The following is a 57,671-nucleotide window of genomic DNA, read 5'->3' on the forward strand; positions in this document are numbered from 1 at the left end:
CGGGAACGGGATAAGGCCATCCGGATTGTGATATTGAGTTGTTTTGAGGAATTCCGGTATCTGCAGGAAGCCATGCGCATGGAGGTATCGGACTATATCCTGAAGCTGAAGATGAAACCCGCGGAAATCGAAAATGCTATGTGCAGATTAAAGGAAGAACTGGACAGGAGCGGGGACAGCCGGCAGCTGCCGGATCGCAGGCTGCAGAAGGAAGAACTGTTCAAAGAGTATATTTTTTATCATCAGATTCCTGTAAGCGTGTTCCGCAGCCGAGTGGAGCGGATGCAGATATCCATACAGGAGAATCCTCTTCTGCTGTGCCGGCTGGTGCTGTTGGAATACAAAGAAGTCCGCCCGACCCGGGTGGACGACGGAGGGATGCTGGCCCGCTTTCTGGTCCTGAATATGGCGGAGGAGATTGTCAGGCGATACGGTGCGGGAGAATTGATAGGGGAACGGGAGGACTGCTACCTGTTCCTGACGAATGCCATACAGAGTGAGGATGGGGGATATACAGCGCCGGAGCGCCTGCTGCGGGAAATTGCCAGGACTCTCTCCGAAAGCCTGAATGTGCGTGCAGTGTGGATTATCAGCAGCGTAGCCGAATCATGGGAGCGGCTGCCCGATTTGTATCAGGAGTGCGTAGATGCGCTGGAAGAAACCTGGCTGGGGAAAGATATTGTCTACGCGGCTCTGGCGGGGCGCAGGGCATTGCTCTGGCAGAGAAAGACACAGGAGGCCTGCCGCCGGATCCGGACGCTTCTTCCCTGGAAGGAAGAGCAGCAGGAGCATCTGTGCGCCCTGCTTACAGAACAGGCGGCAAAGGGGACACTGGATAAGGACAGCGCGGAGAGGCTTCTCATAGAGGGGCTTTCCCAATGCGGCCTGGAGCAGGGGGCAGCGGCGAAGATTCGGGAGAGCGGTACATTTCTGGAGGCTGTATCGGTATACACAGAGGCCTGCCAGCAGGCACAGCAGCAGAGCCAGGGAAGGCTGAGTGTGGAGATTTATGAGGCATTGGGCTATATTGACGGGCATTTGGAACAAAAGCTGTCTCTGCAGTCGGTTTCCGGCCGGGTGGGACTAAGCCCTAATTATTTCAGCAGCCTGTTCAAAAAAGAGATGGATATCAGCTTTGTGGACTATGTTACGCAGAAGAGGGTAGAGCGGGCGAAAGAAATGCTCATGAATACGGACTTAAAGACCTGGGAGGTGGCCGAGAGGACAGGCTTTGTCAATGACAGCTATTTCTCCAAGACGTTCAAGCGGATTACAGGAAAGTCGCCCAGTTTTTTCAGAAAGCGTGAGAAGAAATGAAGATTCCTTTTTACAGAAGCGTCTTTTGGCGCATGATGGCTGCGGTCTCCTTTAGTTTTCTGGCGATTCTTTCCGGCAGCTTTGTCTTTCTCTATGCCAATGTGAGCGATTCGCTCAAGGAGCGGACGGACGAGGAAAAAGTCCAGTCCTTCCACCAGTTGGGCTATAATATCGATACTTTCCGCCGGGAAGTGGAGCTTTTGACGGAACGGCTGATCTCGGAGACTGCTCTGACAGATATGGTGTATATCGGAAAGGAGAGCCCGGGGACAGAATTCTCCATGAAAGCGGCCTATTTCCGGGAACTGGGGCAGATTCTGGAGCAATACCAGTATGTGGAGTCCATATGCTTTTATAACGCGGAGGGACTGGTGCTGTCCATGGACGGGCGGCAGAATATCATACAGGGCATAGAGCAGGACAGGGGCATTTTCTATGAGGAGAAGCTGTCGCAGTTTTCTTCCGAGAGAAAATCTGACTTTGGAGGGGTAAAGTGGTTCGGGGGATATACGAACAATGATTTCTTCCCCGCGCTGGACGAGAAAGATGAGACGGTCTATTATCTGTCTGCCTGCCGGCCGATGTACCAAAGGTCTCATTTGGCCTGGATTGTCGTCAACGTGAATCTGGATTATTTTACGGATATCTATAACTCTCATGAAAAGGAGGGAGTGCCGGAAGAGCTGACCTATATTGTGGACGCGGAGGGAAAAGTGATTTCCCATCCCCGGAGGGAGGCTCTGGGGATGGAGAAAGACGGAGCCTGGCGGCGGGATGGGACTGACGCGGTTTATTCTTTTGAGGAAAAAGGGTGTCAGGTTCTGTGTTATCCGCTGACGATTTCAGGCTGGACGATGATCAATGAAATGCCGTTGGGGACAATATTAGAGGACGCGAAAGGGATACGGATTACTTTTCTGGCGACTATCATCGTGGCAATCTGCCTGGTGGTCTTTTTTTCGGTATTTTGGGTGAACCGGCTGGCGTGGCCGCTGCGGGAGACTACGGAAGCACTGCGCCGCATGGAGGGAGGGGAGCTGGAAATCGCGCCTTTGAGCGGCGGGGAGAACCGGGACGAAATCGGGCTGCTGGTACGGCAGTTCAACCGAATGTCCAGCCGGATTGAGGGATTGGTGGAAGAAAACGCCGCAATGGAAAAGAAAAAACGAGAGATGGAGATTCAGGCCCTGAAAGCCCAGTTCAATCCGCATTTTCTATATAATACCCTCAATACGGTGAAGTGGATGGCCGCCCTGAAAGGGGAAGAGGACATCGTGGATTGTCTGGACGCGCTCGGAGATATCCTGCGGCCGATGTACCGGGGCAGCAGCCCGTTCTGGAGTCTTGCGGAGGAGATTGACTATATCGAGGACTACGGAAGGGTGATGCGCCATCGTTACGGAGAACAGGTCTGCCTGATTCCGGAGCCGGAGACGGAGACGCTGGAGGCCAGCGTACCGAAGTTCGTTCTGCAGCCCCTTGTGGAGAATGCTTTTCTCTATGGGAGGAAAGAGGAGAGCATATCGCTGGAAATCCGTGTAGGCAGCAGGCAGGACGAGGATATTCTGCTGCTGTGGGTAGCTGATGACGGAGAGGGGATAGAGCAGGAAAGGCTGGAGGCATTGAGGGAAAGCATCCGCACAGGGGAAAAGACGGCCCATATCGGTCTGTCCAATGTAAACGGCAGAATTCGTCTGCTTTATGGAGAAAGATACGGGCTGGCAATCGACAGCGCGCCCGGGAAAGGATTTGCGGTGACGATTCGCATCCCCTATCGGGAATGGGAAAATGAGAAATCGTAAGATTATTATACTTTTTGTTAGATTGCACAAGTAATTGATGAAAAAATGAGAATAGCATAAGATTTGAACAAAAAACGGAGAATAGGGAATAGAACCTTTCTCCGATTTTTATTATAATTGCACTTGTGAGGATGGACAGAATGGAAAAGGGGGAATGCGGAAGATGCAGGACAGAAGAGAGGAAAGCTTGCTGGTGAGACGTCTGGGCAGGCGAAGAGTCAGGGGATTGAAGTATACGCTTTTAGCGGTTCCTTTCGTGGTCTATATATTCGCGATGAACTATGTGCCGCTGATAGGATGGCTGTATTCCGTATTTGACTATAAGCTGGGACAGAGATTCCTTGATTTCGGAAATATGGTCTTTGTAGGTCTGGACAATTTCAAGAAGCTGTATAATGAGCGCTCCGAGGTGATGCGCGTGATGCGCAACACTTTAGTGATGAGCGGACTGGGGCTTTTGTCCACGCCGCTGCCGGTGGCGTTCGCTATCCTGTTCAATGAAATCAAGGGAAGGCATTTTAAGAAATTCGTCCAGACTACCACCACGCTGCCGAACTTTATCAGCTGGATTACGGTATACGGCATCGCCTTTGCCTTTTTCTCCGTGAACGGCTTTGTGAGCATGGTTCTGCGGCAGTTCGGCATTGAGCCGTCGCCCACGGGCATCCTGGGGGATGTGGACAAGGTATGGTTCCTGCAGTGGTTTCTGGGCATCTGGAAATCTTTCGGCTGGTCGTCTATCATCTATATCGCTGCCATCGTGGGAATTGACGCGGAGCTCTTCGACGCGGCCAGGGTGGACGGCGCGGACAAGCTCCAGACAATCTGGCATATCACTGTGCCGGGCATCCTGCCCACCTATGTGGTCATGTTCCTGCTGGCAGTGAGCAATATCCTGACCAATGGTTTTGACCAGTATTTCATGTTCTACAATCCGCTGGTGGCGGACCGTATCGAGGTGCTGGACTATTATGTCTATAAAGTAGGATTCATCATCAATGACTATCCCTATTCTATCACGCTGGGGATGCTGAAGTCGGTTCTGAGCATAGCGCTTTTGTTTACGGCCAACGGGCTGTCGAAGAAAATCAGAGGGGACGCCATTGTATAGGTAATGCGCTTTCGTACTATTGAAATTTATGCCCGCCGGGGCGGGCAAGGGGGTATAAGCATGAGGCACAAGAAAAGCACGATTAAAGTTTCAAGGCAGGAAAGAGTGCTGCAGGTGGTGAATTACATCTGTATGGCATTGGCGGTCTTCCTGTGCATGTATCCTTTCTGGTATCTGATTATCTATTCCCTTTCGGATCCCGCCCAGGCGGCCCGGGGCGTCTGGCTACTGCCCAAGGGCTTTACGCTGTACGCCTACCAGTGGATTGTGGAAAATACGAATTTCGGGCACGCATTTCTGATTTCGGTTTCAAGGACATTAATCAACACGGCGCTCTGCCTGCTGGGTTCTTCCCTGTTTGCTTATCTGGTGACCCAGAGGGACATGATTGCCAGAAAGTTCATCTACAGATTCGTGATTATCACCATGTATCTGGGTGCCGGACTCGTGCCATACTATATCACGATGAAAAGTTATCATCTGAACAACTCTTATCTGCTCTATATCATACCGGGCATTCTCAATGCCTACTATGTGATTTTGATCAAGACTTTTATCGAGCAGATTCCCACATCTTTAGAGGAATCTGCCAGAATGGACGGAGCGGGGTTCTTCAAGGTCTACGCCAGAATCATCATGCCTCTGTCCAAACCGATTATCGCCACAGTGGCGGTATACGCGTCCGTGGGAGCGTGGAATTCCTGGCAGGACAACTATCTGCTGGCGCAGAGTCCGAAGCTGCAGACCGTACAGCTGCTCCTGTACAACTGCATCAATCAGGCCCAGGTTCTGGCCGACAGCATGAAACAGGGGCTGGTACAGGCACCGGGGGCGGTGGCCCTGTCGGCTGAGACCATTAAGATGGCCACCACGATTGTGGCCGTGCTGCCGGTGATGATGGTCTATCCTTTCCTGCAGAAGTATTTTGTAAAGGGAGTCATGATGGGGGCTGTAAAAGGGTAAAGACCCTTTCTATAGTAGCAACAGGCATTTTCGGGCCGGCTGCCTGAAAATGCGGAAATGGATCGGAGTAAAAAGGAGGATGTGAAATGAAGAAACAGAGCTTGTGGAAAAAAATGATGTCCGTAGCTTTGGCGGCAGTCCTGATTATGGGCGTGGCTGCCTGCGGAAATGACAGCGGCAGCGGGGGCGCTGACAGCAAAGACAGCAGCAGCGTGGAAGAGTCTTCGGATGCAGGCGGAGGCGAAAGCGGGCAGGGCGGACAGGAGACGGCAGGAGACGGGGAAGTGATTACCCTCACTGTGCTGGGCTCCATGGGAGGGACGGACGGCGTCTCCACGGATGATGCTATCGGCCAATATATCAAGGATGAACTTGGAATCGTGCTGGAATACACGCAGGTATCCAATGACCGGCTGAAGGTCATGGCAGCTGGCGGCGACCTGCCGGACATCGTCATGCTGCACGAAGCGCCGGAAATGGTACAGAATCTGATTGACGCAGGAGCCCTGTGGGCCATGGACGAGTGGCTGGAGAACAATGGGGACAATCTGAAAGCGAAGCTGCCGGAGGCCCTGAAATATTCCAGGGAAGTCGTGGGCCAGGGAACTACCTATTTTCTCCCTACGGAGGTGCAGATTGCCAACCCGGAGAATCCGAACAAGAACGGCTTCGTGGGATTCTTCACCAGATGGGACTACTATAAGGAGCTGGGTTATCCTGAAATCAGCACAGAGGACGAATATCTCGATGTACTTAAACAGATGGTAGAGGCCCATCCCACCACGGCAGACGGCAAGAAAGTGTATGCCCTGTCCGGATGGATCGACTGGGGTCTGTGGCCTTACAAGATTAGTTATCCTTTCAGTTTCGGCTATACTAATCTGGACAATAACCAGCTCTACAACCAGGTAGACGATTTGCTGGAGGACGAGTTCCTGGATGAGGACGGCGTGTTCTGGAGAGCATTGGCTTTCTTTAACAAGGCTTACCGCATGGGCATCATGGATCCGGAAGCGTTTACCATGAAAGCAGAGCAGTATGACGCGAAACTCAAGAACGGCGAAGTGCTGGTGGCTGCATACAACTGGTGCCAGCCTGACACGGAAGTCTGCGGCGAGGATGCCGGCATGTTCATGCTGCCTGGTCCTTTCCCTTACATCCCGCAGATCTACCCCATTGAGAGCAGCCTGGGATACATGACTACCAACGCTCTGGTCATCAGCGCTAACTGTGAGCATCCCGAGAAAGCCATGGAACTGTTCGATTATCTGAATTCGGATGAGGGAGCCAGGCTGATTCGCTCGGGCATACCCGGCGAGGACTGGGATGTGGTGGACGGTGTTCCGCAGCTGATTGGCACCCGGCTGGAAAATTTTCTGAGCGGCGATACGGTGGAGCCCGGATATGCGAAGAACAGAGGGCTTGGCACATATAATTGGCTGACCTCCCAGACTGCTACCAATCCGGCGGCAGACGGCTATCCCCTGGATTTGACTACATCCAAAGAATACAATCTGCAGAACGTGAAGCCTGCGGAGAAAGACTTCAGCGCATATTACACCGACGGAAAAGCGCAGTATCCCGGAGAGGCTTATGTGCAGATGGTAGAGGACGGCAGATTCAAGACATTGTCTGAGAACGTGAAGACCGGCAGGCTGATGGAATCGGTTTCCGATGAATCCGCCAAGATTTTCAACAAGGCGGACGAATACTTCCAGGCCAATATCGCGAAAATCATTACCTGTGCGGATGAAGCGGCCTTTGCGGCCCAAAAGGAAAAGATGATAAATGACGTAAAGGCCATGGGCTATGAGACGGCTTTGGCCGAGCAGCAGGAGAAGTTCGAGAAAGCGAAAGAGACAGTCAAGTCTTTTGAATGACGAAATCCTGCAATAATCGAGACTGGCAGTACAGCAACAGTTCAGGCAGCGTCTGGACTGCTGCTGGTTTGAGGCATGGCGTTTCACAGAGTGCCCACGCAGGGGGCCTGACCTTTTGGCCGTACAGGGGAGAGGAGCGTCTTCCGCCGGCTTTTCCGGTTGAAGAAAGGGCCGCTTTTGTGTATAATAGAATCAAAGTGATGCTCCTATTATCAAAATTCTAAAATAGAAGCAAAGAAGAACGAAGAGCAAAGCAGAAAGGAGAGCGCATATATGCAGGAATATATCATGGCTCTGGACCAGGGCACCACAAGCTCCCGGTGCATTCTGTTCGACAAGGCGGGCGCCATCCGTTCCATGTCCCAGAAAGAGTTTACGCAGATTTACCCAAAGCCCGGCTGGGTGGAGCACAATCCCAAGGAAATATGGTCCTCCCAGCTGTCGGTGGCTGCGGAGTGCATGGCCATGGCCGGTGTGAGCGCGGAGCAGATAGCAGCCATCGGCATTACCAACCAGAGAGAGACTACGATTCTGTGGGATAAGAATACAGGAGAACCTGTGTACAATGCCATCGTATGGCAGTGCCGCCGGACCTCGGACATGATTGAGGAATTGAAAAAGGACGGCTTTGACCAGAAAATCCGGGAGAAGACGGGACTGGTGCCGGATGCCTATTTCAGTGCCTCCAAGATTGCATGGATTCTGGAGAATGTGCCCGGCGCGAGGGAAAAGGCCCGGAGAGGAGAACTGTTGTTCGGCACAGTGGACACGTGGCTCATCTGGAATCTCACCAAAGGCGCAGTGCATGTGACAGATTACACCAATGCCTCCCGCACCATGCTGTTTGACATCCACAGGCTGGTCTGGGACGAGGAAATCATGGAGCGGTTTGGCATCCCGGCAGGACTCCTGCCAAAAGTGCGCCCCTCCAGCTGTATCTATGGGCATACGGAGACCTACGTGCTGGGCGGGCAGATTCCCATTGCAGGGGCTGCCGGAGACCAGCAGGCTGCTCTGTTCGGCCAGTGCTGCTTTGAGCGGGGCGAAGTGAAGAACACCTACGGCACAGGCTGCTTTCTGCTGATGAATACGGGGAAAGATGCCATCACCTCCCGGTCGGGGCTGCTGACCACCATCGCCGCCGGAACCTGTGAGGAGCCGGAGTACGCGTTGGAGGGCAGTGTGTTCGTGGCAGGCGCTGGAGTCCAGTGGCTGCGAGACAGCATGCGCATGATTAAAAATGCCGCTCAGTCCGAACAGTATTGTGAAGCGGTAGAGGACACGGTAGGCGTCTATCTTGTCCCTGCTTTTGCAGGGTTAGGCGCTCCTTACTGGAATCAGTATGCCAGAGGCACCGTGGTGGGGCTGACCAGAGGCTGCAGCAAGGAGCATTTTATCCGGGCCGCGCTGGAATCCATCGCCTACCAGACTGTGGACGTGCTGCGGGCCATGGAGCAGGACAGCGGCATCCGGTTAAAGGGCTTAAAGGTGGACGGCGGCGCCAGCGCCAATGATTTCCTGATGCAGTTTCAGGCCGATATCGTGGATATGCCGGTCCGCAGGCCGGAATGCATCGAGACTACGGCTTTGGGAGCCGCTTATCTGGCGGGCCTTGCGGTGGGATACTGGAAAGACAAAGGGGAAATCCGGGAGAACTGGCAGGTAGGCAGGGTGTTTGAACCTGCCATGGAGGAAGAGCGGCGCCAGCGCCTGCTGAAAGGCTGGAAGCGCGCCGTGAAATGCGCTCTTATGTGGGCTGAGGAAGAGGAGTGATTCCAAAGTGCAGGGGAGTGTTTTTGGAAAAAGCAGCAGCCATCCGGTTATTCGGGTGGCTGCTGTGTTTGCCGGGAATTTGCCTTGACTTTGCGTCAGGCGGTCTCCAGGGTTCCCTGTCCCTCGAACTGGGAGTTGTACAGCTCCGCGTAGAAGCCGTCCTTTGCCATCAGTTCCTCATGATTGCCCTGTTCTATGATATCCCCGTCTTTCATGACCAGAATCACATCCGCGTCCCGGATGGTGGACAGCCTGTGGGCGATGACGAAGCTGGTCCGGCCTTTCATCAGGTTGTTCATGGCCTTCTGGATTCGGATTTCCGTTCTGGTATCCACGGAGCTGGTGGCCTCGTCCAGAATCAGGATGGGATTGTCCGCCAGGATGGCCCGGGCGATGGTGAGCAGCTGTTTCTGTCCCTGGGACACATTGGAGGCGTCCTCCCCCAGCTCCATCTGATAGCCCCCGGGCAGGGTCTGGATGAAGTGGTGGACATGGGCCGCTTTCGCCGCGGCTATCACTTCTTCATCTGTGGCGTCCAGCCTGCCGTAACGGATATTCTCCATGATGGTTCCGTGGAAGAGCCAGGTGTCCTGCAGCACCATGCCGAAATTCTCCCGCAACTGGCTGCGGTTGAAATTCCTGACATCCTGTCCGTCCACCCGTATGGCGCCGCTGTTTACGTCATAAAAGCGCATGAGGAGCTTCACCATGGTGGTCTTGCCCGCGCCGGTGGGGCCTACGATGGCCACGGTCTGTCCCGGCAGTACTTCGCAGCTGAAGTCGTGGATAATCGTCTTCTCCGGCTGATAGCCGAACCGTACATGGTCAAAGGATACGGCTCCCTGCATCTTTGCCTTTTCCATTCCCACTGCTTTTTCCGCAATCACATCCTCCTCCGGCTCATCCAGAAACTCGAACACACGCTCCGCGGCAGCCGCTGTGGACTGGAACATATTGGAGACCTGGGCCACCTGGGTGATGGGCTGTGTGAAATTCTTCACATACTGGATGAAAGCCTGAATCTCGCCCACCTCGATGACGCCCCGGATGGCCAGCATGCTGCCGCTGACCGCCACCGCCACATAGCCCAGATTTCCCACAAAGGCCATGATGGGCTGCATCATGCCGGAGATGAACTGGGACTTCCAGGCGCTCTGGTAGAGGATTCTGTTGGTCTCGCCGAATTCCGCAAGAGTCGCCTCTTCCCTGTTGAAAGCCTTGACGATGTTCTGGCCGCTGTAGACCTCCTCAATCTGTCCGTTGATTTTGCCCAGATAGTTCTGCTGGGCGATGAAATATTTCTGGGAATGCTTCACCACCACGCCGATGAGGCCGCCCGACACCGGCAGGATTACCAGGGCAATCAGGGTCATCATGGGGCTGATGGACAGCATCATGATCAGGATGCCCAGGATGGTGGCCACGGAGGTGATGAGGGTAGTGATGCTCTGTCCCAGGCTCTGCCCCAGAGTGTCCACGTCATTGGTGATCCGGGACAGCACCTCGCCTACAGTCCTGGACTCGAAATAGGCCATGGGCATCCGGTTGATTTTCTCCGAAATCTCCTGGCGGAACCGGTAGCAGAGCTTCTGGGAGACCTCTGTCATCAAGAGTCCCTGTATGAATGACAGCAGGGAACTTAAGGCGTACAGCCCCAGGAGAAGCAGCAGGATCTGCCCGATTCGCTGGAAATCGATTCCCCCCGTACCGGCGAATTTTGCCATCATGCCATTGAACAGCTCCGTGGTGGCCTTTGCCAATACCTTGGGGCCGATGATGTTGAAGACCGTGCTGCCTGCCGCAAAAATCATCACGGCAATCAGGGCAAGCTTGTATCTGCCCATGTATGCCAATAATTTTGCGAATGTTCCTTTGAAGTCCTTTGCTTTCTCCCCCGGCATCATGCCGCCGTGAGGGCCATGGGGACGTCTGGCAGCCCTGCCGTTGTGGGCTGCGGCTCCTGTCTGGCCGCTGCCTGTGTCCTGCCCGGCTTTTCCATCCCCGGCGGGATTTCCGCCTGCAGGGCCGGTGGATTTCCTGTTCTCTTCACTCATACTGCCGCACCTCCTTTCAGTTCCGCCTCGGACAGCTGTGACTTGGCGATTTCCCGGTAGGCCTCGCACTCTCGCAGGAGCTGGCTGTGGGTTCCCATGCCGGCGATTTTCCCCTCGTCCAGCACGATGATCCGGTCTGCATGGAGAATCGTGCTGATGCGCTGGGCCACGATGATGACTGTTGCGTCTTCTGTCTTTGCTCGCAGAGCTTTCCGCAGCGTCACGTCCGTTTTGTAATCCAGCGCCGAAAAACTGTCGTCAAACAGATAGATTTTAGGTGATTTCGCGATAGCCCGGGCGATGGAAAGCCGCTGCTTCTGCCCGCCGGACACATTGGTGCCTCCCTGGGATATCTCGCTGTGGTATTTCGCTGTCTTGCCCTCTATGAATTCCGCGGCCTGGGCAATCTCCGCGGCCTCCTCCATCCGGCTGTCGCTGATGTCCGAAATGCCGTTTGCCGATGTGTCTCCGAACTTCAGGTTGGAGGCGATGTCCCCGGAGAACAGCACCGCTTTCTGGGGAACATAGCCCAGGAGGCTGCGCAGCTTATGCTGGGAGAGATCTCTGATGTCCACGCCGTCTATGGTGATGCGGCCTTTCGTCACATCGTAGAACCGGGGAATCAGGTTCAGCAGCGTGGATTTGCCGCAGCCCGTACTGCCGATGATGGCGGTGGTCTCCCCGGGGCCTGCTGTGAAAGTCAGGTCCTGCAGGGCATCCTCGTCCGCCCCCGGATAGCGGAAGGACACATCTTCAAAGGACACTACACCCCTGGCGTCCGCCAGTTTTTCGTCCTGCACCTGCTCTTTGTCCGTGACGCTGGGGCTGGTGCCGATGACCTCCTCGATGCGCCCGGCGGCCACCCCTGCCCTGGGCAGCATCACGGAAATCATGGTGAGCATCAAAAAGGACATGACAATCTGCATGGTATAGGTGATGAAAGCCAGCATGTCGCCCACCATCAGATTGCCCAGGTCGATTCCTTTCGCCCCGAACCACACAATCATCACGGTGATGCCGTTCATGATCAGCATCATCACGGGCATCATGATGTTCATTACCCGGTTGGTGAACAGCTGGGTCCGCATCAGGTCGCGGTTAGCCTTGTCGAACCGCTCCTCCTCGAATGTTTCCCGGCTGAAAGCGCGGATGACGGAGACGCCTGTGAGGATTTCCCTGGACACCAGGTTCAGGCGGTCCACCAGCGTCTGCATCTTCTTGAACTTCGGCATGGCCACGGCCATCAGCACGCCTACCAGGGCCAGGATAAGGGCCACCGCCACCACGATGATCCATCCCATGCCTGTTCTGGTCCGCAGCACTTTCATTATCCCGCCGATGCCGATGATGGGGGCGTATACCACCATCCGCAGCATCATGACCACTACCATCTGCACCTGCTGGATGTCATTTGTGCTCCGGGTAATCAGGGAGGCGGTGGAGAACTGCTCCATCTCTGCATGGGAGAAAGACACCACCCTGGTGAATACCCGCTGCCGCAGGTCCAGGCCCAGCTTCGCCCCGATGCGGGACGCCAGGAATCCCACCAATATGGCCGTGGCCATCATCACCACGGAATAGGCCAGCATCATGCCGCCGGTCTTATAGAGGTAGTTTCGCTGTATCCTGCCCAGATCCATCCCCAGCGCATCGTATTCTTTCTGGAGGAACAGCACTGCCCTCTGGGCGATGACGGTCTCCCCCGTATCCCCCAGGCTTTCCAGCACCTGTTCCCGCACCGCCAGCACCTGGTCGTCCGACAGCTCCATTCCTGCGCCGGGCAGATTTGCCGCGAAGCCTGCTGCCGGATTGCCTGCCTCTCCCTTGGGGGTGCCGGATTCGGCCTCGGTTTCCGCCTTTGCCGTCTGTCCGGATTCCTCAGTCGCTTTTGTCTCAGCCGCCTCGTCTGGCGCCTTTGCCGCCTCTTCTGCCGACGATTCCATGCTGTCTATGGCATTTCCGGATTCCGTCATGTGCCACATGACCAGAATCGGTATGCCGATGCTTTCGTTCAGGCGCTCCTCTGTCTCATTGTCTCCCTGGAAGACATAGCTTCCATCCTCCTCCTGTGCATAGGCAGATGCCATCAAAGACTTCTCATCCTGAGTCATCAGCCCCATCAGCCCCTGATAGGTAGACTCCCGCATCCGTATGGGCACCGCATTCTCGATGCCTTTCTGTCCGATGCCTATATCCACGATATCTGCCGTGTACTGCGGCAGCGCCAGATCGCAGTAGGCCTGGGCCGCCAGGAACAGGATGATGGCCAGAACGGACCACTTGGATTCCTTTAAGTACTTGAATATTTTCAGCATACAGATTTCTTTTCCTTTCCCAGGGCGTGGTTTTGATGTGCCCTGATTTCTTCGCCCTGCGAATCCTATAGTCAAATATTATAGAAAGCCCTCTGCGGCAATACAATAAAAAAAGAATTAAAAAATGGAAAAAAATCTGCCATATCAAGGGAAGCAATCGCGGCCGTGGTAGGCAGGCATTTCCCAATCGGTACTCAGAAGAAGCGCAGCTGTTCATAGTCCGTGCCGCGTTCTAAAGGGGCGGGGACTTTCCGGAGGAGCGCATCTGTCCGCCCCGGGTCCAGAAGCCAGCAGATTGCTTCCTCCCGGGACAGAATCAAAGGCATACGGTCGTGGACCGGCTCCATGGAACTGTTGGCCGCCGTGGTCAGGATGACGAAATGTTCGCCGTCCCGATACGGCCTGCAGCATCCTGCCATGAACAGGGCGTTTTCCTGCTCCTGCCGGAAAGAGAATTTTGTTCTGCCGGAATCCCATTCATAGAATGAACTGGCCGGGACGACGCTGCGCCGGTGGCGGATGCCCTCCCGGAACAGGGGCTTTTCCGCGGCAGACTCGCATCTGGCATTAAAGACCAGCCCTTTTTCCGTTCCCTGCTGCAGGGGAAAACCCCACCGCAGCCACGCGCAGCCTATCCCGCCTCCTGCGGCGAGCAGGACAGGGGCTTCCTCTGTCGGACGGACATCCCTCTCCCGAATCCGCAGCAGCGCGGCGGCAGTCTCCTGGCTCAGCCGCTCCCCGGCCTGCCTGATCAGCTTCTCGATTTCTTTTGTGGTATCATCGTCTATATGGTATCGCCCGCACATACACTTCCCCTTTTCCGTATTTTGCCCTACAGGAACTGTCAGACCTATTGATTCTGTACTTGCCGCATTGCATTAGATGTGGATTTATAAAAAATGTTGTCAGACTATTACTCGATAAACTCGAGACTCTGATAAGGCACTTTCTCATAAAAATCTCTCTCGTCTTTATCTTCGATGTGTATAAGTACCTGATAATGCGTCCATTCCGATTGGACAATTTTGAAACGCTATTTTGATTATTATAGCGTATGAATTAATAAGCTGCAATAATAAATGACATGCACTTTTTCTTTTTCTTTTATCGTTTGCCTTTCCTGAGCCGGCGTGATAAAATGGAGGACATAAGGGAGGGATTCGATGAACCATATGGAGGAGATGTGGGATTTCCCGGTGATGGAGGGAGTCGCCTTTCCAAATGCGAATCGGGTGCATCCGCTGATGCAGAGGCGGGTGGAAAAACTGATTCGCCATCTGTATCAGGACAAGAATATCAAAAAAGCGGCGCTCTTCGGGAGTTCTCTGGAATTTCGATGCAGCAGCCACAGCGATATTGACCTCTACCTCGAAAAGCATGACAAAGATAAGAAATTGGAACCGTTGCCGGAGGTAGGGTGCGAAGTGGATATCGTGACGAACCTTTTGTAAAAAAAGAAAATTATAGCCGTAAAAAAGCGATAGAAATATATAATCACGCAGTTAATGTGCATAATGAGGGAAGCAATATACATAATTATCAGAAGGCTGTATTCGATTTTCTTTCTAATTGTCATAAAGCAAATATTGTATACGAAGATCGTTAGGAGGTATTGATATGACGAAGAGAGCAATTTTGAGTGAGAAATTAGAAGACAATAAAGCTGCTGCTGAATGGGGGATTAGACAGGCAGAATTGATTAAAAAAAGTGAAGATATAACGCGGAGGTTAGCAGAAAAATATATACCTATTATTTTATCGCGTAATGAAAGGGACAATAAGCGGTAAGAATAAAGGTATTCCTGAAAGAAAGCATATTTTATCAGAGATATTTGATAGTGCCGGATATAGACATTACCAGAACGGAATACGGAACTGACAACAGGCGCTTGCTGCTGACCGGGAGAAACGGTTAAGCGGCAGGTGCTTTTGCTTTTCAAAAAATCAGAATACCGAACTGATACCGCCGATTTTGCAGATGGCTATTGACTTTTGATAATTTTGGTTTATAATAAAACATATGATGCAAAACAAATGATGCAAAACATGCGATTCAGAAAGGAGGAATCAGGATATGCCACCAAAAGCGAAATTCAAAAAAGAGGAAATTACAAAAGCCGCATTAGATATCGTGAAAGCGGATGGATTCGAGGCTCTGACTTCCAGAGAATTGGGGATACGCCTCGGCAGCTCGGCAAGACCGATTTTTACGGTATTCAAAAATATGGAAGAAGTTCAGCAGGCTGTAATCCAATCCGCGAAAATGCTGTATAAAGAATATGTCAATAAAGGCTTGACAGCGGAACACCCTTTTAAGGGCGTGGGAACGCAATACATACTCTTTTCTGTCAATGAGCCGAAACTTTTTCAGCTGTTGTTCATGACAGAGCAATCGGAAATACCCGATTTAAAGGGCGTGCTTCCATTGATAGACGAAAGCTATGAGAAAATTCTCCAGTCGATTCAGGATGATTACGGAATTAACGAACATTTAGCGGAAAAGTTATATCGTCACCTTTGGATTTATACCCACGGCATCGCGACGCTTTGCGCCACCAGGATGTGCCGCTTTACAGGCGCTGAAATCAGCTCGATGATTACAGAGGTATTTATGAGTCTTCTTAAAAATGTAAGGGAGTGCGGAAACGATGATTAAAGTCAGGGACATCATAAAATCATACGGCAGCGGAGAAAGCCGGTTCCAGGTATTACAGGGCATCAGCCTTGAAATGAAAGATGGGGATTTTGTAGTCATACTCGGTGCGTCGGGCTCGGGAAAGTCCACTTTTTTGAATGTAATCTCAGGCCTTGAGCGCCCTGACAGCGGTCAAGTGCTTTATGACGGACTGGACATCACAGCGCTTTCCGACGATGAATTGACTGCATTTCGCAAAGAAAATGTCGGATTTATCTTTCAGCAGTATTATCTGCTGCCCAATATGAGCGTTGATAAAAACGTGAAAATGGGCGCCGACCTGGCAGGCAACAAAGACTATAAAACCGTTATCGAGGCAGTCGGACTGGGAAAAAAACTACATAAATATCCAGGCGAACTTTCAGGCGGCGAACAGCAAAGGGTATCTGTGGCAAGAGCCTTGGCAAAGAGACCAGGAGTGCTCTTTCTGGATGAGCCGACAGGCGCATTGGACGAACAGACAGGGCGGCAGGTGCTTGATTATATCTGTAAGCTTCAAAAGGAATATGATTTTACGATTATAATGGTGACCCACAATCTGAACATTGCGGAAATGGCAAACACAGTCATAAAAATGAACAGCGGAAAAATATCTGAAATTTATGCAAATGAGAAGCAGAAGACCGCTTATGAGATTGGATGGTGATGGTATGCTCATCGGAATAAAAAATGCTTCAAAACTCATCGGCATTTCCGTTATCGCCTGCTGCGCGGTACTTGTATGTACCATGTTTCTGAATTTTTATTTTGATATCCGGTTGATTGAGAGCGAAATAACCTCTGAACTGTCAATGTTTTTTTATGAGGCTCAGGTCTCTACCGCAAAAGTCACTTGCCTTGTGGCGGGCGGATGTCTGCTTTTGACTTCGGTTGTCATGCTGTTTTTTTACATAAAACATTATATCGATACCCATAAAAAAGAGCTTGGGATATTAAAGGCTCTGGGATATTCCAATCTTAAAATCGCAAAAAGCTTTTGGGTATTCGGAATCAGCGCTTTTATCGGAACCGCGATTGGATATGCGGGAGCGTTTCTTATAATGCCATGGTTCTATGCCCTGCAGAATGAAGATAAAATGCTTCCTGAGATAACGATAAATTTTCATCCCAGTGTTTTGTTTTATTTCGTGGTATTACCCACTGTGTGTTTCTCGGCGCTTTCGGTTTATTACGCCTGGCACAAATTAAAAAAGCCCGTGTTATTGCTTTTGAAAGACAACCTGCAGATTGTCTCTAAAACTCCAAAGCACAGCATCGAAAAAAGGAAAGAAATTTCATTTATAGAAGATTTGAAAAGCAGCACCCTGAAATCTAAAAAGGCGCTTGTGTTTTTCATTATTTTTGCTTCATTTTGTTTTTCTGCCATGACACAGATGTCGTTCAGCATGAAAGATTTATCAAGTGAAATGATGGGTGCAATGATGTTAGTCATCGGACTTGTATTAGCATTTACCACCTTGTTCCTTGCAATCACTACAGTCATAAGCGGAAATACAAAAACCATCGCCATGATGAGGGTATTCGGCTATTCGCAAAAGGAATGCTGCAGGGCAATTCTCGGCGGATACAGACCCATGTCCTATATTGGTTTCGTAATCGGGACAATCTACCAATACGCATTGCTCCGGATGATGGTGGATATTGTATTCAAAGATATCGAGGGCATGCCTGCATATAAATTCGACTTTCCCGTCATGCTTGTTTCACTTGTTGTTTTTATTGCGGTTTATGAAATCCTGATGCATGTATATTCCGAAAAAATCAAGAAAATCTCTGTCAAGGAAATCATGATTGAGTAAAGCAGGGCAGCCGATGGTGCGGCGCTTAGATTGACATTGGAGTTTGATGAGTTATCTTCGGAAATTCAGCACCCACCGCCCCTGGGTCTGGTAGAAAATCAGCCAGGCCCGGATACATCTGCCATTGACTACGAGCGTACAGTCATATTCCGTGGACGGTATCCCCGCGTACCGCTTCTTCTCCCAGGTATGCACCGTGATGTCCCGGATGACCTGTATCTGCCCCTCCTCGTCCTTTAACTTCACCATCAGCGGCGTTATCTTCCCGGTGCTGGTGCACCAGCATTGGCAGGCGATTTCCTGCTGTGTCCCGCGGACGGATCCTGCGTCCGCTTTTCCTGTAATTGTCTCTATCCCAAATGCCATTCCGACACCTCCCTCAACAAACCTCAGTGCTTATAGACATTGCCAATGAGCACTGCCTGTAGGTATTGCCTACAGGTACTGCTCAAAGACACTGCTTTCAGGCTCCGGCGCTGCTCTCCGGCACACCCCCGCACATGTGGTCGATGGCCCGGTTCAGGAACACGGCGCGCTTCACCACGTCCGCTCCGAACCGCCGCCGCAGAGAATCCACTGTCCTGTCCACGAGGGCCAGCTTTTCATAGTCGATTTCATCAAAAAGGCTCATCTGCCTGCCGGAGGCCTCCCGCCCGGCCCCGCCGGTGTGTATCCCCAGATGGCGGACGGGCTCCCCATTCCACAGCCGGGAGAAAAGTTCCCTGGAGGCATGGTAGATTTCCAGGGTCAGGTCAGTGGGGGAGACCAGTGTTTTCTGATGGGAAAAACAGGACAGGTCCCGGTAACGGATGGTCACGGAGACCACCCCGATTTTCGCTCCGTCCGCCCGGAGGCGGTTCCCCAGGGTTTCCGAAAGGGCCAGCAGCACCAGGTTCGCTGTCTCTGTGTCCGTCACGTCAAAGGGCGTGGTGGTGCTGTTCCCATAGCCTTTGTTGGGAGCGGGGGCCGCCAGCACCGGGGACAGGTCTATGCCGTTTGCGAAGCCCCAGATGGTCTCCCCCTGTTTCTTCAGGACGGCCCTCAGCCATCCCGGGTCGGCGCCGGCGATGTCCCCGATGGAGACAAGCCCCATGGAGGCCAGCTTCTTTGCCGTGGCGCGGCCCACGAAGAACAGATCCGACACGGGCAGGGGCCACATCTTCCCCGGGATTTCCTCCCGGTACAGAGTATGGACAAGGTCCGGCTTCCGGAAGTCCGAGGCCATCTTGGCCAGGAGCTTATTGTCCGATATCCCGATGTTCACGGTAAAGCCCAGCTCATCCCGGATTCTGTCCTTTATCTGTCCGGCGGTTTCCTCCGGGGCGCCGAACAGATGACAGCTTTCGGTCATGTCCACAAAAGCCTCATCGATGCTGTACTGCTCCACGAGATCCGAATACTCCCGCAGGATACCCAGAAAGGCCGCGGAGCATTCCCGGTACAGGCCGTAGTTGGGGGGCGCCAGCAGCAGGTCCGGGCATTTCCGCCTGGCCTCCGACAGGGTCTCCCCGGTCTGGACGCCGTATTTCTTCGCGGGAATGGACTTCGCCAGTATGATGCCATGGCGTTTCGTCACGTCCCCGCCTACCGCCGAGGGAACCTCCCGCAGATCCAGGGCGCTGCCCTTATGGGCCAGACGATAAACAGCCTCCCAGGACAGGAAGGCTGAGTTCACATCGATATGAAAAATAATCTTTTTCAAACGTGCGTTCACCTCCTTGATACAACATTATAGGAAACACACGTTCTGGATTCAATAGGAGATGACTGGAAAATACATCCCCGGCCGCCTACAGATTGTCGAATACCGCCGTCTCTTTCTCCAGCTCCGCCACCACATCCTGATTCACGCCCATGCGCCGGGTGATGTCCTCCATGTCCGCGGCCAGGTTCCTGGTATTGCCCGCCATGCCGGAGATTCCGGAGGCGCTTTCGTCGATGGCCTTGTTGATGGTGCCGATGGAGTCGGCGATGCCGGACATGGAATGGGTCAGGCTCTGAGTCTGTCTGTGGAAATCGTCCATGATCCGGCGGATGTAGGCGGCGTCCTCCTTGTACTGACTGCCGGATTCCACGAATGCCTGGAATTCTTTCAGAACGGTTTGACTCATATAGTCAATCAACTGGCTGGCGTTTTCGGACAGATTGTAGACCGATGCGGTGACCACATCGTTGATTTCCTGGATGCGCCCCGCGGTTTCCTGGGTGGAATTGGACAGCTCCCGCACCTCCCTGGCCACCATGGCGAAACCTTTGCCTGCCGTCCCGGCATTGGCGGCTTCCACGGAAGCGTTCAGGGAGATCAGCCTGGTCTGCTGGGCGATGGCGAGGATATCGCTGGTGAGGGTCTTGATCTGGTTCACGCTCTTGCTCTTCTCAATGGCATCGTTGAGGGAGCGCAGGATTTCCTCCGTCTTGGCGCCGGTAGTCTCCGCGCTGCTCTGAGCGGACTGCTGCATGGTGTCCGCCCGGGTGTTCATCTGGACAGTGTAGGCTGTGATGTCGCTGCATTCCTCTGCGATTGCATGTACCTCCTGACGGACGGTTCCGGCGCTTTCGTTGATGGCCGATGTGTTTCCGGCCACCTCCTGAAAGGTAGCGGAGAGCTGTCCCGCCAGGGAGGAAAGATCCGCCGCGCTTTTCCGGGAGGCCTGTGTCCGGTTCAGAACTTCCCCTGTCATACCGTTGATGCGGCTGGAACTCTCCTGGATGGTTTTCACGATGCTCTTGATCGGCAGGACCACATAGACGGAAATCAGCCGGAAATCCGTGGCCACCAGGAGGATGCAGGCCAGGGCCGCCGCGATGCCCACCACCAGGGAGAAGATGTAGACAGTGGAGAGGTGGGATCTGGCTCCTTGGGTCTGGGCGCTGATAGAGGCGTTCAGGACATCGATATCCGCTTTCATGGCATCGGCGAAGTCCGCCACATCGCCGTTGGCCAGGGCGTAGGCATCCTGGGTCTTGTGGCTGGCGCTGGCGCATACCAGATGGACCAGGGCATGTTTGAAAGCGGCGTAATTGTCCAGCAGGGATTCGTACCGCGCCCAGTCATCCTGTATTACAAAAGCTGAATACTCTGAGAGCATATCGTCCAGAAGCGCTTCTTCCTCCTTGATCTGTCCCACCAGGAGGATCATGGTGTCATAGTCCGTGGCCACGATGTGGCTCAGGGCCATCTTGTGGATTTCCATAGAAAGCTGGCAGATTTCGGCCAGCCGTTCCTTGCCCTCCATATAGTTGTCCGCGATGTTGGAGGCGCTTGCGTTCACATTGCGGATATTGATGACGGACAGAATGTTCGACAGCAGCGCCACGATGCCCAGGAGGGCGATGGGGATGATCAGGCGATGCTTTAAGCTGATATTTTTCATGATGGCTGGTACTCCTTTTGCATGGAAAATGAAAGTCAGGGGGCGGTGATTCCCTCAACCATGGCGTCAAGCTGATCCTGAAGGCTTTTTCCGGAAGGGTTTCCGGCCAGAATCTCCGCGGTAAAGGTGGTGACAGGATCCCAGTAATTCCCGCCGATGCGCTGCAGACAGGAATATTCCGACTGCTCCAGAAGCGCCGCGATGGCGGGGGAGCTCTGGACATCCGGAGAGGCCGCGGCTTTCTTGTTGGAGGGGCCCTGGCCCCGCAGATGGAAACGCAGTTCCTGGTTTTCCTGGCTGGTGATCCACTGGGCCAGTCTGTCTGCCCATTCTCTGTGTTCGGAGTAGGAGTTCACACCGATCAGCTTGTAGCCGGAGAAAGAGGCCATCTGGATTTCCTGTCCCGCACAGGTATAGGCGGGAAGCTTTGCAGCTCCGAAGCCGCTGCCCCATGCCTCCTCCACGGCTACCGCGTTCCACACGCCGCTGACGCCTGCCGCGATGGTGCCGTCCCGGACGCCCTCCAGGAACCCTGCGTCGTCCGTGCTTAAGAAGCCGGGGTGCTTCGCCATGGCTGTCATGGCCTTTGCCACATCGGTTCCCTTGACGGCGTTTTCCGTGTCGTTCCAGGTGCAGTAATTGGTGATGCCGTCATCGTTCAGCCCCAGGGTGAGCCCCGTGTTGCCGAAAAAGGTGTATACATACCATCCGGAGGACCAATCCATGGAGACTTTCCGGTCCTGTCTCCCGGCCACATCCAGCATCCGGTCCCAGGATATAATGTCCGCATCCGAGAAGACACGCTTGTCATAGTACAGGAAATAACCGTTATCCGCAGTCAGGGGGTAGGCGTAGAGGGTACCGTTCACAGAGGCTGCGTCCACCGCTTCCGGCAGATTCGCGCTCCGCAGGGCCTCGGCGTTTTCTATAGGCTCCAGGGCTCCGGCGGCAACCAGTGTATTCAGCTGATCGTCCGCAAAGGCGAAAACGTCCGCTCCGTTCTCCAGGTCTGCCATCAGCGCGTCCATACAGTGGCTTTCGCTCTGGGGCTGATATGTAATCTGAAAGTCGGCCTGGCCCTGGTACTCTTCCTGAAAGCTGTCGATAATCTGGCGCAGCAGCTCCTCGTCCTCCTCGGCGCCCCAGACGGTCAGCGCCACAGGGCCGGAGTCGGAGGCGGATTCTTCTTCGGAGGGGACAGAGCCGCCCTTGCTTCCGCATCCGGACAGGGAGGCGGCCAGCAGAAAGACGATGGGAAAATATAAGTGGAAATTTCGTTTCATGGCATTCTCCGTATATTGCATATTTTGCATATTATTTTACCATTTCACAGGGCTTTTTGCAATTTGTTTTTATGGGGGGCGGTACTCTTGCGGCTCCCCTCCGGCAGAACCCGGCGCAAAAAAACTGCAGATGCTTGCGCTTCTGCAGGTTTCTGCCGGGAGGCCGGCTTCGGACGAGGCATATGTGCCGCCTGGAGCCGGGCTATGCTTTAGGCCTTTGCCGCATTTTATGCGGGCTGCACATAGTACTGCGCCTGGGCGTTCCAAAGTTCCTGATATTTTCCGTCCCGGGCCGCCAGGTCATCATGTCTGCCCTGTTGCACCAGTCTGCCCTTGGAAGAGCGAGGTCTTTCTGTTTTCTGCTTGTAATGAAAGGGAAATGTGGTAAAATATGAGAGAGAAGAAAAAAGGAAAGGAAGAGAATATAATGCTGGTTCAGAAATATAAAGAAATGCTGTCAGGAAAATCCGTCATCAGGGAGCTGTCGGAGTTCGCCACGGCCAGGGGCAGGGAAATCGGATATGAGAATGTGTTTGACTACAGCCTGGGCAATCCGTCTGTGCCTGTCCCCCGGGAATTTACCGATGAGATGATTCATATGCTGGCCAATCAGGGGACCAATGAGCTCCACGGCTACAGCCCCAGCTTAGGGATAACCAGTGTCAGGGAGGCGGTTGCCGCGTCCCTGGAGAAACGGTTCGGCCTGCCTTACCGCAGGGAGCATATCTTCATGGCTTCCGGCGCCGCGGGGGCGCTGGCCCATGCGTTCCGCCTGGTGACGGAGCCCGGGGACGAGATTCTCACGTTTGCCCCCTATTTCCCGGAGTACGGCCCTTATGTGAATCTGACGGGAGCGGTGTTGAAGGTGGTGCCGCCGGACACCGAGCGGTTCCAGATTCGCTTCGACAAGCTGGAGGAGATGCTGACGGAAAAAGTGAAAGCAGTCCTGATCAATACGCCCAACAATCCCTCGGGCACGGTGTATTCCGGCGAGACTTTGGAGAGGCTTTCGGATCTGCTGCGCGGGAAATCGGCGGAATACGGGCATGAGATATACCTGATATCGGATGAACCATATCGGGAAATCGTGTTCGGAGGGGTGGAAGCCCCTTGTGTATCCGCGTTTTATGACAATACGATCATGTGCTATTCTTTCTCCAAATCCCTGTCCATTCCCGGGGAGCGGATCGGGTATGTGGCAGTGAATCCCAGGTGCCGGGAGGCGGAGACCATGGTCAATATGTGCGGCCAGATTTCCAGGGGCATCGGGCACAACTGCCCGCCCTCCATCATCCAGCTGGCGGTGGCGAAAGTGCTGGACAGGACGGCGGACTTAAGCGTCTATGAGACGAACATGGAAATCCTGTATAAAGAACTGATGGAACTGGGCTTTGACTGCGTGAAGCCCGGCGGGACTTTCTATATCTTCCCCAGGGCGCTGGAGGAGGACGCCAAGGTATTCTGCCGCAGGGCGCTGGACTACGATCTGGTTCTGGTGCCGGGGGATACATTCGGCGCGCCGGGGTATTTCCGCATGGCCTACTGCATCGACACGGAAAAGGTGGAGCGGTCCCTGGGAGCGCTTCGCCGGTTCGTAAGCGAGACGTACAGATAGGTTCGGATCAGGCGGCGTAAGCGATATGACAAGAGCAGAGAGGTAGGATATGATGTATCAGGCAGGACTGATCCTGGAGGGTGGAGGTATGAAAGGGCTTTACACCGCCGGGGTGATTGATTTTTTTCTGGACAGGGGAATTGAATTTTCCAGTGTGTACGGCGTGTCCGCAGGGGCCTGCAGCATGTGCAGCTATCTGTCGAAGCAGAGGGGACGGGCCCGGGATGTCTGCATCGATTACGTGGACCGCTGGGATTACTGCAGCATAGCGAGCCTGGTGGCCACAGGAGACCTGTTCAATGTGGAACTGAATTATCATCTGGTGCCGGAGCGCCTCAATCCCTATGACTATGAGGCTTTCAAACGGTACCGGGGAAAGGCTTACAGCGTGGCCACAGATATCGTGAGCGGCAGGCCGGTGTATTTCCGGATACGGGATGTAAAAAAAGATATGACGAAAATCCGTGCATCTGCATCCCTGCCGCTGGTCTCGCGGAATGTGCGAATCGGCAGGAGCCTGTATCTGGACGGAGGCCTGAGCGATTCCATTCCCATACAGAAGTCCATTATCGACGGAAATCCGAGGAATGTGGTGGTCATGACCAAGGAAATGGGGTTCGTCAGGAGACGCACCAAAGGTTATATGCTCCGGCTGGCGGGACTGCGGTACTGGAACTATCCCAAAGTGGTGGAGTTGATGATGCGGCGCGGCGAACACTATAACCAGCAGGTGGCCTATGTGAACAGGCTGCAGAAAAGCGGCCAGGCCTTTGTCATCCGGCCCAGGGGAACCGTGGATGTGGGACGGGTGGAGAAAAATCCCAAAAAACTCAGGAACCTGTACGACAGAGGATATGCGGACGGAGAGGCCTGCTGCAGGGAACTGATGGCGTTTCTGGAAAAGTGTGAGAAGATTTAGGGTTGCGCCGGCTGCGCTGCGGGAAGCCGGTAAAAGGAATGGAGAGTGAAAATGGCTGAGTTTATTGAAATCATCAAAGCAATCATCTATGGCATTGTGGAGGGCATCACGGAATGGCTGCCGATCAGCAGTACGGGGCATCTGATTCTGGTGGAGAGCCTGATGCCGTTCAAGCCTCTGGAGAACGGCGTTGGCGTGAGCGAGGAATTCTTCGGGATGTTCGACGTGGTCATCCAGCTGGGGGCAATCCTGGCGGTGGTGGTGCTGTTCTGGAAGCAGATATGGCCCTTTGCCCTGACGAAGAGGGAGCGGGAGGCACAGGGTGCCGCCGGGGTGATGTCTTATTTTAAGAAAGATATCTGGATTCTGTGGTTCAAGATTCTGGTGTCCTGTGTGCCGGCGGCGGTCATCGGCATCCTGTTCGACGACGTGTTCGACGAACTGTTCTACAACCCTGCCAGCGTGGCGATCGCGCTGATCGTATTCGGCGTGGCGTTCATTGTGGTGGAGAACTGGAACAGGGGCAGAAAGCCCAGGATACGCAGGCTCTCCCAGATTACCTATCAGACCGCGTTCCTGATAGGGGTGTTCCAGCTGATCGCCGCCGTCTTTCCCGGCACTTCCCGGTCCGGGGCCACGATCGTGGGCGCTCTGCTCATCGGCGTGTCCAGGACGGTGGCGGCTGAGTACACGTTCTTCCTGGCCATCCCGGTGATGTTCGGGGCCAGCCTCTTAAAGGTGGTGAAATTCGGCTTTGCGTTCACCTCCATGGAACTGACGCTGCTGGGGGTGGGGACGGTGGTGTCTTTCATCGTGTCCCTGTTCGTGCTCCGTTTCCTTATGGGATACATCAAAAAGCACAATTTCAAGATTTTCGGCTGGTACCGCATTCTGCTGGGAATCATAGTGCTCTTGTACTTTGGTTTCAAAATTTCCTGAATTTTGTGCCGTTATCCATAATAACAGCCTGCTTTTTCCGTATCCTGCGCTTTTTTTCAAATTTATCCGGCGAAGACCACATGAGTTTGGTCAAAATGCTTGTCTAAATTCTGCTACAGGGCTGTTTTCTACATTATATAAATAAGAGAGAATATGCCCGCAGCCCCGGAAATCAAGGGCGCATCTGATCGGTATTACATGAAAATGTTGACATTTTTGCTAAAAGGGAATACAATAATCAAGGCAGGCAGGGAAAAAGAATGCCGTGCCTGCTGGTGGCAGATACATGGCAAAGAAGACAAGAGAAAGGAAGTAGGCAATTATGGCAGGAAGAAAATCCACGAAACCTGCGGCAAAGGCGACAGAAACGGCAAAGGTAGAAGCTATTGAACCCAAGGCAGAAGAGATAAAGACAGAAGTGATAGCGGAGCCCAAAGAGGCCAAAAAGGCCCCTGCAAAGAAGACTGCGGCAGAAACCGCGAAGGCGGCAAAGACGGAAGAGACCAAGGCGGAGGCGTCCAAGGCAAAGAAAGCCCCTGCCAAGGCAGCGGCGAAGAAGAATGTGGAGACAGTTCTGCACATTCAGTACGGCGGAAAAGCCTACGCGCAGGAGGATTTGGTGAATATCGCCAAGGATGTATGGAAATATGACCTGAAGCGCAAGGCCGGCGACCTGGAGAGCATAGAGCTCTATGTGAAGCCTGAGGAGAACAAGGTGTACTATGTGATGAATGGAGAGAGCGGAAGCTTTTCCATTTAATGCCTGTTGTCAAGACGGCTTGTACAAAGGGCGGCATCTGGACCTGTATCGATTGCAGGGGCAGGTGCCGTTTTTGTATTTAGATTTTTTTTAGAATTATTTTTCAGGAAATCGGTTGACAATGTATAGGGTAAGTGATATTTTATGGTTAGTAGATGTTAGCACTCCTCCTAAATGAGTGCTAATAATGAAAAAGGGAGGCGGCCTGGATGGAGCTGGATGAGAGAAAAACGAAAATCCTGCAGGCAGTCATCCGCAATTATCTGGAGACAGGTGAGCCGGTTGGCAGCAGAACCATTTCCAAGTATACCGACCTGAACTTAAGTTCCGCGACCATCCGCAATGAGATGGCCGACCTGGAGGAAATGGGGTATATCTTTCAGCCGCACACTTCCGCAGGCAGGATTCCCTCCGATAAGGGATACCGTTTCTACGTAGACACCATGATGGCCCAGAAAGAGCGGGAGGTGGTGGAGATGAGGGATATGCTGGTGGAGCGCCAGGACAAGATGGAGACGCTTTTAAAGCAGATGGCCAGGGTGCTGGCCCAGAATACCCGGTACGCCACCATGATATCCGCGCCCCAGACCAAGCGCAGCAAGCTGAAATTCATTCAGCTTTCCCGTGTGGACGCGGGGCAGCTTTTAGCAGTCATCGTGGTGGAGGGAAATGTAATCAAGAACAATATCCTGTCCGTGCAGGAGGAGCTGGACGACGAGACGCTGCTGAAGCTGAATATCCTGCTGAACACTTATCTGAACGGCCTGTCCATCGATGAGATCAATCTGGCCATGATAGCTGTCATGAAGCAGCAGGCGGGTATCCACAGCGCCATTGTCAGCGAGGTCATCGACGCGGTGGCGGAGGCAATCAGGGCGGAGGAGGACCTGGAGATTTATACCAGCGGGACCAATAATATCTTCCGGTATCCGGAGCTGGCAGACCAGCAGAAAGCCAGCGAGCTGATTAACACCTTTGAAGAGAAGCAGCTTCTGGGAGAGCTCCTGAAGGAGCCGCACACCCAGAGCGAAGAGACCGGCATCCAGGTATACATCGGCGCGGAGACGCAGGTGCAGAGCATGAAAGACTGCAGCGTGGTCACGGCCACCTATGAATTAGGCGGCGGCATGAAAGGGACCATCGGTATCGTGGGACCTAAGAGAATGGATTACGACAAGGTCGTAGGCACTCTGAGAGCCATACAGACCCAGCTGGATGAGCTGTATGGACCGGAAGAGGGAGCCGACAGAAATAAAACGAATGGAGGTTGACAATCGGGGATATGGCAGAGCAGGAACGTGACATGGAAATAGAAAAGGAACAGGAAGCCCCCGGGACAGAAGACGGGGAGGATGAGGGCTGCGAGGCACAGGAGCCCGAAAAAGGGGCCGAAGAGGACGTTCGGACGGACAACGCCGAGGAAGAAACGGAGCCTGCACCCCCGGAGGGAGAGGACCCGAAGACCTGGGCGGAGAAGCGGGCCGCCAAGAAGCAGGCGAAGCTGGACAAGAAAGCCCAGGGATACAAGGACCAGATCGACCAGCTGGAGGATAAGGTAAAGCGGCAGCTGGCAGAGTTCGAGAATTTCCGTAACCGCACGGAGAAAGAGAAGCACGCCATGTTCGAGACCGGCGCGAAGAGTGTCATTGAGAAGATGCTGCCGGTGGTGGACAATTTCGAGAGAGGGCTGGCTACGGTGCCCGAGGATAAGAAAGAGGATCCTTTCGTGGACGGTATGAACCGGATTTACAGGCAGCTGATGACAGAGCTTGAAAATATCGGTGTGAAGTCCATCGAGGCGGTGGGGCAGGAGTTCGACCCGAACCTCCACAACGCGGTGATGCAGGTGGAGAGCGAGGAGTACGAATCCGGCACGGTAGCCCAGGAGCTGCAGAAAGGATACACATATCGGGACAGCGTAGTACGCCATTCCATGGTGGCAGTAGTAGTGTGAGAAGATTTCATCATTTCAGAGATAGACAGAATAAATTCAGGAGGATATAAAAATGAGCAAGATCATCGGTATTGACTTAGGTACGACAAACAGCTGTGTGGCAGTTATGGAGGGCGGAAAGCCCACCGTTATAGCCAATGCAGAGGGAGCAAGGACCACCCCCTCCGTAGTGGCGTTCACGAAGACCGGCGAGAGGCTGGTGGGCGAGCCTGCAAAGCGTCAGGCGGTCACCAATGCGGAGAAGACAATCGCATCCATTAAGAGAGATATGGGTACTGACAACGGCCGCTCCATCGACGGCAAGAAATATTCCCCTCAGCAGATTTCCGCCATGATTCTGCAGAAGCTGAAGGCGGACGCCGAGAGCTATCTGGGAGAGAAAGTGGCAGAGGCGGTCATTACGGTTCCGGCGTATTTCAATGACGCCCAGCGCCAGGCCACCAAGGATGCGGGCAAAATCGCGGGCCTGGACGTAAAGCGTATCATCAACGAGCCCACGGCGGCTGCGCTGGCTTACGGCCTTGACAATGAGAAAGAGCAGAAAATCATGGTGTACGACCTGGGCGGCGGTACGTTCGACGTGTCCATCATTGAAATCGGCGACGGCGTCATCGAGGTTCTGGCCACCAACGGCGATACCCGCCTGGGGGGCGATGATTTCGACAATAAGATTATCCAGTGGATGCTGTCCGAGTTCAAGAAAGCGGAGGGCGTAGACCTGGCCAATGATAAGATGGCTATGCAGAGGCTGAAAGAGGCGGCGGAGAAAGCGAAGAAAGAGCTTTCCAGCGCCATGACCACCAACATCAACCTGCCGTTCATCACGGCTACCGCGGAGGGACCCAAGCATTTCGACATGAACTTAAGCCGCGCTCAGTTCGACGAGCTGACCCATGACCTGGTGGAGAAGACCACCATTCCCGTGCAAAACGCCATGAAAGACGCAGGGCTCACCAATGCGGACTTAGGACAGGTGCTCCTGGTAGGCGGTTCCACCCGTATCCCCGCGGTGCAGGATAAGGTGAGACAGATTACCGGCAAAGAGCCCAGCAAGTCTCTGAACCCGGATGAGTGTGTGGCAATCGGCGCTTCCGTACAGGGCGGCAAGCTGGCAGGCGATGCCGGCGCAGGCGATATCCTGCTTCTGGACGTAACGCCCCTGTCCCTGTCCATCGAGACCATGGGCGGCGTGGCTACCAGGCTGATTGAGAGAAACACCACCATCCCCACCAAGCACAGCCAGATATTCTCTACCGCGGCTGATAATCAGACTGCCGTAGACATTAATGTAGTACAGGGTGAGAGACAGTTCGCGAGAGACAACAAGTCTCTTGGACAGTTCCGGCTGGATGGGATTCCTCCCGCAAGGAGGGGCGTGCCTCAGATTGAGGTTACGTTCGACATCGATGCCAATGGTATCGTGAATGTATCCGCAAAGGATCTGGGGACCGGCAAGGAGCAGCATATCACCATCACCGCAGGATCCAATATGTCCGATGACGAAATCGAGAGAGCCGTGAAAGAAGCGGCCGAGTTCGAGGCCCAGGACAAGAAGCGCAAGGAGGCCGTGGAGGCCAGAAACGAAGCAGACTCTTTCGTGTTCCAGACCGAGAAAGCGCTGGGCGAAGTGGGCGACAAGATCAGCGACAGCGAGAAGTCCGCGGTTCAGGCCGATTTGGATGCCGTGAAAGCTGTTCTGGACAGGACAAAGGATCAGGAGATGAGCGACAGCGATGTGGATGAGCTGAAAGCGGCCAGGGAGAAACTGATGAACAGCGCCCAGAGCCTGTTCACCAAGATGTACGAGAACATGCAGCAGGCACAGGGCGGCGCGGCAGGACCGGATATGGGCGGCGCAGCGGGCGCGTCAGGCGGATCCGCTCCCGAGGATGACGTCATTGACGGAGACTTCCGCGAGGTCTGAGTGTGAGAAGACATTCCGGGGCCGCAGGACAGCGGCCCCGGGACTATGGGCTCGCAGGCGGACAGATTCGCGCTGCATCCTTTCATACAGGTCAGAATGCCGGGAGCAGCCATTTTCCCAGGTTCCCGCAGGGCATTGTTGGATATTTGAGATGAAATCTAAGTCAGCGGCGTGGAAATGTGCTGGCTTAGATTTTCTGTGGTAAGTATAATAATACGTATTTTCGAAGAGGTGTTTGCTATGGCGGAACAGAAGCGGGACTATTATGAAGTTCTCGGTGTAGATAAAGGAGCAGATGATGCTGCGATCAAAAAGGCCTATCGCGTGCTGGCGAAGAAGTATCATCCGGATATGAATCCGGGGGATGCGGAGGCGGAAAAGAAATTCAAGGAGGCTTCGGAAGCCTATGCCGTTCTGAGCGATCCGGATAAGAGACGGCAGTATGACCAGTTCGGGCATGCCGCTTTCGAAGGCGGAATGGGCGGCGGAGGCGGCTTCGATTTCAGCGGAGCGGATTTCGGCGATATCTTCGGCGATATCTTCGGAGACCTCTTCGGGGGAGGCGGCCGCAGCAGAAGCCGCAGCAATGGCCCTATGAAAGGCGCGAACCTGCGGACCAGCGTCCGGATTACTTTTGAGGAGGCTGTGTTCGGCTGCAAGAAAGAGATTGAGCTGAATGTAAAGGAGACCTGTAAGACCTGTAACGGTTCCGGGGCCAAGCCGGGGACCAGCCCCGAGACCTGTTCAAAATGCGGCGGCAAAGGGCAGGTGGTCTTTACCCAGCAGTCTCTGTTCGGGACGGTCCGCAATGTGCAGACTTGTCCGGACTGCCAGGGAAGCGGAAAAATCATCAGGGACAAGTGCACGGATTGCCGCGGAACCGGATATATATCCATGAAAAAACGTTATTCCGTGGATATTCCCGCGGGTATCGACAACGGCCAGTCCACGCGCATGCCCGGCCTGGGAGAGCCCGGCATCAATGGAGGTCCCAGAGGGGATGTGCTGATTGAAGTGATCGTGGGGCGGCATCCCATTTTCCAGAGGCAGGATTTCGATATTTACTCCACTGTCCCGGTCTCCTATGCGGTGGCGGCCCTGGGCGGCGAGATTCTGATCGACACCGTGGACGGTAAGGTCATCTATGACGTGAAGGCCGGGACCCAGACGGATACCAGGATAAGGCTGCGGGGCAAGGGCGTGCCCTCCTGGCGGAATAAGGATGTGCGGGGCGACCATTATGTGACCCTGGTGGTCCAGGTGCCCGATAAGCTCAAGCCCGAGGCCAAAGAACTGCTGCGTCAGTTCGACGAGTTGACGGGCAATACATTGAACGCCGTAAAGGCGGCTTCGGAGCCGGAATCAAACGATGAGGGAAAAGAGCACCACAAGGAAGGCAAGAAAAAGAAATTCTGGAAATAATTTATACTGGGATATAGATGCAAGGTTTGATCCGGGTCTGTCGTATTATATGTAAAGACATGGAAACCAAGGCATTTATAGACTGGGGGTATGTGAGGATGAAGAGAATCATTTCAATGGGAGCGGCGTTCCTGTTTGTTCTGTCGGCAGGCATGACTTCCTCCGCGGGATACCATGCGCCATGCGTCAGCCGGGTAATCCAGGGCAGCGGTCTTTGCTGGTATGGGGAGAACCGGGTTGGCGGGCATCATCTGTTCGGACATGAGGGCTGGACGGATTGTGGTGCCTGCGGCGTGGATGTGGGTGCAATCTGCAGCGGCTGGGGGAATTGCCATGACGGCTATGGGGCCGGGACGGCGTATTCCGGTCAGGGCATGGACGCGGCGCCGGAAAGTCAGCCATCAGTGAATCCGGCAGCGGAGAGCCAGCCGGCAGGGAATCCGGCGGAGGAAAGTCAGCCTGCAGCTGACCCGGCAGCGGAAAGCCAGCCCGTAGGGAATCCGGCAGCGGAGAGCCAGCCGGCGGCAGGGAATCCGGCGGAGGCTCAGACAGGGAACGGGACAGCTGCGGCAGGCGCAGGTTATCAGAATTACAATGGTGCGGGCTATGGCGGCGGAGGGCACTGCTACTCCGGCAGCTATACCACGGGCCATCACGGTTCCGGCCATCATGGCCGCGGCCACCATTAAGCAGTACAGGCAGGGATTGCCGCATGGCGCGGCAGTCCTTTTTGCGGTTTACGGATCAGTAAGGGGAATCCCCGCCGCCAGGGCACGGAGGCTGTGCAGGGACAGGGGAACGATTCTTAGGATAGCAAAAGGCGGTGAACCGGTGCGCAGTGAAATCGAGGTAGACCGTGCGGTGGAGCAGTATTCGGATATGATAAAGCGGATTTGTCTGTATCATCTGAAAAATGCAGCCGACACGGAGGATGTCTTCCAGACTGTATTTTTGAAATATCTGCTCTATGAGGGAAGCTTTGAGGGCCCGGAGCATGAGAAAGCGTGGCTCATCCGCGTTACGCTGAATGCGTGCAAGGACTATCTGAAAAGTTTTTTCCGCCACAGCGCCCTGCCTTTGGAGGAGCTTGCGGAGGAGGCGGCATCGATTCCGCCCAAACAGACAGAGGTCCTGGATGCCGTTCTGGCGCTGCCCGCGAAGTACAAGGATGCTATTTATCTGCATTATTATGAGGGCTACTCTGCCGGGGAAATCAGCCGCATTCTCGGCAAAAAGGAAAATACGGTCTATTCGCTTCTGTCCAGGGGGCGGACGATGCTGAAAGACGTGCTGGGAGGTGATCTGTGATGGGACTGGAGAATAAAGTTAGAGACGCTTTCGACTGCGTAAAGGCCGATGAGGGGCTGAAGGATGCCGCAAAGGAGTTCCTGAGGGATGCCAGACAGCGCGAAAGCTGCCCGGGCGCAAAGAGGCGCCTGCTCCATCCGGCGGCCCGGCTGGCTTTTGTGACGGCCTGCGCCATGCTGGCCGTGTTTCTGGGCATTGGCAGCTATGCTGTGCTGTGGATGCCGGTGGCCTATGTGAGCATCGATGTGAATCCCTCTCTGGAGCTGGAGCTGAACCGGCTGGACAGGGTCATCGATGTGAGGGCTTACAACGCGGACGGCGAGGAGATCGCCGGAAACATTTCGGTAAAAGGACTGCACTATGAAGATGCCATTGAGCGGATAGTGAGCAGCGAAAAGATGCGGCCCTATCTGACAGAAGACGCGGCGCTTACCTTTACGGTTGCCACGGCCAGCGCGCTGAAAGAAGAGAGGATGCTTGCGGAGATTGCCCGTTCCTCCGGCTGTCTGGAGCACGGAGGCAGCAGCGTGGGGGCGGACATGAGCCTGGTGGGAGAAGCCCATGAGAACGGGCTTTCCCTCGGCAAGTATCTGGCGTACCGGCTTCTGCTCCAGTACGAGCCCTCTGTCACGGTGCAGGACTGCCATGACATGAGCATGTCCCAGCTCCACGGTATGCTGGAAGAGCATGAGCATGGCATGGGTCATGGAGACAGCCAGGGAGAGCATGAGACAGGCCATGAAACGGAACACGGAACAGAGCATAAGGGACAATATGAGGGCGTGCAGGAAAGCGAATATCCGATGGAGTACGATGGCCATAAATCCGGCCACGGCCATTGAAATCCAGCGCCTCGTATACATCTATGGTGTCCGCAGCCTGATTGCCCCGGAGCTTTTCGATGAAATGGTACATGGAGTAAAAGTCCGAGTCCCCATGGCCGAAGTCCTTTCCGGAATCGTCCGGCTGCCAGGAGGGGATATAATTCCGGTTGATGCTGTCGTCATAGATTAAGGCGTCCATGTCGTGCCGGATGAAATCGTCGAAATCCGTGTAGCAGGCCATGTCCGGCTCCGGGCTGCTCTCTTTGTGGCGGCGCAGGCCCTCCTGCCACTTGTCACAGATGGCCACCAGCTTCACAGTCCCGCTGCGATAGCGGTTCTATTGTTGACAGAACGGCCCTGACAGGATATCATAGAATGTAATTATTTTGTACCGGACGGATTCTGGACGGGAAAAGGAAATCGGGGACAGCGCCGGGGCGGGCGCGGAGAATCGGAGCGGGAGGCGGCCATGGAGGATGGGAATATCTGCCGGTTCGGGGCGGATTTGCGAGTATGAAGAGTGGAAATAACGAGTTCCTGGGACTTTTATGTAAGCTGTACCTGGCGGCATTGCTGGTGGCGCTGCCCCTGTATACCGGGGAGGGGTATTGGTATCTGGGAAAGACGAAATATATGCTGTTCCAGAATATTTCGCTTCTCTGTCTGGGAATCTGGCTGGCGGCAGGACTTTCAATAGGCATCTGGTCCGCGGCGAAGCGAGTGGGGAGACAGACCCCGGAGAAAGGGAGCCTGAGGCCGGAGTTTAGCATGGCGGACTGGGCTGTAGCGGCTTATGGCGTCTGTGTGCTGCTTTCCGCGCTGGGCAGCGATTACGGAGATCTTGCGTGGACAGGCTACGAGGGCTGGTACATGGGGGCAGTCTCCCAGCTGCTGTTCGTGGGGATTTACTTTTTTGTGTCCAGGCGGTATGACGGGGGGCGCCTGCCTTTGTATCTGGGGGAGGCCGCGCTGTTTCTGGTGACTTTGTTCGGGCTGCTGCACCGTCTGGGGATAGACCCGCTGCGGCTGCTGATATACTGGAACTATCAGAACTGGGAATACAGCCACATGCTGTCCACTTTGGGAAATATCAACTGGCTGTGCGGTTATTACAGCGTGGCGCTGGCCTTTTCGGTGGTTCATTTCCTGAGAGAGGGGCGGCTGGGACGGAAGCTGCTTTTGTATGTGGTGAATGTGGCTGCTTTTGTGCTGCTGGGAGTACAGGGCAGTCAGGGAGGCCTGCTGATTCTGGCAGTCTGTGTGGCAGGATGTATGTGGCTGGGGAGAAAGAGCGCAGCCGTGCTGGCAAAGCTGTGGGCGCTGCTGGCGGGATTTTTCCTGTGCATGCCGCTTATGGGGCTGGGAATGAAGCTGCGGGGAAATAAGGCTGCCGTGGTGGCGGACGGAAATGTCTTCGCGCGCGTGGAGTGGTATGCCTGGATAATAGCCGGGGTGGTGTGCATCGCGGCCTGTCTGTGGCTGGCGAAGAAAGGGCATATCCTGGGGGACTGGATTCATCACCGGCTGGTGAAGATTGCATTTTTCGGCGGTGTGGCGGTCTGTCTGGCAGCGGCCCTGTTCGTCCTGTCCAGGCATGGCATTGATGACAGCTTTGGAAATGGCAGAGGGTTCTTGTGGCGCATCGCGCTGGAGGGCTTCGGAGAGGCGGATGTGAAGACAAAACTGCTGGGAGCCGGGCCGGACTGCTATGGGGTGGCTGTCTTCGGCAGGCTTGGCGCCGGGACGGATGTCTGGAAAGGGGAGCACTGGGAGGGGGCTGTCTATACCAATGCCCACAATGAATTCTTAAGCCAGCTGTGCAATGTGGGGATACTGGGGACGCTGAGTTATCTGGCTATATTCCTGGCGGGGCTGTGGCGCTATGGGCAGGGCTGCGGCTTTGGCTGTCCGCAGAGTATAAGCGACAGCCAAAGCCCTGCGCAGGGGCAGAGCGGCCGGCGGAGGCTTGCAGGAAGCGGGGACGGCAGCCGAAGCGGCCGGGGCGATGCGGCTTGTCTGTCCGGCCCGGAAGCATATGACCTCTGGACAGGACTTCTGGCAATCGCCATGTACGGAGCCCATTCCCTCATCAGTTTCCAACAGGTGCTGAACGCGCCGCTGCTTTTTCTGGTCCTTGGGATATGCGAGCACAGGATGCGCTCCCAATCGGGACAGCGTAAATAAAATATCACAAAATGGAGAACACAATCATGAAGTGGAAGAAATTCAAAATAAAGACCGTGACAGAAGCCGAGGATATCATCATCAGCGCCCTCTGCGACATCGGCCTGGAGGGCGCGCAGATCGAGGACAAAGTGCCCCTGACTGCCCTGGAGAAAGAACAGATGTTCGTGGACATCCTGCCGGAGGGGCCGGAGGATGACGGAATCGCGTACTTAAGCTTTTTCGTAGAGGAAAAAGAGGACGGCCGCCTGGAGGTCTGCGGGGAGCCTGTGGATGAGGCGGCTATCCTGGAGAGGGTACGGGGAGAGCTGCAGGAGCTGCGGCAGTTCTGTGACATCGGAGAGGGCGTAATCACAGTGGACGAGACAGAGGACATCGACTGGATCAACAACTGGAAGCAGTATTTCCACCAGTTCTATATAGACGATATTCTGGTAATTCCCTCCTGGGAGGACGTGAATGCGGAGGACAGGGACCGGATAGTGCTGCACATCGACCCGGGCACGGCTTTCGGTACGGGGATGCACGAGACCACCCAGCTGTGCGTGAGGCAGCTTCGCAAGTACATGACGCCTGCCGCAAGGCTGCTGGACGTGGGCACGGGCAGCGGCATCCTGTCGATTCTCTCTCTGATGTTCGGCGCAGGACACGCGGTGGGTACGGATCTGGACGAATGCGCGGTGGAGGCTGTGGCCGCAAACTGTGAGGCCAATGCCATCGATTCCTCCCGCTTTGAGATGTTCATCGGCAATATCATTACGGAGAAATCCGTGCAGGAGCGTGTGGGATTTGGCTGCTATGACATTGTGGTGGCCAACATACTGGCGGATGTGCTGGTGCCCCTGACCCCTGTTATCATGAACCAGCTGAAGCCCGGCGGAATCTATATTACCTCCGGCATCATAGACGATAAGGAGGAGGCCGTGGTGGAGGCCGTGAAAGCGGCAGGTCTGAAAGTGCTCGAGGTGAACCATCAGGGCGAGTGGGTCAGCGTGACGGCACAGAAAGGGCTCTGATTTTCCGGGGCTGTGTACCGCGAAAGGCAGCGCCTGATGCGGAAAGAACCGGTTATGGGCGGGAGGGACAGGGCTCTTGGGAAATGCTGCTGAGAGAAGTCATTGAGAGAAGTTACTGGAGAAAGTTTCTGAATAGAAACAGGAGAAAATCATGTATCAGTTTTTCGTAGATCCGGCGCAGATTTATATTTCCGACAAACGTGTCATAATAACGGGGGAGGATGTGAACCATATTAAGAATGTCCTCCGCATGCGGGCAGGGGAGGAGATTTCCGTCAGCAATGGCCTGGACGGCAGAGAGTACCGCTGCGGTATCCTTTCTCTCGGGGAGGAGGAAATCCTCTGCGAGCTTCGCTTCATGAAGGAGGACAGGGTGGAACTGCCCTCTCAGGTATATCTCTTTCAGGGGCTTCCCAAGGCGGACAAGATGGAGCTGATCATCCAGAAAGCCGTGGAGCTGGGCGTCCGTCAGGTGATACCCGTGGCCGCCAGCCGTTGCGTGGTGAAGCTGGACGACAAAAAAGCCGCGGCGAAAAGAACCCGGTGGCAGGGGATTGCCCGGGCGGCCGCCAAGCAGAGCAAAAGGGCCATCATCCCGGAAGTGACAGAAGTGTCATCTTTTTCCGATGCAGTCAGAGAGGCCTCAATGATGGATGTGGCGCTGATTCCCTACGAACTGGCCGAGGACATGTCCCGGACAAAAGAAATCATGGAGAACTTAAAACCTGGTACAAGCGTGGCAGTGTTCATAGGGCCGGAGGGAGGCTTCTCGGAGGGGGAGATTTCCCTTGCGGCAGAGAACGGAATCCGGCCTATCACTCTGGGAAAGCGTATTTTGCGGACGGAGACGGCAGGCCTTGCGGTATTGTCCTGGATTATGTATCAGCTGGAGTCCTAGAGGCGGTGCCTGTCCTGCAGACTTACCTTATGTCGGAGAAAATGTAATAAGCAGCAGGCAGTACAGGAGGAATCCGGGGAAGGGCAGTCATATTCCGTGCCTGAAAGAGCAGGCGCAGGGACATGGACAGCGGTTCCGGCATATGATAAGGTAAGATGACTGCAGCTATGGACGCGCTTTGCCGGGAGCGCCGTATGGAGAGCTGTTTGATTTGATAAAGGAGTAAAGTCATGGAAATCTATCTGGACAATTCCGCCACCACCAGAGTGTTCCCGGAAGTGGCGGAACTGATGACGAAAATCATGTGCGAGGACTACGGCAACCCGTCCAGCCTCCACATGAAAGGCGTACAGGCAGAACAATATTTGAGAAGCGCAAAAGAGACTTTCGCCAGAATCCTGAAAGTGAATGAAAAGGAGATTTTCTTTACCTCAGGCGGGACGGAGTCGGACAATATGGCGTTGATCGGCTGCGCCAGGGCGGGCGCCAGACAGGGGAAGCATCTGATTACCACCCGGATTGAGCATCCGGCCGTCCTGAATACCATGCGGTATCTGGAATCCGCCGGCTACACCGTGACCTATCTGCCGGTGAATGCCTGCGGCGTGATTTCCCTGGAGGATCTGCGCCGGGCCATGACTCCGGACACCATCCTGGTATCCGTCATGCATACCAACAATGAAATCGGATCCCTGCAGCCCATAGCGGAGGCGGGAACGCTGATCAAGCGCATGAACCCCCGCACCCTGTTCCATGTGGACGCGGTACAGGGCTTCGGAAAGGCGAAAATCTACCCAAAGAGGATGGGCATAGACCTGCTGTCCGTCAGCGGCCACAAGATTCACGGCCCCAAGGGCATAGGGCTTCTGTATATCGGCAGCCAGGTGAAGATTCAGCCCATTCTCCACGGCGGAGGCCAGCAGATGAACCTCCGCTCCGGCACGGACAATGTGCCCGGGATGGCAGGCTTCGCCCGGGCGGCAGAGCTTCTGGAGGCGCATTTTGAGGATGACGTGAAGCGGCTGTACCAATGCAAGAAATACTTCTGTGACGGCGTCAGAAAGCTGGAGGGCGTGAAAATCAACGGACTGCTGCCGGGGGAGCCGGACGGGGCAGGGACGGCTCCCCATATCGTCAGCGTGTCGGTGGAGGGCGTGCGCAGCGAGGTGCTGCTCCACGCCCTGGAGGAAGAGGGAATCTATGTGTCCGCCGGAAGCGCCTGCGCCGCCAGAAAGCCCCAGCCCTCGGCTACGCTGAAAGCCATCGGCGTGGAGAAACCCCTGCTGGAATCCACCATCCGATTCAGCTTTTCCGTCTATACCACCCAGGAAGAATTGGACTATACACTGCGGGCAATGTATGATAAAATTCCTGTGTTGCGTAAATATACCCGGAGAAGATGAGAACAGGCTGACGGGGAAAGTGCGTTTGAAAAATTTACAGTACAACCCGACTGCGGACCGCCGGCCAGGTACTTCCCCGGAGGCATCGCTGTAAATCCCGGCGGTCCGCAGTAAAGTAAGAAAGGATAAGATATGTTTACAGCGTTTTTGATAAAATATGCCGAAATCGGCGTCAAGGGGAAGAACCGCTATCTCTTCGAGGACATGCTGGTGCACCAGATGAAGCTGGCCCTGAAGAAATGTGACGGACAGTTCCTGATTCATAAGTCCCAGGGGCGCATCTTCGTGGAGGCCCAGGGGGAGTTCGACTTCGAAGAGGCGGTGGAGCGGCTGAAAAAGGTGTTCGGCATCTCCGGCATATGCCCTGTGGTATACGCGGAGGACGAGGGCTTCGGGAAACTGGCCGAGAGAATCGTGGCCTATGTGGACGAAGTCTACCCGGACAAGCATAAGACTTTCAAGGTCCATTCACGCCGTGCCCGCAAGGATTACCCAAAGGAGTCCATGGAAATCAACGCGGATCTGGGGGAGGCCGTCCTGAACGCCTATCCCGAGATGACCGTGGACGTGCACAGCCCGGAAATCCTGCTGAATGTGGAAATCCGTGAAAAAATATATATTTATTCGGAAATCATACCGGGTCCTGGCGGCATGCCGGTAGGTACGGGGGGCAAGGCCATGCTGCTTTTGTCCGGCGGCATCGATTCCCCGGTGGCCGGGTACATGATAGCCAAGCGCGGCGTGAAGCTGGACGCGGTATATTTCCATGCGCCGCCCTACACCAGCGAGCGGGCGAAGCAGAAAGTGGTGGATTTGGCCAGAATCGTGGCCGGATACGCGGGCCCTGTCTGGCTCCATGTGATCAATTTCACGGACATCCAGCTCTATATCCATGAGAAATGCCCTCATGAGGAGCTGACCATCATCATGCGCCGGTATATGATGCGGATTGCGGAGGAAATCGCAAAGGAGACGGATTGCCTGGGGCTGATTACCGGCGAGAGCATCGGCCAGGTGGCATCCCAGACCATGCAGTCCCTGGTTGCCACCAATGAGGTGTGCAGCCTGCCGGTGTATCGTCCTTTAATTGGATTTGACAAGCAGGAGATTGTGGAGGTGGCAGAGAAAATCGGGACTTTCGAGACCTCCATCCTGCCCTACGAGGACTGCTGCACCATTTTTGTGGCCAAGCATCCGGTGACCAAGCCCAATCTGAACGTCATCCGCCGCCATGAGCACAATCTGGACGAGGGGATAGAGGAGCTGGTGCGGATTGCCCTTGAGACGAAAGAACTGATTGTGGTAGAAGCGTGAGAAGAAGTTCTAAGGCCGCAAAGTACGCGCCCTAAGAACTTCTATGCTCCCAGTGTGAGAAGTGCGTTCACACGGAAGAATGCACAAGCGAGTCCTGTTCGTTTTGTGCATGGGCATTCTTCAGGCCTTGGACCGGTTCGGGAGTTTTGTTTGCTGTTGCGGGCGGCAGGTCTGGAATCAATGTGCTGATACAATAAAAAAGGCCTTCCGGGGTCTGTCCCGCAAGAGGCCTTTTTGTCTGTCTTCCTATGTACGCGCCGCGGGAACAAAGTCCTACGGTACGATGTAGGGTTTTAAGAACTCCAGTACTTCGTCTGCGCCTTCCTCTGTGTGGATGTTCAGATCGATGGGTTTGGACAGATCTAAGCTGAAGATGCCCATGATGGATTTTGCGTCAACTACATATCTGCCGGACACCAGATCGAAATCATAATCGAACTTGGAGATGTCGTTCACAAAGGATTTTACTTTGTCGATTGAATTTAAGAAAATTTGTACTGTCTTCATCTTCCTTGCCTCCTTTTCTATATCTTCCAGTCAACATATTAAAGGTTGGAGGCGCAAAAGTCAAGGCGAAAACAGTACAAAAAAAGTGGGGAATAATCATGAAAAGTGTGGCATTGTATAATTTGGGCTGCAAGGTGAATTCCTATGAAATGGATGTAATGCGGCAAATGCTTCAGGAAAAAGGATACCGTATTGTGTCTTTTGATGAAGCGGCCGATATTTATATCGTAAATACCTGCACAGTGACCAATATCGCGGACAGGAAGAGCAGGCAGATGCTGCACCGCGCCAGACAGCTGAATCCTGACGCGGTAGTGGTGGCCGTGGGCTGCTATGTGCAGACGGGAAGAGAGGCAGTTGAGGAAGATTCCGGCATCGACCTTGCCATCGGCAACAACCGGAAAAAGGACATCGTGCCGATTCTGGAGGAGTATCTGGAAAAACGGCAGGAAAGGGCCGGGGCCGGAGACAAGACGCTGCAGGGCAGTACCATTCTGGACATCGGCCATACTTACGATTACGAGGAGATGCAGCTGAAGCGGACGGCGGAGCATACCAGGGCTTATATCAAAATCCAGGACGGCTGCAACCAGTTCTGCTCCTATTGCGCCATTCCCTACGCCAGAGGCAGGGTCAGGAGCCGCAGGATGGAGGATATCCTGGAGGAGATTCAGGGGCTGGTGAGGGCAGGCTACCGGGAGGTGGTGCTCACTGGCATCCATATCAGCTCTTACGGAATCGATTTTGGGGAAAGCCCGCAGGAGGCGGGACAAGCCTCAGAGGCGGATGACGGACAGGAGAGGAAAGGCGCCGCGTACGCGGATGTCAGGCAGGAAAGGGGATGCGCTGCCGGCGCGGACGACAGGCCGATAGAAAAGAAACGGCAGCCAAGATATGACGGACACAGCAGGCTGACGGATCTGGTGGAAAGGATTCATGAGGTAAGCGGACTGGAGCGGATCCGCTTAGGTTCGCTGGAGCCCCGCATCATCACCCCGGAGACGGCCAGGCGGCTGGCGGCGCTCCCCAAGCTCTGCCCCCATTTCCATCTGTCCCTCCAGAGCGGCTGCGACGCTACCTTGAAAAGGATGAATAGACATTACACTGCCGGGGAATACTATAAAAGCGTGGAGATTCTGCGGCGGTACTTCCGGGAACCGGCCATTACCACGGATGTCATCGTGGGCTTTCCGGGGGAGACGGAGGAGGAATTCGCCTGTACCAGGGAGTTCCTGGAGAAAGTGCGGTTTTATGAGATGCATGTCTTCAAATATTCCAGGAGAGCCGGTACAGCGGCTGATTCCATGCCGGACCAGATACCCGAGCCGGTGAAGGCCAGCCGCAGCGCCGAACTGATAGCCATGCGGGAGCGGCAGTCCTGGGAATTCCGCAGACGGTACATAGGAAAAGAAGCCGAGGTGCTTCTGGAGGAGACCCGGGAGATAGACGGCGGCACCTACTGCATCGGCCATACAAAGGACTATGTAAAAGTCGCGGTAGATGTGACGGACCGTGCAGAAGGAGACGTACCGGCGATAAATACGCTGGCAAAAGTACGGGTCAGGGATTTCCTCACAGAGGAAATTCTGATGTAGCTTGAATTTTTGGAACAAATGAGTTATGATAAAGGGAAGTAGCGATGTTGATTGCTTTTGCGGCACATAAATCAATGGGAAGAGGAATCCTGAAATTTTGATGCAATATGTCCGCAAAGGCGGGCGGATAGGAGTCATGACATGCAGAAACTGGAAAATACACAATACTTCAAGGTTGACTCGGAACCTGCAGACGGAGCAAGGGCGGTGCTGGCTGCCGTATATGAGGCGCTGACGGAAAAGGGTTACAACCCGGTGAATCAGATTGTGGGGTACATCATGAGCGGCGATCCCACCTATATCACCAGCCACAAGAACGCGCGGAGCATGATTATGAAAGTGGAGCGGGACGAGCTGGTGGAGGAGCTGCTGACGGAGTATATCCATACGAAAGAATGGGAATAGGAAAAGGAGGCGCCCTATGCGCATAATGGGTCTCGATTTCGGTTCTAAGACAGTGGGGGTAGCTGTCAGCGACAGCCTGCTCATAACGGCCCAGGGGGTGGAGATCATCCGCAGGGAGAGGGAGGACAAGCTGCGCCGTACATTGGCCCGGATTGAAGAGCTGATACTGGAATACGAAGTGGAGGAAATCGTGCTGGGGCTTCCGAAGCATATGAACGCTACGGAAGGAGTGCGCGTGGAGCTGACGGAGCAGTTCCGGGAGAAGCTGGAGCGGAGGACAGGGCTGCCCGTCATCATGTGGGACGAGCGCCTGACCACGGTGGCGGCGGACAAGGCCATGATAGAGGCCGGCATCCGCAGGGAAAAGAGAAAGGACTATGTGGACAAGATTGCGGCATCCCTGATATTGCAAGGGTATCTGGACAACCGCAATAGGGAGAAAGGTTCAGGGAATCCTGCCGGATCGGATGAAGAGCAGGATACCCTCTGAGGACTTTGTTGGCACAGGGAAACGACTTAGGAGCGGAAATGGCGAAACAGGAGAAGATTACATTTCAGCCGGAGGGAGAAGAGCCGGTAGATTTTTACGTGCTGGAACAGACGAAGATAGGCGGAGTTGACTACATCCTCGTCACCGATGTGGAGGAGGGCGACGGCGATGCCCTGATTCTGAAAGATACATCCAGGGACGGAGAGGCGGAGGGCGTGTATACTATCGTGTCCGACGACGAGGAGCTTGCCGCTGTGGCAGGCGTGTTCGAGAACATGCTGGAGGATGTGGAGCTTGAGAGCGAATGAGCCGGAGAGGGGATTTTCTGCGCACAGCAGCCTGATCCGTGCGGAGTTGAAATATGGCGTTTTTTGACAAAGGAAAAGCAGAACAGCTGCTGAAGAGAAAAGGGCTAAGGGTCACCAGACAGCGGACAGCGGTGCTGGAGGCCATCGGTTCCCGCCCGCGGGAGCATCTGACAGCGGAAGAGATATTTGAGCTTGTAAAAGTAGACTGTCCGGACATCGGGCTGGCTACTGTTTATAGAACCATACAATTGCTGGGGAGCTTGCATCTGATTGACCGGATTAATTTTGATGACGGTTTTGTGCGCTACGAGATGGGGAGTGCTCTGGAGGGCACAGGAAAGCACCGCCATCATCATCTGATCTGTATCAAATGCGGTAGAGTGATTTCCTTTCAGGATGATCTGCTGGAGGAGCTGGAGAGGAAAATTGCTGCCACTACCGGATTTCGGGTTGTGAATCATGAGGTGAAGCTCTACGGCTATTGTGTAGAATGTGGAGGAGATTTGATTGAAGAAAAAAGAGAATAACAGCGGTTCCAGACTAAAGATAATTCCCTTAGGGGGCCTGGAACAAATCGGCATGAACATTACTGCGTTTGAGTACGAGGACAGTATTGTTGTGGTAGACTGCGGCCTGTCGTTCCCGGCGGACGACATGCTGGGCATAGACCTGGTCATCCCCGATGTGACCTATCTGAAGGACAACATCGACAAGGTAAAGGGCTTTGTAATCACCCACGGCCATGAGGACCATATCGGAGCGCTTCCCTATGTGCTCCGCGACATCAACGTGCCCATCTACGCCACCAGGCTTACCATGGGCATCATTGAGAACAAGCTGAAAGAGCATGAGCTTACGAAGCGGGTGAAGCGCAAGGTGGTGAAGTTCGGCCAGTCCATCAATTTAGGGCAGTTCAGGGTGGAGTTCATCAAGACGAACCACAGCATCGTGGACGCGGCGGCGCTGGCGATTTATTCCCCGGTGGGGGTAGTGGTGCACACAGGGGATTTCAAGGTGGACTACACGCCGGTCTTCGGAGACGCCATCGATCTGCAGCGCTTCGCGGAGCTGGGCAAGAAAGGCGTGCTGGCGCTGATGTGCGATTCCACCAACGCGGAAAGGCCCGGATTCACTCCCTCCGAGCGGACCGTTGGCGCCACTTTCGACAATTTGTTTGAGGAGCATAAGAATACAAGGATTTTCGTGGCCACATTTGCTTCCAATGTGGACAGGGTGCAGCAGATCATCAACAGCGCGTACAAATTCGGGCGCAAGGTCTGCGTGGACGGCCGCAGTATGGTGAGCATCATCGATACGGCCAGGAACCTGGGCTGCATCAGCATCCCGGACAATACGCTGATCGAGGTGGACCAGATGAAGGACTACCCCAATGAGAAGCAGGTAGTCATCACCACGGGAAGCCAGGGAGAGAGCATGGCGGCGCTGAGCCGCATGGCCAGCGGCATGCACCGCAAGATTAGCATCGGCGCCGGGGATACGGTCATCTTTTCCTCCAATCCCATCCCCGGGAATGAGAAATCCGTCACCAAGGTCATCAATGAGCTGATCCGCAAGGGGGCGGACGTGATTTTCCAGGACGCCCATGTGTCCGGACATGCCTGCCAGGAGGAAATCAAGCTGCTCTACGCGCTGATCAGGCCGAAATATTCCATTCCCGTCCATGGGGAGATCAAGCACCTGAAGGCCCAGGCGAAGATTGCTCAGAGCCTCGGCATTGAGAAGGACAATATCTTCATCCTTTCCTCCGGCGACGTGCTGGAACTGGACAAGGACCGCGCGGACGTGGCGGGCAGAGTCCCTGTGGGAGCGATTCTGGTGGACGGCCTGGGCGTGGGAGATGTGGGAAATGTGGTGCTTCGGGACCGTCAGCATCTGGCCGAGGACGGCATCATGGTAGTGGTCATGAGCCTGGACAGGGCAGGAGGGGAGCTGGTGGCAGGCCCCGATATTGTATCCAGAGGATTCGTGTATGTAAAAGAATCCGATGAACTGATAGAAGAAGCACGACAAATCGTAGATGAAGCCATCCGGAAATGTCTGGACCGCAGGGTGACGGACTGGGGGAAGCTGAAGAATACTACAAAAGATGCTCTCAGCGACTATGTCTGGAAGAAGACCAAGAGGCGGCCTATGATACTGCCGATCATTATGGAAGTATGAAGCGCGGGAATAAGTTTCAGGCGCATTCTCCCGGACTTGCATCGGTTCGCCGGGTGTTTATGACAACAGAAAACCTGCACTATGATTTTCTGCTGTATGTGCCGTCACAGGCGGCGCGGAGGTTGATATGAAAGTGACAAGCATAATAGCTGCCGTGATGGGAGCCATCTTTCGGGTGGTTATGGCTGTGGCGGTGGTGTATCTGATCTACAGGGGGGCCGGAATCTGTTACGATTATGGTTATCGGATTTTTACGGAACCTGCCATGACTACCGGGGATGGACGGGCTGTGACAGTGACAATCAGCCCTGACATGTCCGTGTCCGACATCGGGAAACTCTTCGAGGGCAGGGGACTGGTGCGGGATGCCAGGCTCTTTGTGCTGCAGTATTATCTCTCGGAGTACAGGGAGGACGTGGGCCCGGGAACCTTTGAACTGAGCACGGCCATGACCGTGGAGGAAATGATGCAGGCCATGGTGGTGGCGACGGACGAGGAGGAAGAGGACGAGGGGAACAGCACAGCCGGCGAGGGGGATTCCTCTTCAGCGGGGCTTCCTCCTGCGGGAGGCATGGAGCCGGAGGACGGCGGAGACGAGGGGGATGCGTCCGGCCAGGACGTGCCTGAAGACGGCGCGGGAACGGAAACCGGAGAGTAAAAGCGCAATGATCATAGACGAGAGGACGGCGGCCTTCATCGATTCGCTGGACAGAGGGAACACAGCCTTTCTGGACGGAATAGAAAAGGACGCGCTGGAGAACCAGATTCCCATCGTGCGGAAGCCCACCCAGAGTCTGCTGAAATTCCTGCTGGCGCTGAAAAGGCCCGCAGAAATTCTGGAGGTGGGGACCGCGGTGGGCTTTTCTGCGCTGCTGATGAGCGAGTACGGCCCTGAAGACTGTCATATCACTACCATTGAGAAATATGAAAAACGGATTCCCGCCGCGAAAGAGAATTTCAGGCGGGCGGGGCGGGAGGACAGGATCACCCTGTTGGAGGGGGACGCCGCGGATATCCTGCGGGAGCTGACGGGGACCTATGACATGATTTTCATGGATGCCGCCAAGGGGCAGTATATCCGTTTCCTGCCGGACAGCCTGCGGCTGCTTGCTCCCGGGGGATTGCTGATATCGGACAATGTGCTCCAGGACGGAGACGTGATTCAGTCCCGCTTTGCGGTGGCAAGGCGAAACCGCACCATTCACGCCAGGATGCGGGAGTATCTGTATGAACTGAAGCACCATCCCCGGCTGGAGACAGTGATACTGCCGGTGGGAGACGGTGTGACTGTGAGCACCAAAGTATAAAAGGACAGAAGACATTGATATAGTCTGTATGGCGGGAAATGTAAAGGAAAGGATGGCAGGACTATGGGCCGGAGAAAGAAACCGGAGCTTTTGATGCCGGCGGGGAGCCTGGAGGGACTGAAGACCGCGGTCATCTTCGGGGCGGACGCGGTATATATCGGCGGAGAGGCTTTCGGCCTGCGGGCCAAGGCAAAGAATTTCTCGCCGGAAGAGATGGCGCAGGGGATTGCCTTTGCCCATGGAAAAGGCGTGAAAGTATATGTCACGGCCAATATCCTGGCCCGCAATGACGACCTGGAGGGAGCGGCCGCCTATTTTCAGGAGCTGCGGGACATGGAGCCGGAGCGGTGCGACGCGCTGATCATCTCGGATCCGGGCATGTTCGCCATCGCCAGAGAAGTGTGGCCGGAGGTGGAGATCCATATTTCCACACAGGCCAACAATACCAATTACAGAACTTATCAGTTCTGGTGGAAGCTTGGGGCCAAGCGCGTGGTGTCCGCCAGAGAACTGTCTTTGGAAGAGATACATACTATCCGGGAACGTATCCCGGAGGAGATGGAGATAGAGAGCTTTGTGCAGGGCTCCATGTGCATTTCCTATTCCGGGCGCTGCCTGCTGAGCAACTACTTTACGGGGAGGGATGCCAATCAGGGCTCCTGCACCCATCCCTGCCGCTGGAAGTACGCGGTGGTGGAGGAGACCAGACCCGGGGAATATCTGCCGGTTTATGAGAATGAGCGGGGCACCTATATTTTCAATTCCAAAGATTTATGTATGATAGAACATATACCGGAGCTGGCGGAGGCTGGAATCGACAGCCTGAAGATAGAGGGGCGCATGAAGACGGCGCTGTATATCGCCACCATGGCCCGGACCTACCGCAAAGCTATAGATGATTATTTTATTTCTGAGGAATGCTATCGGGAAAACATGGACTGGTACCGGGCGGAGATTGCCAAGTGCACCTACCGCCAGTTCACCACGGGCTTTTATTTCGGAAAGCCCTCCCGGGAAACCCAGATATATGACGAAAGCACTTATGTGAACGAATATATCTATCTGGGGAATATAGAAGAGGTGGCGGCACCCTGGCCGCAGGGGACGCGGAAAGAGGAAAACTGCGTTCTGGCGCGGTTCGGGCAGCGGAACAAATTTTCCGTGGGGGAGGCCATTGAGATCATGAAGCCGGATGGGAGAAATGTGCCTGTGACGGTGGAGGGCATGTACAATGCGGACGGGGAGCCGGTGGAGAGCTGCCCCCATGCCAGGCAGACAGTCTGGGTAAAACTTTCGGAAACCCCTTGCCCCGGCGATCTGCTCAGGGTGGCGAATGTGGCAAAAGATTAGAACTCCCGGAGACCGGACTATGTGCAATGTGCCGGACGTAAGGAGGGAAACATTACTTTTATTAGCGGAAAACGAGAAAAGTGATTTGGGGTATTGCATTTTGCCGGAAAGTAAGGTATTTTAATAACAACGAAGCGCTGGTGCCGGATGGGGCTGCCGCTTCTGCATATTGGTATTCAATGAACGAGGAGGTTCCATAGTAAGATGTTACTTTGGAACTTTTTTTCGTTCAGGGGAGGATAGGACAGAAGGGAGAAGAAAATGAGCGAGAGATTGAATGTGGAAGAGATTTTTGCCAGCAAAGTATTCACTTTCGGTAAGATGAAAGAGAGGCTGCCGAAGAGCGTATACAAAGAGGTCAGGCAGATTATGGACCAGGGCGGCGAGCTGTCCCTGGCGGCTGCCGATGTGGTGGCAAAGGCCATGAAAGACTGGGCGGTGGAGAACGGGGCCACCCATTACACCCACTGGTTCCAGCCCCTGACCGGCATCACGGCGGAGAAGCATGACGCGTTCGTGACCCATCCCGATGAGGACGGCAAGATGATCATGGAGTTTTCGGGCAAGGAGCTGATCAAGGGCGAGCCAGACGCTTCCTCTTTCCCTTCCGGAGGTTTGAGGGCTACCTTTGAGGCCAGAGGCTACACGGCATGGGACATCACTTCCCCGGCTTTTTTGAAGGAGGACGCCACGGGAGTCATCCTCTGCATCCCCACGGCATTCTGCTCCTATACCGGGGAGGCGCTGGACAAGAAGACGCCGCTGCTGCGCTCCATGGAGGCGATCAGCGAGCAGGCGCTGCGCATTGTGCGGCTGTTCGGCAATACCGGGGCTACGAAAGTGGTGGCCAGCGTGGGGCCGGAGCAGGAGTATTTTCTGGTGGACAGGGAGAAATATCTGCAGAGAGAGGATCTGATTTTTGCAGGCCGGACCTTGTTCGGCGCGCCCGCACCCAAGGGACAGGAATTGGAAGACCACTATTTTGGCACCATCAGAGAGCGCGTGGGCGCGTATATGAAAGATTTGAACGCGGAGCTGTGGAAACTGGGCGTTACGGCCAAGACCCAGCACAACGAGGTGGCGCCTGCCCAGCATGAGCTGGCCCCGGTCTATGAGACCGCGAACATCGCCGTGGATCACAACCAGCTGGTGATGGAGACCATGAAAAAGGTGGCGGGCCGTCACGGGCTCACCTGCCTGCTCCACGAGAAGCCTTTTGCGGGGGTGAACGGTTCCGGCAAACATAACAACTGGTCGCTGGGCACCGACAACGGCGTGAACCTGCTGGATCCCGGCGAGACCCCCAATGAGAATATCCAGTTCCTGCTGGTCCTGGCATGCATCATCAAGGCCGTGGACATCCATGCGGATCTGCTGCGGCAGAGCGCGTCGGACGTGGGCAACGACCACAGACTGGGAGCCAACGAGGCGCCTCCCGCCATCATCTCCGTCTTCCTGGGCGAGCAGCTGGAGGATGTGGTGAAGCAGCTGGTGGAGACCGGCGAGGCGGAGCACTGCCTGGAGGGCGGCAAGCTGGAGACCGGCGTGTCCACTTTGCCCGACCTGGAGAAAGATGCCACGGACCGCAACAGGACATCGCCTTTTGCTTTCACCGGAAATAAATTCGAGTTCCGTATGGTAGGCAGTTCGGATTCTATCGCCAGCCCGAATACTACGCTGAACGCCATTGTGGCGGAGGCTTTCTGCGAGGCGGCCGACAGGCTGGAGAAGGCGGAGGACTTTGAGCTTGCCGTCCATGATCTGATTAAGGAGTATCTGGGGGCCCACCAGAGGATTATCTTCAACGGTGACGGCTATTCCGACGAATGGGTGGCGGAGGCGGCCAGGCGCGGCCTGCCCAACATCAAGTCCATGGTGGAGGCGGCCGCCACGCTGACCACGGACAAGGCGGTGAAGCTGTTCGAGAAATTCGGCATCTTTACCAAGGTGGAGCTGGAGTCCAGAGAAGAGATTATCTATGAGACCTATGTGAAGACGATCAACATCGAGGCCAATACCATGATCGACATGGCAGGCAAGAAGTATATCCCTGCTGTGGCAAAGTATACCAAACAGCTGGCGGATGCTGTGGTGGCTGTCAGGGAAGCCGGGGTAGAGCCTACAGTGCAGGCAAGGCTTTTGGGCAAGGTGAATGAAAAGCTCACCGCGGCGCAGGAAGCGCTGAGCGGATTGAGCCAGGCCGCTGCTGCGGCTGCGGCTATAACAGATATGAAGTCCCAGGCGCTTTACTACAAAGATACCGTCAGGGAGGCCATGGATGCGCTCCGTGCGCCCATTGACGAGCTGGAGATGATTGTGGATAAGGGTGTCTGGCCGGTGCCGTCATACGGCGAGCTGACATTTGAGGTTTAAGAGGATAGAATTCACAGGATGCGCGTCCCTGCCTTTGGCAGGGGCGCATGACGTTTATGGAGATTATGAAAGCAAAGGGAAGAAAACGGCAGAAATAGATTGCCCGCTTTGCGCTTGCATGCTATAATCAGACTGTCGCTGTAATAGGGAGACAGTGGGTTTTGGAGGAGATGCAGGATGCGGAAAGTACTTTGTGAGATACCAAAGTGGATGTTGGCCATTCTTGTGGGAGTAATACTTGCTAATATAAAGCGTGTTTTCCTGGATTTTGATGTGGACTGTGAATATGCGATTGCCCAGTCTTACCGTATGGCCAGAGGAGACCACATGATAGCGCAAATGTGGGAACCCCACCAGACATCAGCTTTTTTGAACGCTGTCTTTATTAAAATATACCTGCTTTTGACCGGTACTACTACAGGAATCGCGCTATATCTTAATATAGTGGGATTAGGTGCAAAACTGGGAGTGGCATATGTGTTCTACCGCACATTCCGGAAATATTGTAACCACAATATTCTCTTTTTTATGTGTGCTTTTTTCATGACGGTCAATGCAAAAAACTTTATGATATTGGACTTTTCCAACATGATGGTGTATTTTTCAGTCTTGCTGTGCTGTTCCCTCTTTACTTACTTACAGAGGCAAGGGGAGACGGGGAGGAAAAATTTTTTCCTTGTACTGGCAGCTGTCTGCTTTTGTCTGGAGGTGCTCTCGTATCCGTCTGCAATTATACTTTTTCCTCTGATGCTGGTACTTTTATGCCGCTATTCTGTGACAAAAGGGAAGGATATGTGGGTGTTTTCGGGTGTATGCTTTGCCTTTGGCTGCACATATCTGGGAATTTTGACAGCACAGGCGGGATGGAGCCAATTTTGGACTTCAGTGAATTATATCATAACGGGAGACGAGACACATCAGGTGGGGAAATTTGCAGTACAATTGAAAACCTATGCCGCGGAGGCGGGGAGCGTGGCTGTTTTATTTGGCGGTTGCGCTATTCTTTCGTTTCTGAGCGGCAAAGTGTCTGCCGGCAGGAGTGGCATTCTGACAAAATTCGACTATGTCAAAAGATTCTTCATCTTTCTGCTTAGTTATAATTTTATTCACATATTGATTGACTTAAGTGAAAATGGCTTTCATGTGATATTCAGGCTGTTATATGTGGCCGTCTACATCCCGATTTTGTTTTTTGCGTTTATACTGAGGGAGAACTGTGACAGAGAAGAGCGCATGGCTTTCGACATAGGGGCGGAAATCAGCCTGTGGAGCTGTGTGGCAGTATTGCTTTTGACGAATCTTACTTTATTGACGACAGTTGCGTACTTGACGCTGGGCATCATGGTATCTATGATGCCGATTGGAAAGTACTTGCAGAAAACCATGCCAAATGAAAAGCGCATGAAAATGTACGGGATGTTCATTCTGTTTCTGGCGGTGGTCATTTTTAAGAACATCTATGTGTTCCGGCCGTGCAACAGACTGCATGCGACTATCCTTTCTGTGAGGAATGTGGTCAGGGATGGGCCGATGCTGGGCATTTTTTCGGATTATATGGGGGCATACATCAGAAATGCGAACCTGATAGACTGGAGACAATATGTGCACGAAGGGGATAAGGTATTGATTGTAGGCTATCCGGTCAGCACCATAGGATATTTGTATGAGGATACGGAAATTTGCGTGGATTCCACGATTTCCAGTCCTACGTACAGTGAAAAGCTGCTGTCTTATTGGGAACTGAACCCATGGAAAGAGCCGGATGTCGTAGTCCTGGACTGCTGGTTCGGCGAACCGCATTTTCCCGAAGATGAATGGATTATGGAATGGATAGGGGAAAACTTCGATTCTTATGTCAATGGAACTTATATACGTGTTTACAGGAAGGAATGGTAGCATAATTTTTTTGAAATTTTTTGAATTAAGGTATTGCAAACTGGGAACACTTCGTGTATAATGTATCAAGTGATGTGACATAGGGCTATCGCCAAACGGTAAGGCAACGGACTCTGACTCCGTCATTTCAAGGTTCGAATCCTTGTAGCCCTGTTATACAGACCCTGGTGGAGAGATTCGCCGGGGTTTTTTGTGCAGCAAAATCAAGGGTTTGCGGGATTTAGGGATGTAAACTGGGTTGTGGTGAGGAAAATGCCAATTCATAGGTCAATTTAAATGACAGCGACATCGTGAAACCGGATGGACGCAAGTTCGAATCCCTTGGCCTTGTCAGGGACGGCTCCAAAAGCACGGACACAAAGAACGTCTATGAAAAAGGCTATCATGTCACAGAAGCCTGCGCCCTCACGAAGAACGGCCATCCCGTCAGTATCTTCTCCAAGGTCCATTCTTCAAAAGAGAAAGACTTCACATCCATCAATGATGTGACTTTTTCAGCAATGGAACGGGCCGCCTCCCTGTTCGGAAAGGCCACTTTCGTCATGGACAGGGGATACGACGACAACAAGATGTTCCTGAAGCTCCATGGGCTGGAGCAGGACTACGTCATCCGCCTTACGGCAAGGCGCAAGCTCCTCTTCCATGGGAAACGGATCCCGGCCACACAGCTGCGGGAACAGCGCAAGGGCAAGATCAAAATGCCGCTTTATTATAAAGGCAAAAAACATGATGCCTATCTTTCCCATGTAAAAGTACAGATTACGGCTTCCAGGAAGGACATCTGCCTTGTCCTGGTCTACGGCATCACGGAGCATGCTCAACTGCATTCAAAAAATGGCAGATTGGTACTTTTAATAGGCATATTCATTTTTTCAGTGCAGTTTGCGGAAACTCAAGCTTTTTCTTACCGTATGTGTCCTCCATTGGACAGAATAAAAGAGACAATGAAAGGGGTAGGTAAAAGACGGAGAAAATGATGAGCCCCGGTGGAGAGATTCACCGGGGTTGCTTTTTGCCGTAAAATCAAGGGCTGGCATAAAATCCTAACGGATAGCGTCACTTCCAGTCTATCTGCCAGCCAGCGGCAGGTACAGGACAGGTGAGACACAGAGCAGGGATTCCAATTCCTGGTTTTCTTCATATAGTTTCGGAATCACAGGACAGGGTTCCGGCCCCTGGGCAAACACGGCGAGGCTGCTCCGGGAGATGCATAAAGGACTGTCAGGGGAGATGGCTGTCGTGAGGCTTCCTCCTGGCATCCGCAGCGTCATAAGGTATTTTTTCCCGGAATCCACAGGACAACCGGTCTTTTTACCATCCTGGATTTCAAAGAGGATGCTCTGCTCCTGCGGAATGCTGCGGGCTGTCAGCAAAGGCCCTTTGGAAACCCAGGTCTGTCCCGAGCGGACTGCCTCTGTCAGCGCCTGGGAGATGGGGGTATCCTGCTTCTGAATAAAGGTTGCGTACTGCCCCTCAAAAGGTGCCCTGTTGTGAAGGTCCATTCCGGAGGTGGCCGCAATGTGAATCCCTTCCAGCACGAGCTTCTCCCAGAGCGTCAGCGCCGGCAGGTTGACGGCGTACAGAGGCTCCGGGTTGTTGAAAATTTCGATGAAATCCGCTGCGCTGTAGTCGGTCATATGCATCTCAAAGCGGCATCCTGTAGCAAAAGGATAGCCAAAGGAAAAGGGATGTGCGATCCCTGCCAGAGCGCCGGTTTTGCGAATTTGCCTGAAAATCAGTTCCGGATTCCCGGGATCGATGGAGTCCCAGGGCACATATTCCGGCAGATTGAGGCACAGGATATGCCCATAGTAAGTCGTATATTCCATGCCGTAAATGCACTGGACAGGGGCTGGATGATTCTTCAGCAGAGTCTCCATTTTGGCATGGCCGGAGATGGTATTATGGTCGGTGAGCGCGAAGGCATCCACTGCATTCTCCGCCATATAATCCAGCAATTCCCCGCAGGTGATGGAGGCATCGGACTCCGTAGTATGATTGTGAAGTTCAAGTCTCAGGAAAGTCATGACAGTCCGCCTCCTTGATTCGTTTCTTCTTTTCCGCCCGCTTTTCGGCCGGATACCGTCACGGTATAAGGTGTATCGTCCATGAGAATCTGAAATGCCAGAACGGTCACTTTCAGCACGCCTTTCATAGGCGGCTCCGGCATCAGGCAGCCTTCCGAAAGCGCGTCAGGGCCGAAATGCATGTGGCGGCAGGTCAGCTGTTTATGAATGCAGCCGATGAAGCGGTCGTTCAACGCGGCGGATATATGTATTTCCGTTTTTGTTTCTTTGAAAAAAAGAACAGACAGTTCTTCCCGGCTCAGATGCTCATACTCCCTGGTATCATAATGGCTGCGGCAGTAATCCGTCAGCTCCTCCACAGGCACCTGGTCCGGAGAATCATAGTGCTGCTTCTCGAAGGTAAGGCAGATATCCAGTTCTTCCAGGGCGTAAGGCAGGCAGAAAGTATAGGTGATCTGCCCGACGAATTCCCGGCTCAGCAGGCCTTTGGCCTGATATAATTGCTGCATTGTCATTTCCTCCTCATTGTACATTTTCCCTGTTAATCCATATACTACGATAATAGAAAAAAGTCAACCCCCGGATGCGGGATATTCTCTATTATGACCATTGCCCAAAAGCCGATATAGTTATAGAATCAAGTATACAGAGGAGCATATGGAAAATTGTTGGAATATTCTGAAAATTATGAAAAAAGGAGGGTATCGGAATGCGGTTTGTACATAAAAAGAAAATGGAAGATGCAATCCCCGTACTGTGCTGCGGCGGAGAGGGCGGGGACAGAGAAGTCCTGCGGGAGGCAATCAACCGGCTGGGATATTCCCTGGCAGGAAACTGTCAGTTCGATGTGGATGATTTCGCCGTGAACCGGTTCGGAGATTCCGCCGAAAAGGCCGCGGGCTTTTTTACAGAGGCGCTGCTGCAGGGGGCCTATCGATTCGGGAAAAAGGCGCTGGAGGCAGATGCGGCGGAGAGATTATTTGAACTGCGGGACGGTCTGGCGGCAGAGCCGGATGTGACAGTCTATCTGGTTTCCGGCAGGGAAATCGAGGCGGAAATGAAAAAGGCAGAGCGATTAGGACGCTGCCGGAATTATGCGAGGATGCTGGGAGACTTGCCGGCTAATTATCTGACAGCAGACGATTTCTGCCGTTATGCGGAAGAGCTTGTCCGGGAGAAGCCTGCCCTGTCTTTGGAGATATACAGGGAGCAGGAGCTGGGCAGGATGGGCTGCGGGGGAATTCTGGCTGTAAATCAGGCTTCCCGGATTCCTGCGGCATTGCTGCGCCTGCGCTATGAGGGCACGCAGAAGGGCCCTGTGACGGCGCTGGTGGGCAAGGGCATCATGTTTGACAGCGGCGGCATGCACCTGAAATCCATGGAGTCCATGGAGGGCATGAAATATGACATGTGCGGCGCGGCGGACGTGCTGTGCCTGCTGGAATACGCGGCGGATACCGGATATGCCCTCCCCCTGGAGGGAGTGATTCCCCTGGCGGAAAATGCCCTGGGAGAAAAATGTGTCCGCATGGGGGATGTGATTACCATGCTCTCAGGCAGGATGGTGGAAGTATATAATACAGACGCAGAGGGCAGGCTGGTTCTGGCGGATGCGCTGACATTCGCGGCGGGTAAGGCGGATCGTCTGGTGGATATGGCTACCCTGAGCTATTCCTGCCGGGAGGCTTTGGGAGATGAGACGGCGGGATTTTTCTGCAATGAAGAAGAACTGGCGTCCGGCACGGCCCGGGCAGCCGCGGAGGCCGGGGAGCCGGTGTGGCGCCTGCCTCTGGGCGAACGGTACAAGCGGCGGCTGCTCTGGTCAAAGACGGCGGACATGGCGAACTATATGCCGGACAAGAAAGCGGGAGCCAGCGTGGCGGCGTGTTTCCTGGAGGAGTTCACGGAAGGGCTGCCCTGGGTGCATTTCGATATGGTGGGGCCGGCGGTGCTGCGGAAAGAAAACGACAGAATGGAGTGCGGCGCGACGGGGACGGTTTTTTCTACGGTGGTGAAATTGCTGGAACACGGTTGAAAAGTCTTCTGAAATGCTTTTCTATGGAAAAGCAGCCGTTATCAGTCTTTTCAAATGTCGTGATATATGATAAACTAATAAGGATACAGAAGGAATATCACAGATAGAAGCATTAAGCAGGAGTTAAGGATTATGGAAGGAACAAACGAATACGGAACATGGCAGAACAACGCGGCGCCGTCCATGGAGGGCTGGCAGCAGGCAGAGGGAGAGCGGGAGAGACGGGAGAGGGAGAACCGGGAGCTGAAGGCGGCCAAAAAGCATTTCTCCAAACTGGGCGGAATGTACATCCTGGGGACTATAGTGATATACGCGGTGCAGCTGGTGCCCATGGCCCTGGTCTCGTTCCTG

General features: G+C 54.2%; 51 protein-coding genes and 1 tRNA gene (2 of these 52 only partly in view). 42 read left to right on the forward strand and 10 right to left on the reverse strand.

Features of this window, described 5'->3' with window-relative positions; translation table 11 throughout:
- From NFS35_RS05210 to glpK, 6 genes are all read left to right on the forward strand, one after another.
- Positions 1-1,317, forward strand: the 3' portion of a protein-coding gene (locus NFS35_RS05210) for a response regulator (protein ID WP_251206082.1). 219 nt of this gene lie to the left of the window's left edge; the window shows 1,317 of its 1,536 coding nt (coding positions 220-1,536); its start codon lies beyond the left edge, outside the window; it ends in the stop codon at positions 1,315-1,317.
- On the forward strand, positions 1,314-3,119 hold the full coding sequence (locus tag NFS35_RS05215; protein WP_251206083.1) for a cache domain-containing sensor histidine kinase: 1,806 nt from the start codon (positions 1,314-1,316) through the stop codon (positions 3,117-3,119). Before NFS35_RS05210 ends, NFS35_RS05215 begins: the two co-directional genes overlap by 4 nt.
- A gap of 163 nt (positions 3,120-3,282) precedes the next feature.
- Positions 3,283-4,230: an ABC transporter permease subunit gene (locus tag NFS35_RS05220; protein ID WP_251206084.1), complete on the forward strand. Its 948-nt coding sequence runs from the start codon at positions 3,283-3,285 to the stop codon at positions 4,228-4,230.
- Positions 4,231-4,290: 60 nt separating this feature from the next.
- Positions 4,291-5,193 (forward strand): carbohydrate ABC transporter permease, encoded by a 903-nt coding sequence (locus tag NFS35_RS05225; protein WP_251206085.1) that lies wholly within the window; start codon positions 4,291-4,293, stop codon positions 5,191-5,193.
- 86 nt (positions 5,194-5,279) lie between these two features.
- The gene (locus tag NFS35_RS05230) at positions 5,280-7,073 is read left to right on the forward strand and encodes an extracellular solute-binding protein (protein ID WP_251206086.1); all 1,794 of its coding nucleotides are present in this window, start codon (positions 5,280-5,282) and stop codon (positions 7,071-7,073) included.
- A gap of 273 nt (positions 7,074-7,346) precedes the next feature.
- Entirely contained in the window at positions 7,347-8,846 is a 1,500-nt protein-coding gene (gene glpK, locus NFS35_RS05235) for a glycerol kinase GlpK (protein WP_251206087.1), read from the forward strand.
- Between the two features lie 95 nt (positions 8,847-8,941).
- Here the strand turns inward: glpK and NFS35_RS05240 are convergent, their stop codons facing one another.
- The 3 genes from NFS35_RS05240 to NFS35_RS05250 form a co-directional block, all read right to left on the reverse strand.
- Positions 8,942-10,750 (reverse strand): ABC transporter ATP-binding protein, encoded by a 1,809-nt coding sequence (locus tag NFS35_RS05240; protein WP_251206159.1) that lies wholly within the window; start codon positions 10,748-10,750, stop codon positions 8,942-8,944.
- Between the two features lie 146 nt (positions 10,751-10,896).
- Positions 10,897-13,215: an ABC transporter ATP-binding protein gene (locus tag NFS35_RS05245; protein WP_251206088.1), complete on the reverse strand. Its 2,319-nt coding sequence runs from the start codon at positions 13,213-13,215 to the stop codon at positions 10,897-10,899.
- 194 nt (positions 13,216-13,409) lie between these two features.
- Positions 13,410-14,021, reverse strand: coding sequence for an SOS response-associated peptidase (locus NFS35_RS05250; protein ID WP_251206089.1), 612 nt, complete (start codon positions 14,019-14,021; stop codon positions 13,410-13,412).
- Between the two features lie 357 nt (positions 14,022-14,378).
- Here NFS35_RS05250 and NFS35_RS05255 point away from each other — a divergent pair, with 357 nt between their 5' ends.
- The 5 genes from NFS35_RS05255 (at position 14,379) to NFS35_RS05275 (ending at position 17,709) form a co-directional block, all read left to right on the forward strand.
- Positions 14,379-14,666 (forward strand): nucleotidyltransferase domain-containing protein, encoded by a 288-nt coding sequence (locus tag NFS35_RS05255; RefSeq protein WP_251206090.1) that lies wholly within the window; start codon positions 14,379-14,381, stop codon positions 14,664-14,666.
- Between the two features lie 166 nt (positions 14,667-14,832).
- A complete protein-coding gene (locus NFS35_RS05260; RefSeq protein ID WP_251206091.1) occupies positions 14,833-15,003 on the forward strand; it encodes a hypothetical protein in 171 nt (56 codons plus the stop codon).
- Positions 15,004-15,289: 286 nt separating this feature from the next.
- A complete protein-coding gene (locus NFS35_RS05265) occupies positions 15,290-15,871 on the forward strand; it encodes a TetR/AcrR family transcriptional regulator (RefSeq protein WP_251206092.1) in 582 nt (193 codons plus the stop codon).
- Positions 15,864-16,556 (forward strand): ABC transporter ATP-binding protein, encoded by a 693-nt coding sequence (locus NFS35_RS05270; protein WP_251206093.1) that lies wholly within the window; start codon positions 15,864-15,866, stop codon positions 16,554-16,556. The genes NFS35_RS05265 and NFS35_RS05270 overlap by 8 nt, the downstream gene beginning before the upstream one ends.
- Complete coding sequence (locus NFS35_RS05275; protein WP_251206094.1) at positions 16,546-17,709, forward strand: ABC transporter permease; 1,164 nt, start codon at positions 16,546-16,548, stop codon at positions 17,707-17,709. Before NFS35_RS05270 ends, NFS35_RS05275 begins: the two co-directional genes overlap by 11 nt.
- 51 nt (positions 17,710-17,760) lie before the next feature.
- On the opposite strand, the gene NFS35_RS05280 is transcribed toward NFS35_RS05275, so the two are convergent.
- From NFS35_RS05280 to NFS35_RS05295, 4 genes are all read right to left on the reverse strand, one after another.
- Positions 17,761-18,075: a hypothetical protein gene (locus NFS35_RS05280; RefSeq protein ID WP_251206095.1), complete on the reverse strand. Its 315-nt coding sequence runs from the start codon at positions 18,073-18,075 to the stop codon at positions 17,761-17,763.
- 97 nt (positions 18,076-18,172) lie between these two features.
- Positions 18,173-19,411: a DNA polymerase Y family protein gene (locus NFS35_RS05285; RefSeq protein WP_251206096.1), complete on the reverse strand. Its 1,239-nt coding sequence runs from the start codon at positions 19,409-19,411 to the stop codon at positions 18,173-18,175.
- Between the two features lie 88 nt (positions 19,412-19,499).
- Positions 19,500-21,083 (reverse strand): methyl-accepting chemotaxis protein, encoded by a 1,584-nt coding sequence (locus NFS35_RS05290; RefSeq protein WP_251206097.1) that lies wholly within the window; start codon positions 21,081-21,083, stop codon positions 19,500-19,502.
- A 35-nt stretch (positions 21,084-21,118) separates the two neighbouring features.
- On the reverse strand, positions 21,119-22,366 hold the full coding sequence (locus NFS35_RS05295; protein ID WP_251206098.1) for an extracellular solute-binding protein: 1,248 nt from the start codon (positions 22,364-22,366) through the stop codon (positions 21,119-21,121).
- 427 nt (positions 22,367-22,793) lie between these two features.
- Here NFS35_RS05295 and NFS35_RS05300 point away from each other — a divergent pair, with 427 nt between their 5' ends.
- The 16 genes from NFS35_RS05300 to thiI all read left to right on the forward strand — a co-directional run bounded on the left by NFS35_RS05300 (position 22,794) and on the right by thiI (position 40,846).
- The gene (locus NFS35_RS05300) at positions 22,794-23,981 is read left to right on the forward strand and encodes a pyridoxal phosphate-dependent aminotransferase (protein ID WP_251206099.1); all 1,188 of its coding nucleotides are present in this window, start codon (positions 22,794-22,796) and stop codon (positions 23,979-23,981) included.
- A 49-nt stretch (positions 23,982-24,030) separates the two neighbouring features.
- Positions 24,031-24,900: a patatin-like phospholipase family protein gene (locus tag NFS35_RS05305; RefSeq protein WP_251206100.1), complete on the forward strand. Its 870-nt coding sequence runs from the start codon at positions 24,031-24,033 to the stop codon at positions 24,898-24,900.
- Positions 24,901-24,951: 51 nt separating this feature from the next.
- On the forward strand, positions 24,952-25,839 hold the full coding sequence (locus NFS35_RS05310; RefSeq protein ID WP_251206101.1) for an undecaprenyl-diphosphate phosphatase: 888 nt from the start codon (positions 24,952-24,954) through the stop codon (positions 25,837-25,839).
- A gap of 322 nt (positions 25,840-26,161) precedes the next feature.
- Positions 26,162-26,599, forward strand: coding sequence for a DUF6465 family protein (locus tag NFS35_RS05315; RefSeq protein ID WP_251206102.1), 438 nt, complete (start codon positions 26,162-26,164; stop codon positions 26,597-26,599).
- Positions 26,600-26,808: 209 nt separating this feature from the next.
- Positions 26,809-27,870, forward strand: coding sequence for a heat-inducible transcriptional repressor HrcA (gene hrcA / locus NFS35_RS05320; protein ID WP_251206103.1), 1,062 nt, complete (start codon positions 26,809-26,811; stop codon positions 27,868-27,870).
- Between the two features lie 32 nt (positions 27,871-27,902).
- Entirely contained in the window at positions 27,903-28,553 is a 651-nt protein-coding gene (gene grpE / locus NFS35_RS05325) for a nucleotide exchange factor GrpE (protein WP_251206104.1), read from the forward strand.
- A 52-nt stretch (positions 28,554-28,605) separates the two neighbouring features.
- Entirely contained in the window at positions 28,606-30,477 is a 1,872-nt protein-coding gene (gene dnaK, locus NFS35_RS05330; protein ID WP_251206105.1) for a molecular chaperone DnaK, read from the forward strand.
- A gap of 240 nt (positions 30,478-30,717) precedes the next feature.
- Positions 30,718-31,899, forward strand: coding sequence for a molecular chaperone DnaJ (dnaJ, locus tag NFS35_RS05335; RefSeq protein WP_251206106.1), 1,182 nt, complete (start codon positions 30,718-30,720; stop codon positions 31,897-31,899).
- A 98-nt stretch (positions 31,900-31,997) separates the two neighbouring features.
- Positions 31,998-32,588 (forward strand): hypothetical protein, encoded by a 591-nt coding sequence (locus NFS35_RS05340; protein WP_251206107.1) that lies wholly within the window; start codon positions 31,998-32,000, stop codon positions 32,586-32,588.
- 142 nt (positions 32,589-32,730) lie between these two features.
- Positions 32,731-33,207, forward strand: a complete 477-nt coding sequence (locus NFS35_RS05345; RefSeq protein WP_251206160.1) for an RNA polymerase sigma factor — start codon at positions 32,731-32,733, stop codon at positions 33,205-33,207.
- Complete coding sequence (locus NFS35_RS05350; RefSeq protein ID WP_251206108.1) at positions 33,207-34,049, forward strand: anti-sigma-I factor RsgI family protein; 843 nt, start codon at positions 33,207-33,209, stop codon at positions 34,047-34,049. Before NFS35_RS05345 ends, NFS35_RS05350 begins: the two co-directional genes overlap by 1 nt.
- A gap of 495 nt (positions 34,050-34,544) precedes the next feature.
- Positions 34,545-36,215 (forward strand): hypothetical protein, encoded by a 1,671-nt coding sequence (locus NFS35_RS05355; protein ID WP_251206109.1) that lies wholly within the window; start codon positions 34,545-34,547, stop codon positions 36,213-36,215.
- Positions 36,216-36,241: 26 nt separating this feature from the next.
- Positions 36,242-37,231: a 50S ribosomal protein L11 methyltransferase gene (prmA, locus tag NFS35_RS05360; protein ID WP_251206110.1), complete on the forward strand. Its 990-nt coding sequence runs from the start codon at positions 36,242-36,244 to the stop codon at positions 37,229-37,231.
- Positions 37,232-37,382: 151 nt separating this feature from the next.
- On the forward strand, positions 37,383-38,129 hold the full coding sequence (locus NFS35_RS05365) for a 16S rRNA (uracil(1498)-N(3))-methyltransferase (protein ID WP_251206111.1): 747 nt from the start codon (positions 37,383-37,385) through the stop codon (positions 38,127-38,129).
- Positions 38,130-38,359: 230 nt separating this feature from the next.
- The gene (locus tag NFS35_RS05370) at positions 38,360-39,532 is read left to right on the forward strand and encodes a cysteine desulfurase family protein (RefSeq protein WP_251206112.1); all 1,173 of its coding nucleotides are present in this window, start codon (positions 38,360-38,362) and stop codon (positions 39,530-39,532) included.
- 132 nt (positions 39,533-39,664) lie between these two features.
- Positions 39,665-40,846: a tRNA uracil 4-sulfurtransferase ThiI gene (gene thiI, locus NFS35_RS05375; protein ID WP_251206113.1), complete on the forward strand. Its 1,182-nt coding sequence runs from the start codon at positions 39,665-39,667 to the stop codon at positions 40,844-40,846.
- 273 nt (positions 40,847-41,119) lie between these two features.
- Here the strand turns inward: thiI and NFS35_RS05380 are convergent, their stop codons facing one another.
- Positions 41,120-41,353 (reverse strand): HPr family phosphocarrier protein, encoded by a 234-nt coding sequence (locus NFS35_RS05380; RefSeq protein WP_251206114.1) that lies wholly within the window; start codon positions 41,351-41,353, stop codon positions 41,120-41,122.
- 98 nt (positions 41,354-41,451) lie between these two features.
- Here NFS35_RS05380 and NFS35_RS05385 point away from each other — a divergent pair, with 98 nt between their 5' ends.
- From NFS35_RS05385 to NFS35_RS05445, 13 genes are all read left to right on the forward strand, one after another.
- The gene (locus NFS35_RS05385; protein WP_251206115.1) at positions 41,452-42,948 is read left to right on the forward strand and encodes a MiaB/RimO family radical SAM methylthiotransferase; all 1,497 of its coding nucleotides are present in this window, start codon (positions 41,452-41,454) and stop codon (positions 42,946-42,948) included.
- Positions 42,949-43,089: 141 nt separating this feature from the next.
- A complete protein-coding gene (locus NFS35_RS05390) occupies positions 43,090-43,353 on the forward strand; it encodes an IreB family regulatory phosphoprotein (protein ID WP_251206116.1) in 264 nt (87 codons plus the stop codon).
- 16 nt (positions 43,354-43,369) lie between these two features.
- On the forward strand, positions 43,370-43,843 hold the full coding sequence (gene ruvX, locus NFS35_RS05395) for a Holliday junction resolvase RuvX (protein ID WP_251206117.1): 474 nt from the start codon (positions 43,370-43,372) through the stop codon (positions 43,841-43,843).
- 38 nt (positions 43,844-43,881) lie between these two features.
- Entirely contained in the window at positions 43,882-44,151 is a 270-nt protein-coding gene (locus NFS35_RS05400; RefSeq protein WP_251206118.1) for a DUF1292 domain-containing protein, read from the forward strand.
- Positions 44,152-44,204: 53 nt separating this feature from the next.
- Positions 44,205-44,678, forward strand: a complete 474-nt coding sequence (locus tag NFS35_RS05405) for a Fur family transcriptional regulator (RefSeq protein ID WP_251206119.1) — start codon at positions 44,205-44,207, stop codon at positions 44,676-44,678.
- Positions 44,659-46,332, forward strand: coding sequence for a ribonuclease J (locus tag NFS35_RS05410; RefSeq protein WP_251206120.1), 1,674 nt, complete (start codon positions 44,659-44,661; stop codon positions 46,330-46,332). Before NFS35_RS05405 ends, NFS35_RS05410 begins: the two co-directional genes overlap by 20 nt.
- A 127-nt stretch (positions 46,333-46,459) precedes the next feature.
- Positions 46,460-46,990 carry an aminodeoxychorismate lyase gene (locus NFS35_RS05415; RefSeq protein WP_251206121.1) on the forward strand — a complete coding sequence of 177 codons (531 nt, stop codon included), beginning with the start codon at positions 46,460-46,462 and terminating at the stop codon, positions 46,988-46,990.
- A 7-nt stretch (positions 46,991-46,997) separates the two neighbouring features.
- Entirely contained in the window at positions 46,998-47,639 is a 642-nt protein-coding gene (locus tag NFS35_RS05420) for an O-methyltransferase (RefSeq protein ID WP_251206122.1), read from the forward strand.
- A gap of 63 nt (positions 47,640-47,702) precedes the next feature.
- Positions 47,703-48,989, forward strand: coding sequence for a peptidase U32 family protein (locus NFS35_RS05425; protein ID WP_251206123.1), 1,287 nt, complete (start codon positions 47,703-47,705; stop codon positions 48,987-48,989).
- 261 nt (positions 48,990-49,250) lie between these two features.
- Entirely contained in the window at positions 49,251-51,362 is a 2,112-nt protein-coding gene (locus tag NFS35_RS05430) for a glutamine synthetase III family protein (RefSeq protein WP_251206124.1), read from the forward strand.
- A 177-nt stretch (positions 51,363-51,539) separates the two neighbouring features.
- On the forward strand, positions 51,540-53,258 hold the full coding sequence (locus tag NFS35_RS05435; RefSeq protein WP_251206125.1) for a hypothetical protein: 1,719 nt from the start codon (positions 51,540-51,542) through the stop codon (positions 53,256-53,258).
- Positions 53,259-53,339: 81 nt separating this feature from the next.
- Positions 53,340-53,411 (forward strand) — tRNA-Gln (locus NFS35_RS05440).
- 137 nt (positions 53,412-53,548) lie between these two features.
- On the forward strand, positions 53,549-54,235 hold the full coding sequence (locus tag NFS35_RS05445; RefSeq protein WP_251206126.1) for a transposase: 687 nt from the start codon (positions 53,549-53,551) through the stop codon (positions 54,233-54,235).
- A gap of 90 nt (positions 54,236-54,325) precedes the next feature.
- Here the strand turns inward: NFS35_RS05445 and NFS35_RS05450 are convergent, their stop codons facing one another.
- Together NFS35_RS05450 and NFS35_RS05455 are read right to left on the reverse strand one after the other, a co-directional pair.
- Positions 54,326-55,285, reverse strand: a complete 960-nt coding sequence (locus NFS35_RS05450; RefSeq protein WP_251206127.1) for a CehA/McbA family metallohydrolase — start codon at positions 55,283-55,285, stop codon at positions 54,326-54,328.
- A complete protein-coding gene (locus tag NFS35_RS05455) occupies positions 55,282-55,794 on the reverse strand; it encodes a DUF6669 family protein (protein WP_251206128.1) in 513 nt (170 codons plus the stop codon). The genes NFS35_RS05450 and NFS35_RS05455 overlap by 4 nt, the downstream gene beginning before the upstream one ends.
- 200 nt (positions 55,795-55,994) lie before the next feature.
- On the opposite strand from NFS35_RS05455, the gene NFS35_RS05460 reads away from it, so the two are divergent.
- On the forward strand, positions 55,995-57,320 hold the full coding sequence (locus NFS35_RS05460) for a M17 family metallopeptidase (protein WP_251206129.1): 1,326 nt from the start codon (positions 55,995-55,997) through the stop codon (positions 57,318-57,320).
- Between the two features lie 132 nt (positions 57,321-57,452).
- Positions 57,453-57,671, forward strand: partial view of a CPBP family intramembrane glutamic endopeptidase gene (locus NFS35_RS05465; protein WP_251206130.1) — the start only. The gene runs 879 nt beyond the window's last position; the window shows 219 of its 1,098 coding nt (coding positions 1-219); the start codon lies at positions 57,453-57,455; its stop codon lies off the right edge, out of view.

The organism is Acetatifactor aquisgranensis, assembly GCF_943193215.1.
Lineage (GTDB): Bacteria > Bacillota > Clostridia > Lachnospirales > Lachnospiraceae > Acetatifactor > Acetatifactor aquisgranensis.

Coding starts and splice junctions, on each gene's coding strand:
- NFS35_RS05405 (WP_251206119.1), top strand. CDS start 44,205: ATGGCGTTTTTTGACAAAGGAAAAGCAGAACAGCTGCTGAAGAGAAAA.
- NFS35_RS05430 (WP_251206124.1), top strand. CDS start 49,251: ATGAGCGAGAGATTGAATGTGGAAGAGATTTTTGCCAGCAAAGTATTC.
- NFS35_RS05420 (WP_251206122.1), top strand. CDS start 46,998: ATGATCATAGACGAGAGGACGGCGGCCTTCATCGATTCGCTGGACAGA.
- NFS35_RS05230 (WP_251206086.1), top strand. CDS start 5,280: ATGAAGAAACAGAGCTTGTGGAAAAAAATGATGTCCGTAGCTTTGGCG.
- grpE (WP_251206104.1), top strand. CDS start 27,903: ATGGAAATAGAAAAGGAACAGGAAGCCCCCGGGACAGAAGACGGGGAG.
- prmA (WP_251206110.1), top strand. CDS start 36,242: ATGAAGTGGAAGAAATTCAAAATAAAGACCGTGACAGAAGCCGAGGAT.
- NFS35_RS05385 (WP_251206115.1), top strand. CDS start 41,452: ATGAAAAGTGTGGCATTGTATAATTTGGGCTGCAAGGTGAATTCCTAT.
- NFS35_RS05220 (WP_251206084.1), top strand. CDS start 3,283: ATGCAGGACAGAAGAGAGGAAAGCTTGCTGGTGAGACGTCTGGGCAGG.
- NFS35_RS05455 (WP_251206128.1), bottom strand. CDS start 55,794: ATGCAGCAATTATATCAGGCCAAAGGCCTGCTGAGCCGGGAATTCGTC.
- NFS35_RS05300 (WP_251206099.1), top strand. CDS start 22,794: ATGCTGGTTCAGAAATATAAAGAAATGCTGTCAGGAAAATCCGTCATC.
- NFS35_RS05435 (WP_251206125.1), top strand. CDS start 51,540: ATGCGGAAAGTACTTTGTGAGATACCAAAGTGGATGTTGGCCATTCTT.
- NFS35_RS05295 (WP_251206098.1), bottom strand. CDS start 22,366: ATGAAACGAAATTTCCACTTATATTTTCCCATCGTCTTTCTGCTGGCC.
- NFS35_RS05280 (WP_251206095.1), bottom strand. CDS start 18,075: ATGGCATTTGGGATAGAGACAATTACAGGAAAAGCGGACGCAGGATCC.
- NFS35_RS05315 (WP_251206102.1), top strand. CDS start 26,162: ATGGCAGGAAGAAAATCCACGAAACCTGCGGCAAAGGCGACAGAAACG.
- NFS35_RS05290 (WP_251206097.1), bottom strand. CDS start 21,083: ATGAAAAATATCAGCTTAAAGCATCGCCTGATCATCCCCATCGCCCTC.
- NFS35_RS05245 (WP_251206088.1), bottom strand. CDS start 13,215: ATGCTGAAAATATTCAAGTACTTAAAGGAATCCAAGTGGTCCGTTCTG.
- NFS35_RS05415 (WP_251206121.1), top strand. CDS start 46,460: ATGAAAGTGACAAGCATAATAGCTGCCGTGATGGGAGCCATCTTTCGG.
- NFS35_RS05460 (WP_251206129.1), top strand. CDS start 55,995: ATGCGGTTTGTACATAAAAAGAAAATGGAAGATGCAATCCCCGTACTG.
- NFS35_RS05305 (WP_251206100.1), top strand. CDS start 24,031: ATGATGTATCAGGCAGGACTGATCCTGGAGGGTGGAGGTATGAAAGGG.
- NFS35_RS05350 (WP_251206108.1), top strand. CDS start 33,207: ATGGGACTGGAGAATAAAGTTAGAGACGCTTTCGACTGCGTAAAGGCC.
- NFS35_RS05365 (WP_251206111.1), top strand. CDS start 37,383: ATGTATCAGTTTTTCGTAGATCCGGCGCAGATTTATATTTCCGACAAA.
- NFS35_RS05260 (WP_251206091.1), top strand. CDS start 14,833: ATGACGAAGAGAGCAATTTTGAGTGAGAAATTAGAAGACAATAAAGCT.
- NFS35_RS05380 (WP_251206114.1), bottom strand. CDS start 41,353: ATGAAGACAGTACAAATTTTCTTAAATTCAATCGACAAAGTAAAATCC.
- dnaK (WP_251206105.1), top strand. CDS start 28,606: ATGAGCAAGATCATCGGTATTGACTTAGGTACGACAAACAGCTGTGTG.
- NFS35_RS05400 (WP_251206118.1), top strand. CDS start 43,882: ATGGCGAAACAGGAGAAGATTACATTTCAGCCGGAGGGAGAAGAGCCG.
- NFS35_RS05340 (WP_251206107.1), top strand. CDS start 31,998: ATGAAGAGAATCATTTCAATGGGAGCGGCGTTCCTGTTTGTTCTGTCG.
- NFS35_RS05425 (WP_251206123.1), top strand. CDS start 47,703: ATGGGCCGGAGAAAGAAACCGGAGCTTTTGATGCCGGCGGGGAGCCTG.
- NFS35_RS05250 (WP_251206089.1), bottom strand. CDS start 14,021: ATGTGCGGGCGATACCATATAGACGATGATACCACAAAAGAAATCGAG.
- NFS35_RS05355 (WP_251206109.1), top strand. CDS start 34,545: ATGAAGAGTGGAAATAACGAGTTCCTGGGACTTTTATGTAAGCTGTAC.
- hrcA (WP_251206103.1), top strand. CDS start 26,809: ATGGAGCTGGATGAGAGAAAAACGAAAATCCTGCAGGCAGTCATCCGC.
- NFS35_RS05255 (WP_251206090.1), top strand. CDS start 14,379: ATGAACCATATGGAGGAGATGTGGGATTTCCCGGTGATGGAGGGAGTC.
- NFS35_RS05450 (WP_251206127.1), bottom strand. CDS start 55,285: ATGACTTTCCTGAGACTTGAACTTCACAATCATACTACGGAGTCCGAT.
- NFS35_RS05270 (WP_251206093.1), top strand. CDS start 15,864: ATGATTAAAGTCAGGGACATCATAAAATCATACGGCAGCGGAGAAAGC.
- NFS35_RS05215 (WP_251206083.1), top strand. CDS start 1,314: ATGAAGATTCCTTTTTACAGAAGCGTCTTTTGGCGCATGATGGCTGCG.
- ruvX (WP_251206117.1), top strand. CDS start 43,370: ATGCGCATAATGGGTCTCGATTTCGGTTCTAAGACAGTGGGGGTAGCT.
- NFS35_RS05370 (WP_251206112.1), top strand. CDS start 38,360: ATGGAAATCTATCTGGACAATTCCGCCACCACCAGAGTGTTCCCGGAA.
- NFS35_RS05225 (WP_251206085.1), top strand. CDS start 4,291: ATGAGGCACAAGAAAAGCACGATTAAAGTTTCAAGGCAGGAAAGAGTG.
- dnaJ (WP_251206106.1), top strand. CDS start 30,718: ATGGCGGAACAGAAGCGGGACTATTATGAAGTTCTCGGTGTAGATAAA.
- thiI (WP_251206113.1), top strand. CDS start 39,665: ATGTTTACAGCGTTTTTGATAAAATATGCCGAAATCGGCGTCAAGGGG.
- NFS35_RS05240 (WP_251206159.1), bottom strand. CDS start 10,750: ATGATGCCGGGGGAGAAAGCAAAGGACTTCAAAGGAACATTCGCAAAA.
- NFS35_RS05265 (WP_251206092.1), top strand. CDS start 15,290: ATGCCACCAAAAGCGAAATTCAAAAAAGAGGAAATTACAAAAGCCGCA.
- NFS35_RS05310 (WP_251206101.1), top strand. CDS start 24,952: ATGGCTGAGTTTATTGAAATCATCAAAGCAATCATCTATGGCATTGTG.
- glpK (WP_251206087.1), top strand. CDS start 7,347: ATGCAGGAATATATCATGGCTCTGGACCAGGGCACCACAAGCTCCCGG.
- NFS35_RS05390 (WP_251206116.1), top strand. CDS start 43,090: ATGCAGAAACTGGAAAATACACAATACTTCAAGGTTGACTCGGAACCT.